Genomic DNA, 56,370 nt, shown 5'->3' with positions numbered 1-56,370 from the left:
ACGTACTTTTATGTAAAACTGCATATGTACAAAAGAGGGTGGCAAAAAGTAAACAATCTGTCATTAAATACATCCAAAATCCGAAATACGTTTTAGAAAACGTATCTTGATGTGGATCTGGAGCAAGAATATCGGGTTGTCGATCAAGGGTATCTTGATGATGAACTATTAAAGATGAACTCATTGATTTTAATTACCTCTTTGAATAGGAATCTTCTATTTTTTTGATTTCAGCAACAGTAATGACGTCATGAGGATCATCTTGAGATAATCGAACAATCAGACAGGCTAGAATTCCGACAAAACTTCCTAAAGCAAGCCACCAAATATGCCATGTCATTGCAAATCCGAAAATCAAACTTAAACTTCCTATATAAAAAGCCATAGGGGTATTTTTAGGTAAATAGATATCTTCATAGTTTTTTTTCTGTTCGGGTGCGACACCTCTTTTAATTGCCCACAGAGGGTCAATTTGATCGACTGTTGGAATAATGGCAAAATTATAAATGGGAACAGGAGAAGGAATAGACCATTCTAGAGTTCTTCCATTCCATGGATCGCCACCCGTACTATCCCAATTCTTTTTGCGATTTTTAATACTCCAAAATAATCCAAAAAATTGAATAAATGCTCCACATGCTATGATAAAAGCTCCAAAAGCAACAATCAAGAAGAGAGGGTGCCATCCTGTCGAAACGTCATAGTGGTCTAAGCGTCTTGTCGCTCCCATGAAACCAAGCATATAAAGAGGCATAAAGGCTAGCAAAAATCCACTTAACCAACACCAAAAAGCATATCTATTTAGTTTTTCATCCAACATAAAACCTGTAAACTTGGGAAACCAATAAGTAAATCCCGCAAAAAATCCAAATAGAACACCGCCAATTACCATTCCATGAAAATGGGCAATTAAAAATAAACTATTATGAACTTGGTAATCAACGGGAGGGGAAGCTAGTAAAATACCTGTCATTCCAGCAATTGTAAAATTTAACAAGAAAGCGAAGAACCAAAGCATGGGAGAAGTAAAATGAACCCGCCCTCGAAATTTTGTGAAGAGCCAATTAAAGATTTTAACACCTGTTGGAATAGCGATAATCATCGTCAAAATCCCGAAAAGGGCATTGACATGTGGGCTAGCTCCCATTGTAAAGAAATGGTGGACCCAAACGACAAAAGAGAAAAAAGCAATTAGAACGAGAGCCCAAACCATAGAGACATACCCAAACAACCTTTTTTCTGAAAAAGTGGGAACAATTTCAGAGAAAACTCCAAAAATGGGTAAAATCAGAATATAGACCTCCGGATGTCCCCATGCCCAAATCAAGTTCACATACATCATTGGGTTTCCGCCACCACCAGTCGTAAAAAAGTGCATGTCTAGATAACGATCTAGCGAAAACATAAATAAAGTTGCAGTTAGAATTGGGAAGGCAAAGATGATTAAAACCATCGAGCACAAACTACTCCAAACAAAGATAGGCATCTTCATTAAAGCCATTCCAGGACAGCGCATTTTTAGAATGGTTACAAGAAAATTAATCCCGGAAAGTGTACTTCCGATTCCTGAAATTTGTAACATCCAAATCCAGTAATCAACTCCTTCGCCGGGACTGTATTCTAGAGCCGAAAGAGGAGGATAGGCTAACCAGCCGGCTATGGAAAATTGACCAATGGCAAGTGAAATGAGTGTTAGCATTGCCCCGGCTGTAAAAAGCCAAAAGCTAACCGCATTTAAGAAGGGGAAAGCAACGTCTCTAGCGCCGATTTGCAAAGGAATAATTAAATTTAAAAGTCCGAAGACTGCTCCCATGGCTACAAAAAAGATCATTGTTGTTCCATGGGCAGAAAAAACTTCTTGAAAATGTGTAGAAGAAATAAACCCTTGAGAATCTCCGACAGATAAGGCTTGTTGCAATCTAATCATTAAAGCATCTGTAAATCCTTTAAAAAACATGATCAGTACAACGATAATATACATAATTCCGATGCGTTTGGGATCAACTGTCGTGATCCATTCATTCCAAAGCCATTTCCACCTTTTAAGATAAAAAATCAGGCCAATCAAAGCGATACCGCTGATAAGCATCATCACCACGGCAAAATTTTGACTGGACTCATGTTTAAAAGATTCTAAAGTGAGTTTACCAAACATATTTTAATTATTTCTTTTGAGGGTACATGTATTTATCAATTGTTAGATCAAAAAGAGAATTTTCTTCTAATCGATAAATTTCTACTGGGTTGTTTTTACTGGGTTTTGCGATTAGATTATATTCGTTTTGATTTAGAATATTGTTCGATTGTTTCGCAGAAGCTAACCATTGTTGGTACTCTTCTTCTGTTGAAGATCTTGTAATGAAATTCATTCCTGAAAATCCTTCTCCACTTAAATTTGCAGAAGATCCTCGATAATCTCCTGTGCGATTGGCAATTAAGTAAAGTTCGGTCTGCATACTCGGCATTGCATAAATTTGTCCTCCAAGTTCAGGAATCCAAAATGAATTCATAGGGGCATCGGCAGTAATTTCAAAATGGATTGGGGTGTCTTGAGGGATTTGTAGAAAATTGATAGTAGCAATTTTTTCTTCAGGATAGATAAAAAGCCATTTCCATTGCAAAGCGATGACTTGAATAGTGATTTCTTTTTTATCTGAGATAATGGGCTTATAAGGATCGAGCTCAGCTGTTTTTACCCACGTTAAGACGCTCAGAAATATTATTAAGACTAAGGGAATGCCCCACCAAATAAATTCTGCAAATTTGTTATCAACTAGATCTGGATCATATTTTCCTTTGGGGTTATCCGCACTATATTTCCATGAAAAAACAAATGTCAAAATGTAAACAGGAATAACCACCAAAAGCATTAAGGCTTGAATGATCAAAAGAAGATTTCGTTCTTTGACAGCAACCCACCCTTCTGGAAATAAAATGGCGATAAATTCTTTGAAATGTAAAATCTCTAGAACCTGCATAATTAAAATCAAAAACAAGATTAAGCCGGTAAAAAATAACATGTAAAAGACAGATTTTCTAGCTACTTTCATCTTTAAGTTTATTCCTTTAATTAGGGCGAGATTTATGAAGGATTTTCATTCAATATCTAAATCATTTGCCAATAAGAATTAATTATCTGGTTTAAGCGACGTGTTTGAGATTTGCTATCACGCATTGATTTATCTCTAACTATTATACATTTATTTTTGAATGGTATAAATTTTCAAAATAATCATATCTGCGGTTTTATGGCTATTAAAACTTACAGAAAGAAGATGAATTGATGGGAAAATACGTATACAGACTGTTTAAAGGGGTTTTATGCGTGAAGTAACAAGAGGGCGGAAGGATGAGTCATATTTTAAAATTAGTGATTTGTTTGTTGATTTGCGTCGGGGGAGGTTGGGCAAGTGGCTGGATCACTTCCTCTAGTGTTCATCAGTGGTATCCAACGCTTATAAAATCATCTCTTACTCCTCCGAATATTGTCTTTCCTATTGTTTGGACCTTCCTTTATGTATTCATGGCTATCGCATTATATTTGGTTTGGATCAGTCCTACAAAAAATAAAAAACCTGCTTTTTTTATTTTTGGTGTACAACTTATTTGTAATTTTCTTTGGTCGTGGATTTTTTTCTATTTACAACTCCCTTTTATAGCTTTGTTGAATTTGATGATTTTATGGGGATTAGTTTTAAATACAATAAACGTGTTTTATCAACACTCTAAACTGGCTAGCCAACTTTTATGGCCTTATTGGATTTGGATAAGTTTCGCTTGGTACTTAAATGCCTTTATTGTTTTTTATAATTAATATGCGTTAAAGAAAAGGCTTCCAGGAAAATAAGGCGACTAAACAGGATGAATAGGTCAATAAAGGAAAGACCAGTTGAAAATGAGAGAGGGAATTATTCCTCCTCCCATTTTAAAAATTAAGCAAACAGGGGACGTGCATTATCAGTTCTGCTATATGCAAAAAGATATGGGAAGAGATTGGCAGCAACGATTAAGGATATACTTTTTAGAGGGAAGCGGTAACCTAAAGAAGCTGCGAGGGCAAAACTTCCTGCACAAGAAATACCAGTTCTCAAAGTTTCTCCTACAAAACCTAGTTGATGCTGATCCTTTGCAAATTTTTGAAATAGAGGACTAACCGCTCCATGAATCAAGGTGGCAGTGATTGCAATAGCGCCATGTACAGAGGTTGTTTTTGCATCGTTGAGGATTAAGAAACTCACCGCAAAACTAACCACTCCTGCAAAAGTTGCCGCTTTAACAATATTTTTTGGTAGGCGGTTAGCATAATTAGAAATAATGTTTGACGTTGAAGTATAGATAGATTGAATACTCATGAAAATTTTCCTTTTTTGTTTGTTAAACTCTTTTATGATAAAAGAACTGCATTAATAGATGATAAATTTAAAATTAAATACTTATTTTTTATCATCAGCAAATATTCAAAGAAGTTCGTCATAAAATTTAAGTAAATAGAAGGTAAAAAGAAAGATAAGTTGAAAAATGAGGGGGTAATTATCCCCCTCATTTTAAAAGTTAAGCGATATGCTACACGTGTAAAACATGTTACATGTAAAACATGCTACGTGTAGAATCAGTTCTGCAAGGTGTATCAAGAAGATATGGGAAGAGATTGACAGCAAAGATTATAAATATCCTTTTTAGAGGGAAGTGGTAACCTAAAGAAGCTGCGAGGGCAAAACTTCCTGCACAAGAAATAACAGTTCTCAAAGGTTCTCCTACAAGACCTAGATGATGCTGATCATCTGCAAATTTTTGAAATAGAGGACTAATCGCTCCATGAATCAAGGTAGCAGTGATTGCCATAGCGCCAGGTACAAAGGATGCTTTTGCATTGTTGAGGATTAAGAAACTAGCAGCATAACTGAAAGCTCCCGCTATAGTTGCCGCTTTAACAGTGTTTTTTGGTATGTTGCTAGCATAATCAGAAATAGTGCTTGACATTGAATGATAGATAGATTGAATACTCATGAAAATTTCCCTTTTTTTTTGTTAAACTCTTTTATGATAAAAGAACTGCATTAATAGATGATAAATTTAAAATTAAATACTTATTTTTTATCATCAGCAAATATTCAAAGAAGTTCGTCATAAAATTTAAGTAAATAGAAGGTAAAAGAAAGATAAGTTGAAAAATGAGGGGGTAATTATCCCCCTCATTTTAAAAGTTAAGCGATCACGCGATGTGTAAGTTTACTTGTGCAAGTTGTACCAAGAAGATATGGGAAGAGATTAGCAGCAAAGACTATAGATATACTTTTTAGAGGGAAGCGGTAACCTAAAGAAGCTGCGAGGGCAAAACTTCCTGCACAAGAAATACCAGTTCTCAAAGTTTCTCCTACAAAACCTAGTTGTTGCTGATCATTTGCAAATTTTTGAAATAGAGGACTAACCGCTCCATGAATTAAGGTAGCAGTGATTGCAATAGCACCATATACAGAAGATGCTTTTGCATTGTTGAGGATTAAGAAACTAGTAGCATAACTGAAAGCTCCCGCAATGACTGCCGCTTTAACAGTGTTTTTTGGTATGTTGCTAGCATAATTAGAAATAGTGTTTGACATTGAATGATAGATAGATTGAATACTCATGAAAATTTTCCTTTTTTTTTGTTGAACCCTTTTATAATAAAAAACCTATGTTAATAAATTATAAATTTAATGTTAACAATTTGATTTTTGTAGTCAATAAGTACTATAAATTAAGATTTATTGGCAATCAAGAGATTAGAATGAATATAACAAATAAAAGTTAAGTTGAAAAAGGAGGCACAGTAACTCCTTCGTTTTAAAGTATGGTGTTAGGGGAGTACGGTAATTGTTTGATTAACTTTAGCTAGACTAAATAAATTTAGTAAGAAATTAGTAGCAACCACTATAGATAGGCTTTTTGAGGGAAGTGGTAGCCTAAAGAAGCTGTGAACGCAAAGCCTCTTTTCAAAAAATTAACTAATAGAAATCATGTCGAAATTTTTGAAACAAGAGTTTATTGCTTCGTGTGTCAGGGAAGCAGTAATTAACCTAGCATCCATATCTGTGGGTTTTATAGGATGGGTGAAATTGTGCGGGTCCTATTTAATGGTAAATGCGCACTATAAAAAAGGTGAGTTAAGAAGAGACTGTATTTTTCAAAATATTAAAACTTCATGCGTGATTTTTGATCAATTCGATAAAATCTAAGAGAATTTTGAATTTATTAAGGTTGATTCAAAGCTGTTACTATTTAGATAGGTTTTTACCTAAATAACTTACTAACAAATTATTAATAAATATTGGCAGGCTGTTTTTTTGCTGTGCATCTGCCCACTTTAAACAATCCTCATTACTTGCAAAGTTTCGAAATAAAGAATTGGTGAATTCGCCTATTTATAAGTATAAGTGTATAGTAATAATTTCAACAAATTATGTTTAAATGAAGTGTTTTGCCAAAAGTAACCCCAAAGTCTGTTAAAGTTTTGAGTTTTTTTATAGTACCTGATTTACGAGAGTGTTTTTTTGTATTGGATTAATATAGTTAGTGGCTGTGTTTGTCATAGAATGATAAATTGAATTAATAATATTTATTATAAAATTTTACGTTTCTTAGCATATTATTATGAAAAAACATATCGAATTTTAGGTAAACTTTAAATTTTTTTCTTTTTGCATAAAATATCTCAGCCACCTTAAATTTCTCAATTAATTTAGCATCCAAACATAAGGCTTTATGAAACTTCGATCTCTTTTTTTTAGCTCACTTTTTATAAGTCTCAGTATCTTACTTTTATTTTTTCTTGTTAGAGCTTGGATGCAAAAAGATATTTTTGAAGAAGATCAAAACTTTGTTTGGGTAGGGGCTATTATTGACAATCATGATCAATTGATTCCTTCTTTTCTACAAACGATCGAAAAATTGTATTATGATAAAGCAAAAATGCATTTGCAAATAGATTGTTGTAATCAAAATAAGCATGTAAGAAAAAATGTGGTGCAGTGGGTTGAAAAAAATAGGAAATTTTATCAGAGTCTTGTTTTTGTGGAACATATTTTAAGCATAGATGAAAAAAAACATTTTATTGAAAAAAATAAAGTGCTTGCAAATATTAAAAATGGGTATTTGGCTAATTGTCAACAGCAAAGCTGCAATTATTGTTTGATTTTATCTTCCGATATGCTTATTGCTCCTCATACGTTAAAATATCTAATAGAAAAAGATAAGCCCATTATTAGCCCGCTTTTAAGGCCTTTTCCCCAACCTCATGATCCTTATCGTAATTTTTTTTGCGATGTAACGGAAGAGGGATATTACAAACACCATGAAGATTATCTAGCAATTGCAAATCGACAAAAACTTGGAACTTTTCAAGTCCCTTGTGTGCATGGTGTTTATTTGATTCAAGCTCCATTCTTAAGTCAGCTGAGCTTTACTGAAGGATTTAAAAATTATGAATTTTTAGCATTTTCTACATATGCTCGAAAAAAAAATATGGGTCAATTCATTTGCAATGAAAGAGAATTTGGCTTTCTCATGCATTTAAGCGATGATGCAACATTAGATCAACAGAAAAACTTTAAATTAGTGAATGCAGAAAAAGAAATTACACCTGCAATTTTTCATTCTATTCTTTCTCCTTATTTTACAAACGACTTTTATTTGAGTGAAATTGCAAAAGGTTTTAATCTGGATCAATACCAAATTTATCGTGTTTATAATCGAGACCTTTTTTTACTAGACGAAAACAATGATCGCATTAAAAGTCATACCATTAAGCAAGGTGCCAATTGGGAAGAACATTTTTATTCTCAGTTTCAAACATATGTAAAACCGGACACAGTTGCGATCGATGTGGGTGCACATATAGGAACACACACCTTAGCTCTCTCAAAATTAGTGGGAGAAAAAGGAAAGGTTTATTCATTCGAACCACAAGCCAAAATATTTTGTGAACTCGCCATCAATATGTATTTAAATAATTGTCATCAGGTAGAGCTTTTTCACAAAGCTTTAGGGGTAAAAAAGGAGTGGAAAGCAATGCATATTCTTAAAGAAGAATATGAAATGGTTTCTTCTCCTTGTTATTTAGACAATAAAAATAAAGTTCAGATTGTCGAGCTAGATAATTTTCATTTACACAATATTTCATTGATTAAAATCAATGTAGAAGGATTTGTGATGGAAATTTTAGCCGGAGGATGGGAAACAATCCAAAGAAATAAACCTATCATGATCGTCAAAATTTCTAACAATGAGCAAAAACAAAATAAAATTCAAACCATTGAAAGTTTTGGGTATGCCAGTTCAAATTTATCCGGTAATGATTATTTATTTATCCCGTTAGAACAGTTAGGGTTGCTAGAAGAACCAAATTAAAATAATACCTGATTACTCATGAAAATAGCATTCATATATTTCCATTATTGTTTATTCTTTCTTACTCCTATTTTATCAGCACAAAATCAAACACCTGCTATTAACCAGGAGCCAGCTCCGTTATCTATTGTTTGGGAAGGGTCTTTTTTAGACTTGGGAAGTTTGTCTCTTGTCAATCAAAGTTTTTCAAAACAATTAATGCAGGTACCTGGGGTTAAATTAACTTGCGTATCAAATAGAAATTTAAGTTCCTTGCAAACTTTAGCAGATCCTAGAGTAATTGATGAATTGAAAAATTGGGCTCACATTGTAAAAATAGAATCTACCCAAGAAGCTCAAATTACAGTGCGACATAGTTGGCCTCCTAATTGGCAAGCACCTAAAAAAGGAAAATGGGTTTTAATGCAGCCTTGGGAATATGGCTATATCCCTTTAGAATGGGTTGAAAATATTAAAAAAGTTGATGAAGTTTGGGTTCCCACGCATTTTGTTAAGCGTGAATTTGTAGAGTCTGGTGTTCCAGAAAGTAAAGTTGTTGTGATACCCAATGGGGTTGACTTTCTGACATTTAATCCTCACATTGAACCTTTTCCTCTCAAAACAAATAAAAAATTTAAATTCCTTTTTTTAGGAGGCACAATTTATCGAAAAGGTCCTGATTTACTTCTGGCGAGTTATTTAAAAACTTTTACTAACTTTGATGATGTCTGTTTGGTTGTCAAAGATGTGGGAGTTAAAGATGCGTATGCAGGGCAAACATATGAAAAAATGTTTAAAGAGTTTCAAGACAAACCTAATGCGCCCGAAATTATTTATCTTGATGAAAATTTAAGCGCGAATCAAATTGCAAGTCTTTATAAAGCCTGTGATTGTTTAGTACATCCATATAGAGGAGAGGGATTTGGTCTCCCAGTTTTAGAAGCGATGGCTTGTGGCTTGCCAGTTCTTGTGACTAAAGGGGGAGCAACAGATGATTTTGTGACAAATGCCTATGGGTGGCTAATTCCTTCTTTAAAAAAATCGATAGGTTTACATTTTAGTGGTTATACGCTTGCAGGGGAAGGTTGGTTAATGGAACCAGACATAGAGGCTTTGTCAATGCAAATGCGTTGGATTGCTAATCATCCTTTTATTGCAAAATCTAAAGGTGCGGCTGCGAGTCAGCATGTTAAAGAGCATTGGACTTGGCAAAAAGCGGCTGAACAAGCATTAAATCGTTTAAAACTAATCGCTAACTAGCAACTGTATTTAAGCTTTAAAAAAGATTGAACTGCCTTTATCCACTAGTCTCAATGCCATGTGCTCTCATTTGGAAGGAAGTGTTCGCCGTAATGAAGGAGAAAATTTGGGATTTTCCTTGACATGGCACTAGTTTGGATGGATATGAAGTTGTCTTAGATGCTCTTATAAGTTCAAATTTTTCTTTGCCGTCAACTTAGCCAGCATTATTATTATTGATATGATCTTATGATGTGTGGATTTTTTGAAACTTAGAGTTCAATGTTTGGCAAATTCTTGCGCTTACAAAATTTTTGCCTCATAGGTAAATTTCAAGCAAAAATTTTGTTATTTAATCTCGATAATTTAGAATTTTCTTTGAAATTTCTCATTTCATTCGCTTTTTTAAAAAATTGAGAACATACGTTTCTTCAAAACTAAGTTCCATGACTAAATCTACAGATTTTTTGCTTGGGCGCTTTGTCATCTTAAATAAAGTTTGATCTAAGTAAGCGTTAAAGACTTCTGGATGGACATAACTTTTGCGACAAATGGCTGGGGTATTGCCTAACTTTTTAGCCACTTTTTCTATGGCTTGGACAATGTTGCGCTTTGCTTGCGCATGTGAGTCAAAGTGTTCGAATTCTTGCAAAGCAAAGACAGTCAACACTGTTCCTGCCCATGTACGGAAATCTTTAGCTGTAAAATGATCGTTTGTGATCATACGTAAATATTCATTAACATCTGTAGAACTGATGGATACAGGCATGGCATTTTCATCCATGTATTCAAAAAGCTCTTGTCCCGGCAAATCTTTACAACGCTTGACAATTTTTGCTAGACGTTTATCGTATAGAGTGATGGTATGCTGCTTTCCACTTTTACCAAAAAATTTAAAAGTCATTTTTGTTCCTTCAATCGAAACATGGCGATTTTGTAGGGTTGTTAATCCAAAAGAATTATTTTCTTTTGCATATGCTTCATTTCCTACACGGATGAGCGTCATTTCTAATAAATAAACGACTACAGCCAAAATTTTTTCTTTTGACATCTCAGTTAAAGATAAATCTCGTTTGATTCGTTTTCTGATTGTAGGGAGTGCTTGAGCAAAAGCGATCATCTTGCCATATTTGGTTTCATCGCTAACTTCTTTCCAAAGTGCATGGTAACGGTATTGTTTACGACCCTTTGCATCTCGTCCGGTAGCTTGGATATGACCATTAAGACTCGGACAGATCCAAACATCTGTATAGGCAGGAGGAATAGCTAAAGCTTGAATACGTTTAATTTCATTAGAATCGATAATAACTTTGCCATTGCTATCTTTATATATAAACTGTTTGCCTTTACGCTCTCGCGTAATTCCATGTTTGAAATTGTTCACGTAAGTTAAATTAGCGACTTCAGCTAATTTTTTTGGATCAATTTCTGTGCAAGCCTCGGGCTTTATTTTAATTTTCTTCATCGTAAATCTAATTTTAGTTGCTAAATCATCGCTTATCCTGCCCTATAAAAAATTTGGATTTGAGTTGCTTTAGTAGGGAGATAAAAATGATAAGATATCTTTTGCCTAGAAGTTAAGCAAATTAATTTGTAATCACTTTACCAAATTAAGAGAAATCAATTTAGAAATTAAAATCTTCATCAAATTTAGTAAAAAAATATTGATTTGACTTGGATTTTAACTTTTTAGATAGAAGCAAACATAACAAGTTTTTGACATAGTTGCTCAAACTTTTAATTTTTTTAGGAGAGTCTAATCTTAAGCAAAGCTGGTTTATTTTTTAAAGCTAGTATGTTTAATGTATGGCTATATAATTTTTTTTAAGAAATAAACTAAAAAAATTATAAGTCAATCGAACCCCTATTTAATTTTTTTTAAATATAAGATCAAGCTCAGTTTGTAGTTTGAAAATGGCTAGTTCTTTCGCTTTAGCCTCAATTTCAATTGTCATTGCCGGAAAATTGAACCAACAGGTAGGGAAATCTTGAATATCAATATAGTCATGATGCCTTTCTCGTTTTGGTCCATTCCAGCCCTCTAAAGGAGAAGATATATGGAAAAGGGGTTCTCGATTCCATGTTTTATAAGCCTGAATGCTTGCTTGTTCTATGGACAATTCATCGGGTAAACAACGATGGTGATGAACATCATAAACTAGGGGGATTTTGAGTTGTTGACAAAGGGAAAGCAGATCTTGGGGAGTAAAACACCGATGATCATTTTCTATTGTTAAACGTGTGCGAACGCGTTTTGATAAACGTTCAAATCGCTCTGCAAAATTAGTTAGAGCCTTTGCTTTATTTCCGTATGTTCCTCCTGCATGAATGTTGATTACATCTGCTCCTAATAATTCTGCTATTTCTCCATGGTATTCTAGTTCTTGAATAGAATTTTTGACGACATGCTCGTGAGGGGAGTTAAGAACGACAAATTGATCAGGATGAAAGGTTAGCCGAACAGCATTTGTTTGAGCTAATTTTTTGCAGTATTCAAATTTTTGGAAGATAAGCGCAGCTTCTGGTAATTGCTCAAGTTGGTAACCATATTGAGAATGTTTAAATAAAGGAAGAAATTCACTTTGAATTCGAAAACTCCCAATATTAAATTGTTTACAATATTCAATAGCAGCTATCAACGTATTTAAATTACTTAAGATTAATGTACTTAAAAAATTTAAATAAGGTTCACCTCGATTACTTAATCTTGCAATATACGCCACAGTTGTCGTGCGAAACTTAATTGGAGCTTCTTTAAAAATACAGCACAGTCCCCATCTAATTTTATGCATTGGATATTCCCTTGTCATGATCACCTATCGTTTATACATGTACAATACTATCATAAGAAAATTGGCTAGGCTAGAGATCTAGTTTGTTTTTGCCCGGAGATAAAGATTTAAATATCAAATTTTGCTAATTCCCAATCATCCTAATCTATTCTATTTTTTAATCATTGAAGCAATTGTTGTTTCTCGAATTTTTCATCGATTTGAAGATACTTAATTGGCTGCATTCTTCCTCTTAAATGAGATAAATTTAGGAAGTTTCTTTTTGAAATATTTGATCAGCGGGATAACTAATATGAGTCATTAAGCAAAAAAATCTCATTTTAGTTTTCAATCCTCGCTATCCATTTCTTAGGAAATTGAAAAATTTTTTGCAAAAAACATGCGAATTCTTTTTGGAAGAAAAATGGCAAAAATATTACGAACTAGCTTCTAGAAACGGCCACGTTCACAAGGAAAGCTTTTGTGATTAATAGCCTAAGGGTTCAAATATTTTTCTGTTCAATAGGATGTAGGGATTAGAATAAGAGGTTTAGAAGAATATTTTTTAGAGGACTGAATAAAAAAACTGTTATTGATGCTGCGTGAGTTTTTTGATACTCATGCAAGCATCACAACATTTGATGAAACTCCAGACATTGGATACAGTTCGAACTTTTCCATGGAAAGATTATCAGCAAAAATTGGTTCAATTTCCTCTTATCAATGGTCTGTTATCCGAGGGAATGAAGTTGAAAGTTTCCCATGCTTAAAGTAAAATCTTTAGCTTTAGAGCTCGAGAGTTGAAATTTCCTACTGGATGAATTGTTCAATATATGGGACAATAAAGATAAAGTACAAGATACTAGTAACGAGTGAATTTGAAGAATGGCTTGAGGAAGAGCCCCCAAAATCGCGAGTTCAAATTGCTAAAAGAATTGAAAACGTCCGAGAAGAGGGACATTTTGGAGATCACAGACAGGTAAGAGACCACGTTTGGGAACTTCGATGGGAAAATGGAAGGCGCATCTACTACTCTTTAATACCAGTCAGCCAAGTGCTGCTACTTTTAGGAGGAAATAAAAATGGCCAGACCAAAGACATTAATCAAGCAGAAAAAATCTATAAGGACTGGGTCTATGACTAAGTTTAAAAAACAGCCGCGTGAATATAATCCAAATAAAGATTTATTAGATGAACAATTGATTGCCAAAGCTATTTGGGAATGTTTGAAGAAAAATGATCCTGATGGTGTGATTGAGATTCTAGAGGCTCATATCAGTGCCAAAAACAAAAGTCAACTTGCTAAAGAGCACGATTTACCCAGAACGACTCTATATCATACCTTTAAGAGTAAAAATCCTACTCTTCATACTCTTGCTAAATTGGTACATGCAACAGTTTAAAGAGCAGGTCTTCAAGGTAATCAACATCACTTCGACATCAAATTCGCTAATAAGAAAACAAATAGCTGTGGTTTGCAAATTGCTGATTTAGTGGCTCATTCCATAGCCAGACACGTGATTAGGCCAGAACAACAAAGCATGGCCTTTGAAGTAGTTAAGAAGAAGAATTTTGGGATATCTCTATATAATGGGGGTAGGATTAAAATGTTATCCTTAGAAAGCGAAAAGCCTCGGTATACACCGAGGCAGGACGCCGATCGGGAACTCCCGATCCAGTCATCTTTTATGATACAAATTTGAAATTCAGAAAACAAGAGTTATCTCCTATTAGCTTTAATAATCAACTCGATATCAATAGTTTGTAAGAAGGTAGAGTATGAAGGATGTAACATCAATCTTAGAGAGGTTTTTAAAAAGAGTTGAAGATAGTCCTTCTCTAGAATGGTTCATCAAAACGCTTCAAGATTTCATAGATTTTGTCTACTCAGAGCCTCAAATCTACCCTTTGATTGAAACTCTCGACCAGGAGAATAAACAAACGAACCTGCTTCTCAAAACAACTGCTGAAGCTGCAATACGGGATATTAATACCGTGGTCAGTCAATTGGCAAAGCAAATAGAAGCAAATGCTCAATTAAAAAATTTGATTGCTCAAGATTTAATAACGAGAGCTTTTATCAAGGAGAATGGAGTTCGGAACGACCTAGAAAAAAGATTATACGAACTCTGGGAGCCCTTACAAACTCTTATACAAACTATTATAGATAGGGGTTACCAGGACCTTGTCAAAGATTTCGCTAAAATAATCCAAGTGGGTTCTAATCATATTATTGAGCGGCTAACCTTTTCTGCCAATATTGATCATTGGTGCAAAGAAGTAGAAAGGCAAAACACCAGCTTAAGCCTAGTGAAGGATTGGCAACAATTGTTATTAATACGCGAGTGGACCAAAAATGAGATTTCTAATCAGGCTTTCAGAGAAAATTTAGGTCATATAGTTAAACACGAAGCGATTAAGTTGAGTTTTAATAGACTATGTGATCACTTTATCGTTAATGTTAAACAATCGAATCATCAGTCTATTAATTTGCAGCATGTTGAGCGGTCTACTCCTGTTCTAAAAAACCAATTGCTAGACCTACTAGGTACTCACTTTGTGATTAGTGCGGTTGAGCTCTTTATTCACTCCTTTGATTGTCAAATTTGGCTTATTATCCATTACAATAACGGGGATCAGGATCATCGTTTTGTGGCTCGGCGAAGAGAAGGGAGCCAAGCTTATGAATTTGCAATGAATCTCATTCATAAAAAAGCTGGAGATGTCATAGATGATTCGGAGCTTGCGGATAGACGAAATGATCTAGGAATCAGGGGAATATTAAAGGATATTTTCTTTCGAAACAAAAATATCTTTAATGGTCTTTACGTCAAGCTTGACCAATTGCCCATTAAAATGTGTCAGAAGCAGCTTTTAGAAGTTCTTTCGCCAAAACAACAACCAAGGCAATTGCCATTTCCAACTGATGAGTACATGGCTCAAAAAAAGAAACTCAAAAACCAAGTTTTGTTTAAATAACTATTTTTCTTATTTTCAAAATCTGACTCATTCTGTCAGAAAATCCATCTTTTCCCTCTATAGACGTTTGTTATTCTGACTTACCTACCACTTAACCTTTTTTGACGTGCTTATATGTTAAAATAGCCTCATGAAAAGCAAATCAAAGAAATCTCATCATTCCTCTACTTGGCTAGATGACCAAGCTAAGCATCATGTATGCGGTTTCTTCGCCCTGCTTTTAAAAATTGATAAACGTAACAACCCACAAAACTATGCATATCAAAAAAATCGAGATCATTCCAATCAAGCCTCATGAAGGATTAATTGGTTTTGCAAGCGTTGTTCATTGGAGATTATCTGTATTTGAGCTCCATTGGCGTCCATAAGCGTTTAGACGGTAAGGGATTTCGCATCACTTATCCGACCAAAAAAATTGGCGATGCCAATATGGCTATTTACCATCCCATTCAGAAGGAACTAAGCAAAGCCATTGAGCAAGCAATTATTAAAAAAGCAGCTCAATTATTTATTTAAAAAACGTAGAAAGGAGAAATAACAAATGAGTAAGGAACCGCAATTAGCCATTGCTTTACAATTTTTAAACGCATTTGATGAGGAAGGCATTTACACCTTTCAAACCTTTGACGATAGCAAAACTCTTAAACGACCCTATCTAACGCGGGTTTTGCATGGTAATCTACAGGATCGAAGTTCTGAATTAATTCATCTAAACAGTCAAGGAGCTGGCATTTTTTTCACAGTCAATGCCACAGATGGTAAAGGGCGAAGTGCCTCTCATATCATTAAAGTCAGAGCTGTTTTTGTTGATTTGGATGGAGATCCGTTAGAGCCTATTCTCAATTCACCGCTTGAACCCCATTTTATCATTCAATCCAGCCCTAATAAATATCATGTTTATTGGCTAGTTGAAGGGATATCTATCGAAAAATTTACTTCGATACAGAAATTATTATCGACTTATTTTCAAGGAGATGAAAAGGTTTGTGATATAGGCTTGGGAAATTATGTGGAAATCTCCTCGCTGCCAAGCTAAGTGTCGCACTAGAAGTCATCAAGCTTGTCGTAACTTAGCTATGGCTAACGGCCGATGTCGCATGCATGGGGGTAAAGCTAGGGGACCTAAAACAGAACGAGGTAAGACATTATCAGGAAAGGCCAATTCGAAGCACGGTCTCTATTCAAATAGAAGTGCTATAGAGAAACAATCATTTCGCAAAATGATAAAAGATTTTACGAAAAACTTAGAAGCTATAATTGTAACTTAAATTAAATAAATCATCTTACAATGTGCAGCTGACCATCGAGCTCTATAACTTCGTGCGTAATCCCTTTACTTGAGGCATACATCTCATAGATTGAAAAAGCAGCTGGTAATAAAAATACAGGATTCAAATTGGTTAGTGCTAATGAAGAGATGGTCTGAATCAGGCTTCCAAGAGCATGCCATTTATAAATAGTATCGAGTTTTGTATATTCGCGACTATTTAGAAGAGCTGAAAATTGATCTGGTCTTTGATAACTAGCTTTTAAAGTACTAATAAGATACGAAACTTGAATTTTTTGAAAAATCAAAGATAGGCCTGGAACTAGGATAATTAAGGACTGAGGCTTTTTCCAGCCATACTCCATTTCGATAATACTTTGTTTTATAGTATGAAAATTAATCATGATTATTAAATTGTTGAAATTTAGTAAAATAAAATTTTAGCATAGAACTTTTTTTAGAGCAAGACTTCTTTACCGATAGGTTATTTATCAAAATGAAAGCGATCATTTTAGCTAGAGTATCAAGTAAAGACCAAGAGAAAGGCCAATCTATTCCAGCACAAGTCAGACGTCTTACGGAATATGTAGAAAGGCGCAAAATTGAAATAGAAAAAGTTTTTCAAATCACAGAATCCTCGTCTAAAGATACAAGAAAGCAATTTGATGAAATTATCAAGTTGGTCCGCAAGCATCGCACAAAAGTAGCTCTGATTACAGATACGGTTGACCGCCTACAAAGAAGCTTTCGTGAGACGCCTATTTTAGATGAATTGCGAAGACAAGGAAAGCTTGAACTTCATTTTTAAGAGAAGGATTGGTGATCAATCAAGAATCCAATAGTGCTCAACTTTTGCAATGGGATATTGGTGTTCTCTTTGCTTCAAGCTATGTGCGGCAGCTTAGCGATAACGTTAAGCGGAGCAAGGAGCAAAGTGTGCGCAATGGTGAATGGATATGTAAAGCTCCCATAGGCTATAAAAATGTCACTCTGCCAACTGGCAAAAAGACAATTGAAGTAGATGTATTAACAGCTCATTATGTCATTAAGATGTTTGAGCTTTATGCTTCTGGCCTTTATTCACTTAAGAAAATAGAAGATGAAATTGCTAACATGGGATTATGTAAATGAACTTGGCAAGCCTATCAGAGCCAATCAAATTGATTTTATTTTAAATAATCCTTTTTATTATGGCGAAATGCGAGTAAAAGGGCAGCTTTATCCTCATAACTATCTACCTTTAATTAGCCAGTCTTTATTTGATCAGGTCCAAGCAGTAAAGGCAGGACATGATAAAGCGCCTGTGCATTATGCAGGTAAACCACTCTTATTTAGAGGGTTGATTACTTGCGATGAATGTGGTTGCTCATCATAGGAGATATTAAGAAGGGAAAGTATGTTTATTATAGCTGCAATAATGCAAAAAGAATCTGTAGAAAGAAGTGGATTAGAGAAGAAGTTTTGCTTGCGCCCTTGCTAGATTACTTTGATCGCATTCAACTTCCTGACGATGTAGTAAAGGAAATTCTTGAGCATTTGCGTAAAGTTTTTGAACACGAGCAGGAATTTTTTAACCAAGCGCAGTCTAGCCTTCGAAAAGAGCTCGATCAAGTACAAAAGCGACTTTCTCGCCTGATTGATGAGCATCTAGATGGCAAATTGATGCAGCGATTTATCAGCAAAAGCTACAGGAATATAAGAAGCGTCAGCGAGAAATTGTTCAGAAAATGGAAGCACACGTGGAAGCAGATGAAACTTGCTTGATTACGATCAAAGTCGTGACCGACTTGGCAAGGAGAGCTAAGGAAATCTTCATGAGTTCGAACTTGGATGAAAAACGAGAGCTTTTGAATTTTGTCTTTTCGAACTTGAAATTAAGAGAGAAAAGTTTGCCTGTGACACTGCGTGAGCCGTTTTCACTACTCATGGCAGCATCACATCAACCAATATGTCTCCGGATGCTAGATTCGAACTAGCGACCAATGGATTAACAGTCCACTGCTCTACCGCTGAGCTAATCCGGAATATTTAAGAAGTGCTTATCTTAGAAAAATCGTCATTTAAAGACAAGATTTTTTTAATTTTATACTTAAAATAATTTAAGGATATTTTGAGAGATTTTAAAATCCGATCAAAATAAAAAAGGGAAGAACAAGATGTTCTTCCCTTTACTCTTAAGAAAAGCAAGAATGGATTAATAATCCATGCCGACAGGTGCCGCAGGAGCCGGTTTCTCTTCTGGGATGTCTGCAACAATAGCCTCTGTTGTTAATAACATAGCAGCAACAGAAACAGCGTTCTCTAACGCGCAGCGAACAACTTTAGTAGGATCTAAGATACCGGCTGTGATCATGTCTACATATTCGCCTGTTAATGCGTTATATCCTTCTTTTTCTTTCATTTTTTCTACAGCTTGCAAAATGATGGCACCTTCTTGTCCTGCATTTTCAGCAATTTGACGAAGGGGAGCACTTAACGAGCGCGCCATGATTTTAGCACCTGTTTTTTCATCGCCTTCTAAACTGTCAGCTAAACTATTAACAGCTGGAATGCAACGAACAAAGGCTGTTCCACCGCCAGGAAGAATCCCTTCTTCTACGGCTGCAGCGGTAGCCCTTTGTGCATCATCTACACGGTCTTTCTTTTCTTTCATTTCGATTTCTGTAGCAGCTCCGACATGAATCACAGCAACTCCACCGACAAGCTTAGCAAGTCGTTCTTGAAGTTTCTCTTTATCATAGTCCGAAGTGCTTTCTTCAATTTGACGTTTGATTTGTGAAGCGCGATCAAGAATAGCCGCTTTTGTTCCAGCCCCTTCAACAAGGGTGGTTTCATCTTTTGTTAAAACGGCTTTTTTAACACGACCTAATTGTTCGATTGTTGTTGTTTCCAATTTTAAACCGATTTCTTCACTGATGAGTTCTCCACCAGTAAGAATGGCAATATCTTGTAACATGGCTTTACGACGATCACCAAAGCCGGGTGCTTTAACAGCACAAACTTTTAAACCTGCACGTAGGCGGTTGACAACAAGCGTTGCAAGAGCTTCTCCTTCAACATCTTCAGCGATAATAAGAAGAGGGCGGCCTGTTTCCACAACGGCTTGTAGAAGCGGAATAATTTCTTTAATCGCACTGATTTTTTTCTCATAAATTAAGACATAGGCATCTTCTAGGATACATTCTTGAGATTCCGAATTTGTCATGAAATAAGCGGATAAATAACCTCGATCAAATTTCATTCCTTTGACGACATCAAGTTCAGTTTCAAATCCTTTGCCTTCTTCAACAGTGATTGTTCCATCACGGCCAACTTTTTCAATCGCTTGAGCTATCATTTCTCCGATTTCAGCATCGTTATTAGCAGAAATAGTGGCTACTTGTGCGATTTCATTGCGATCATCAACTGTTTTGCTTCTTTTTTTGAGTTCTTGAACAATAACTTTAACAGCTTTTTCCATTCCACGTTTTAGATCAAGGGGATTAGCACCTGCTGCTACATTTCTAAGTCCTTCAGAGTAGATTGCTTCAGCTAATACTGTGGCAGTCGTAGTTCCATCGCCAGCTTTATCAGCTGTTTTACTAGCAACTTCTTTAACCATTTGTGCGCCCATATTTTCGAACTTATCTTCCAGTTCGATTTCTTTAGCAACAGTGACTCCGTCTTTTGTGATATGGGGAGTTCCATAAGATTTGTCAATAACGACATTACGTCCTTTAGGACCAAGGGTAACTTTAACAGCGTCAGCTAAAGTACGGACGCCTTTTAAAATTTTTTGTCTAGCATCTTCTTTAAATTTAATAATTTTAGCGGCCATTTGAAATCTCCTGTGAATGTGAATAATTAATTATTTTTCTACAATGGCAATGATATCATCGGCACGAAGAATCACTAACTCCTCATCATTTAGAGTTATTTCTTGACCCGAATATTTTTCCATAAGGATCACATCACCGATTTTGACAGGCATGGGAACTAAGGTACCGTTTTTATCTTTTTTACCTGTTCCAATTGCTATGACTTCTGCCTGTTCTTGTTTCTTTTTTGCAGTATCGGGGAGAATGATTCCTCCTTTTAACTTCTCTTCGGCGGCTAAGCGGCGAACAAGAACGCGATTTCCTAAAGGTTTTAGTTTCGTGATTTGAGAGACTGTTTGAGTTTGTGTCATAGGGATCTCCTATATTTATTAAGTTAAAAGTTAATGTTAGATTCCGCACTAACTATCTAATGGTGATTGAGGTAGTCAATATAACCGGCTAAGTTTTTTTTAGCAAGTGAATTAGCAGTGAATCAACTTAATTGCTAATTTTTTGTTTTCTAACTAAAGTTAACATGCCGACAAGAAACCCATTTCTCTGTCAGCAATTAGGTAGGTTAGACTTTGACGTCTGTCAATAAAGTTTCAAGTTCATTCAAAAGTTGATCAAATTTTTGAATAGTAGATTTGACTGGAAGGGGAGATTCCATGTCAATACCTGCCATCTTTAACATTTCGATAGGGTATTGGCTGCAGCCACCTTTTAGAAAGTTCAGATAGTTTTCACGATCTTGTTGTTGACCATTAACAACTTTGTCTGCTATGGCAAGAGCTGCACTAATCCCAGTTGCATACTGAAATACATAAAAATTATAATAAAAATGAGGAATACGAGCCCATTCAATATCGATGGCTTCATCAATTACAACGTCGGGGCCAAAATATTTATGATTGAGTTTACGATATTCTTGCTTAAGAAGTTGAGGTGTGAGAGGAATATCTTGTTCTACTTGTTCATGGATTAAAAGTTCAAATTCAGCAAACATTGTTTGTCTAAATAAAGTGGCTCGAATATCCTCAATTTTCTGATTGACTAAGAAAATTTTCTCAATAGGATCTTGACAGCGATTAATAAGTAAACGACTCAAAAGATCTTCATTAAAAGTTGAAGCGACTTCTGCTAAGAAAATAGGATAGTCGCTATATTGATAGGGTTGTGTGCGGCGACTATAAAGGCTGTGCATGCTATGGCCAGCTTCATGAGCCAATGTAAATACATCTCTTAAAAGATTCTTATAATTCATAAGAATATAAGGCATACTGTCAAAACATCCACTAGAATAAGCACCCGAACGCTTATTTCGGTTTTCGTAGCGATCTACCCAACGCTCTTCTTTTAATCCTTTCGCCAATAAAGATTGATATTCGGAGCCGAGAGGAGCGACAGATTCAATGACAATATCTTCTGCCTCTTTATAAGATAAACGAATATCCACGGCACTAGTTAGAGGGACGTAAATATCGTAAAGATGGAGTTGGTCTAATTTCAAGATTCTTTTGCGCAAGCCCATATACCGATGTAAAACCGAGATTTTTTCTGTTACAGCCTCAATTAAAGCATGGTAAACAGATGTGGGTATATTTTTAGGGAATAAGGCTGATTCTAAGCAGGAAGTATAATGTCTAGAACGTGCTTGAAAAAGATGGTTTTGCACTTGACCCGAAAGGAGTTCACAAAGAGTATTTTCATAAGCTAAATACTGATGATGATACTGGTTAAAGGCTTTTTCTCTCAAAAAACGATCTTGGTCTCGAATATATAGACTATAAGTAGCATGAGACAGGGCATGTTCGCTTCCTTTATCATCTTTGATAGGAGCAAATTTAAAATCTGCATCACTAATTGCATTAAACGCTTTATAAGATGTTTGCAAGGCCTGACCGGCAAAAGCTAGTAATTTTTCATTTTCGAACGATAATGTATGCTTTTTGGTGCGGATAATTTTTTCTAAATGAAATTTATAAGCGACTAAAGCAGGAGAGTTTAAATATTCTTCTAATTGTTCATTAGATAGAGCAAGCAATTCAGGTTGAAACCATGAAATTTCTTGAGAAAACTTGTGAGCAATAGTCAGAATTTGCTCATAAGATTTTTTAAATATTGGATTCGCAATATCCTCGTCATGACGTAAATGAGCATATGTGTAAAGTTTAGAAAGCTCTCGATCCATGCCCATCATTAAATCTAGAGTGTTTTTAACATATTCAGGGCCTCGGTGAAGTGAACCTTGTAAAGCTTGGATAGCAGGGCAAAGTGATGTTTGCTGGCTTCCAGCATTAGAAAATGTTTGAAAAGCTTGTTCCCAAGCTTCATGAGAAAGATAAAGTTCTTCTACATTCCAACGGTCACTTAATGAAACTTCTTCACGAGATTTAGTCATATTTAGCTTCCTTTGTTTCAAGAAATATCAATAATACTTTATTTTCGATAAAGTTTTTTAAAACTGGTGATAGTATTAGTTTTTTAGTTTAAAGGGAATATTTTGATGAAAATAAAAGCTAAAATTTCAAAAAAAAGATGATTGATGAATAAGTTTTAAAGATCATTAATAAAAACTTGGTTTTTTTTAAGAAATTCGTTAGTTTTCAAGTGAATTTCATTAGATAATTTGGATTATACATAATTAAATGGTTTGAGAATCTGTTTTTAACAAATTCAAATTTTTGATAATTAGTTTCTTAAGTTGAATAATAATAAGCTTTACTGGTCTGTTTCTTCTTTAATTCAGCGAATAAAAAAAATATAAATTTTAATTTTTCCCATTAACTGATTAAGCAAAAGCAAAAAAGTAAAGTGTTGAGAGGAGGTAAATATGTTGAAAACAACTGAAAAGTCTGTTGTTAAGGGAAAATTTATTGTTAGTAACGATCGAGGACTTCATACAAGGCCTTCAACAGAACTTGTAAAGTGTGCAAATAGTTTTAGATCTCAAGTTTTCTTAAAATATCAAAAGCTTGCTGTTAATGCAAAATCATTACTTGGCGTTTTAATGTTAGCTGCTTCAAAAGGAGCTAAAATTGGGATTGAAGCAGAAGGGGTGGATGCTCAAGAAGCTGTAGAATCTATTATTGAACTTGCTAACAATAATTTTTATATTAAATATTAATCGTTTTTAAAAACAAAGGTTTTTGCTTAGCTTTGCAAAAATCTTTGTTAAAGTTATTCTTCAACTGCAATTGTTTTTTCTAACACTTCTTTTGTACAATAGACAGGTGCATTATTCATCAAAGCTAAAGTTAAGCAATCACTAGGACGAGCATCGATTTCTAGAATATGTTTCATTTCTCCAATATTTTGTTCCAAAAAAAGCCTTGCGAAGTAAATTGTATCTTGAACGTCATTGATAACTACTTGTTTAACTGAAATGTCTAAACCGTTAAAAATTTTATCTATTAAATCATGTGTTAGAGGCCTTGGTCTTTCTGCTTCAGTCAAAAACATTTGTAGGGTTTTACCAATTTGAGGGTCCGTATAAACGGCAAATCGTTTTTCGGCAGTTCCTAAAATAACAACTGTATAAGATCGCGTTTGCATGATTTTATCAAAGTTAAGTTGAATGAGTTCAGATTGCATATAAGCCTTTTTGTCTGATTAGTCTAATTAATCATATTTAATGAGATTTCTTTATACTATCCTAATTTTTTGAAGAAAAAATCTATTATTTTAATCAATAAGCATTTTTTTATAAGTCATGCAACAATTTTAGTCATTCCATTTTGGTATCCAATGATAACACGCCCTGCTAAATTAAAAAAAAGCCCAGTTTCTAAAACCCCGGCAAAACTTTTAAGCCGATTATGTTCAAGAATAGGATTGTCAATAGGTTCAGGAAAACAAATGTCAAAAATATAATTTCCATTATCTGTACGATACAAGCTCTGATCTTGATTAACTCGTAATGATCCGCAATAACCGTGATCCTTAAGTTTTTTTACTATATGACGAAATGTAAATGTTGAAATCTCAGTAGCTACGGGAAATTTTCCTAACTTATTCACAAGTTTAGTCTCATCGATAACAACGATCATTTCTTTACTTGCTGAGGCAATGAGTTTTTCTCGTAATAGAGCACCTCCTCCTCCTTTAATCATCTGTTTGAAAGGATCTATTTCGTCCGCTCCATCGATTGTTAAATCTAATTCTAAAATAGTGTCTGAATCGACAATAGGAATGCCAACCAACCGAGCTTGCCGCATGGATCGTTCTGAAGAGGCAATTGCAGTTATTTTTAGGCCTGCTTGACAGCGCTTACCCAAAGCTTCAATGAAGTAAGCTATTGTGGAACCTGTTCCTAAACCAATAATCATTTGATCTTGAACAAATTCTACAGCTTTAAGAGCAGCTGCCTTTTTTGCTTTAATGGATGGAGAATCGTTTGTTTGTGTCATATAAAATCCCTTGTCAAAAAATAAGCTTATTAATCAGAGAAATTTATGCCCCAAAGGGACAATCAATAGGCCTGCATCTCTGTATTTAAAGCAGGATAAATTCTATTCCATAACCACTCATTACTTGCAAACAAAGGTTTGTATGTTCCCAATGTTTGGTATCTACAAAAGCTAATTTTCCTGTTTCAGTAAAAACTAAATTTTGAAAATGGGTATCCCATAATTTTACATGACAAACCCTTTTAAAAATTTTATCGAGTGTAGAAGCATCCATTTGTTTCCATTGTTTAACATTTTCTTTGTCAGATAGTGGATACATATCTTCAGCAATTAAAATGTACCGGGCTTCATTCAAAGAGTTTGACTTTGGTAAAGGATAAAGCCATTTTTTTGGTACGCTAAATATATCTTCAAAACTAAACGCTTTGATACTAGCCTCAATCGTTTGTGATCCAGTGATACGCATTGTCCATTCATTGTAATGCGTTTCATGAGGAATATGTTCTTGGCAAGCAATTTTAAAGATGTAACCAGGGATTGCTGGATGTTTAACAATAGTACGTAAATAATGATCTTTTAAGATTTCAAATCTGTAAGTAGTCAATAAATCAAGTTGACATATTCCCTCCATCAATTGTTTTTCAAATGATTTCAAAAAAACGGCTGTAAGATGATGAGGAGGTATAAAAAACGGAGATAAAAATAATCTCACGAAGTCGTCATGTGATAAAGGAGTATCTCCGGGAGGCTTTGGATTTTTTTTAGGAAAGCGATAAGAAGATTTTTTTTGTTCTAAAGAAATAATATCGCTGTTTACGCTGTTTATTAAGCTTAACCAACATAGAGTAAAATAAATGAGCTTTTTTATTTTCTTTCTATTCATTTAAAAATCTTTTTTTTACGAGGTCTATCCATCGTTTAATTTGAGAAATTTATAAAATTGGCGAAAAAGTTGTGTAAAAGTAAATTTAGAATGATGGTTTATGCGATTCATCATATGTTAAAGCTTTATATTAGGAAAAGTTTTTAGGGTCAGCATTTTTTTTGATTTGGATGTATAAAAATTTAGTGGTTATTATATTAACTTCACTGCAGTTTTTTTTATCCTTTTGTCTAAGCTAAATGGGAACTAATCGCGCAGAAGCAGACTCAAAACTTATAGTAACGCCGCATCTCTAACAGGAAAACTTGTGATGATAAAACTAAGAAATTTGAAAGGGTTATTGACCCAAATTTTTCCGGAAGAAGGTTTGATAGATTATTGTCCGAATGGTTTACAAGTGGAGGGAAAAAGCGAAATAAAAATTTTAGCAACAGCTGTCTCAGCAAGTTTAAATACAATTCAAATGGCCATAGAAAGAAATGTGGACGCACTTATTGTTCACCATGGAATTTTTTGGCAAAGAGATAGTTATGTGATCGAAGGAACTAAAAGGGAAAAGCTTTTTACTTTACTGAAATCCGGGGTTTCTCTTTTCGCATACCATTTGCCCTTGGATAAGCATCTTATATTAGGCAATAATTGGAAGGCAGCTCATGACTTGGGATGGGAAAAGTTAGAACCCTTCGCCTTTATGAATGGAATTCCAATTGGCGTCAAAGGGAAAATTAAACCGACAAAACGAGAGATTGTTAAAGCAAACCTGGAAAGGTATTATCAACATTCTGCTAACTGTGCTTTGGGAGGGCCAGAGCTTATTCAAACTTTAGCTTTAGTGTCGGGGGGAGCTCATAAAACTATTTTGGACGCAGGTCGAGATCAGGTGGATGCTTTCATCACGGGAAGTTTTGATGAACCTACTTGGCATCAGGCATTTGAAGAAAAAATTAATTTTTATGCATTAGGACATTCTGCGACCGAACGCGTAGGTCCGCAGGCATTAGCCAAATATTTAGAAGAAGAATTAAAAACGCCTTGTCTATTTTTAGACGTATTTAACCCTTTTTAAATATGAGTTTTCTGATTTCCAGTTGTTGCTGAAAATATTCAGCAACAACTGTCCTATCTACTGTTATGTAGAAGAAGCTTCTGAAGAAGCTGTGATATCTTCAGCACCGTTGTGCTTCATGATTTCTTTAACACGTTTAACTAAATCATCGGAATTTGCACGAATCGCTAGCAAAATTCCACCAGATTTTAAACGGTTTTCATAACGTTTAGCTTCATATTCAGGAATACCGCCACCAACTAAAGCGCCAATAATTCCACCAATTGTTCCTCCAGCACCAAGCCCACTTAAAGCGGCCATGATAGGTCCTGCTGCGATGAATGGTCCAGCTCCCGGAATTGCTAAGGCCCCAATTCCAGCTAAAAGTCCAAGGATACCACCCGCAATACCACCAGCAGTAGCTCCAGTTGTTGCTCCTTCTGGTGCTTTAGTATTTTTTTCGTGACCTAAGCTACCTGGTGTCGTCTCTTTTGTTTTCTCAGAAGCTGTTTGTTCTGAAGAATTTGGTAGACGTTCTTCTGTTCTCCAATTGCGGACGCCAGAAAGATTATCGAATTCATGGAAATTTTCATTTTGAGGAGAAAGAAATGAAATGTCTGCTTTACTAACTCCGGCATCGACAATTTCTTTAATCGCTTTCTCTGCCTGAGCACGTGTAGACAAAATTCCGTAAATTGCTTGATTAGTCATAAATTCTCCTTTTGTTGGAATTCTCATCTTATAACCTATGAGAAGAGGAAGAGATTAATGACTTGAAAAGTATTCAAATAATTTAAAATTTTTCTCTCATCACACTAATAGGAAAGATGAATTAAAATAGAACCCTTTAACAAAATTATTCAACATCTAGCTTGTTTGATAACCAGGCTAGATGTTGAAAATCATTAAAACACAAATTCTTTATACAAAGATTTAACTTAAAAAATCAATCTTTGGATAAAAATTTATTAGCGATTTTCAGCTTTAACAGGTATTTCGCGTATAACTTCAAGTTGATTATCCACATTCTTTACGCCATTAATAGACTTAGCTTTTCTACTAATTTGATTTTTTTCATCTTCACTATTGACGGGCCCACGTAAAGTAACAACACCATTAATTGTGATAATTTTAACATTTTTCCCGTTTGTAGATAGGGTTTCTTCTTCAACTAAAGCTTGGCGGATTTTTTGTGTGATAGCGCGATCTGCTTCGGTTTCAGATTGGTCTATAGGTGTTAAAGTATGACCATTACGATCACGAGCATTACGAGCAGTATTGTCAGCATTAGTTTGATGTGTATTTTCACAGGCTGTTAAAGCTAAAGAAAGAGCAGTCAAAGCAAATAAATGTTTTTTCATTTTAAAATCCTCCTTACGGTGTTTATATACAAATTTAATAACAAATGTAAGTCTTTAACGTCAGTTGAAACGTTTTATTTTTTTAAAGATATGTAAACTCCTATTAGTCCAAGTATTTAAGTTTTCATTGTAGATTTGATTAAAATGCTCAAAATAGGACTTAGTTCGGAGAATAGAGGATTTAAAAAAAAAATCAAATAAATAAAGTTTTTAATTCAAATTAAAAAGTCTTTATTCATTTATCAAGTCTATCATATGGCATTTTTTATAATCATCAAGAGAGTTTTTCAAAGCGATATTTTTAATGAAAAATAACTTTGATGAAAAAAGGAGTGAGAATTTCGATATCAAAGCATTGACAGAAAAGGACATATCTAGAAAAATGTCGAAACCAATTTGACTAAAGCGCATTGAGATAATAAACAGAGGGATACAAAACTTAGTCATAGACAGGAAAAATAAGCGTTAACCCTTAATTATTGAACTTTAGATATGGCACTTTCGACACTTAGGCAAGGATTTAAATATGACAAATGTAATTGATGTTTTACGAGAGCGCGGGTTTATAGATGCTGTGACAAGTGAAGAAATTCGTCAGCTAACAAACCAGCCTATTAAAGTTTATTGTGGATTTGATCCGACTGCCGATAGCTTACATTTAGGAAATTTGGTTGCTATCATGGGTCTTGCTTGGTTTCAAAGGTTTGGTCATACTCCAGTAGCTATTGTGGGAGGAGCAACTGGAATGATTGGCGATCCATCAGGAAAAAACGCTGAGAGACAACTATTAGATGAAAAAAAGATTCAACATAATCTAAAAGGTATAAGTAAAAATCTAGAAGCTATCTTAGATTTTAATCACCCAACTGTCCCGGCAATCATTTTGAATAATCTTGATTGGTTTAAAAATTTTACTTTTATTTCTTTTTTGCGTGATGTAGGTAAATTATTTCGATTGAGTCCTATGCTTGCTAAAGACAGTGTAAAGACACGATTAAATTCTGAAGAAGGAATGAGTTTTACAGAATTTTGTTATCAGATTTTGCAAGGTTATGACTTTTTATATTTATTCGAAAATTATGGCGTGACTGTCGAGTTAGGAGGAAGCGATCAATGGGGAAATATTACTGCAGGAACAGATTTAATTCGTAAAGTGCATGCCAAACCAGCTTATGGAATTACATTTTCTCTTCTGACTAAAAGTGATGGACAGAAATTTGGTAAATCGGAAAAAGGAGCTGTTTGGTTATCTCCAGATAAATTATCTTCTTATGAATTTTATCAACATTTGATTCGAGTAGAGGATGCGGACGTCATTAATTTAATGCGTATGTTGACTTTCTTAGATATGGGAGAAATTCGCCATTATGAGCAAATGATGAAAGAAGCAGATTATGTTCCGCGAACAGCTCAAAAAAGATTGGCCGAGGAAATTACACGTCTAGTACATGGAGAAGAAGGACTTAAAATAGCAATTAAAGTCACAGAAGGTGTTGCACCAGGTTCTCAAACTAGCTTAAATGCTGATATATTGGAAAAACTTGCAGCTGATATGCCGAGTTGTGAAATGAAATTAGAAAATGTTTTAAATAAAAAACTAATTGATTTACTTGTAGAAACAAAGTTACAAACGAGCAAAAGCGAAGCAAGACGTTTATTGCGAAATGGTGGTGTATACATCAATAATAAAAAAATTGAAGATGAGAATCATATTATTAGCGTTGAATGTTTGATTTCTAGTCGATTAATATTATTAGCTGCGGGTAAAAAAAATAAAATGATCATTCGGCTTATGGAAGAATAAAAAAGCAATTTTTTTGTTTAAGAATAATTTAAAGAAGTCGTCAACGTTGAATGATAAAAAAATAACTCGTTCAATAATGATGATAAAGTATTAAGTGTAAATTTTATATTTCAATGAGTTTCTAATATAGATATTTTCCTATACTTTGCTGAGAATAAAGGCAAAAAGAACTTGATTGAAAATCAAAAGGATAAGAAAATATCAAGAAACTTAAGTTAAGCAAACAGTGAAAAAAATGAAGGAGTGTGGCCTTATGGCAACCAGTACAAAGAAGAGCACAATGACAAAAAAGAAATTGATTAATTCAATATCCCAGGACAAAGGGATTCATCCTAATGATGTTCGTCATGTGATTCAAGCTTTTCTCGATAAAATCACAGATTGCTTATCACAAGGAGAGCGATTAGAATTTCGAGAATTTGGGGTATTTGAAGTTGTCGAAAGAAAGCAAAAAATCGGCCGTAATCCAAAAAATGCTGCAGTGCCTATTGTCATTCCTGCTCGCCAAGCTGTTAAGTTTACTCCTGGAAAAAAAATGCGGCAAGTAGTTGAAATGGAAGAAGGTTATCTGGCAGAAATTAATTCCTAGTAGATATTCTTGATTAAACTCCATTAACAGGATTTGTTTAAAAATTGAGTAATTGAAATTTTGAGTTTCAATAACACAATTTTATTTAAACAAGTTAAAATTATGCATAGCTAATGTATCATGGTTTACATGAATCATGATTCGCTTAATTAACCAGATCACATGAAATTTGAATCATTCCCGTCTTGTTCACAGGATTTAAGGGGTACGGCACTCATGATTGACAAGCTTCCTCTTCAATCTCATTATGAAGCAAGGGTTGAAGATTTAGAAAATCTTTCTGAATTGGAATTAGCTATTCATAAATACCTGAGTAACCAATCTATTTGTTTGAAAAACCTTATTGATACATGCGCTTGGCATGAGACCTTAATGTCGGCAGAAAAAACAGTAGAAAATTGGAAATATTTACTCACACTCACTCTTCTTAACTATTGTATTTCCAATTCAGGGAAAGAATTGGCGGCAAAAGTCCGTTTATTTGAGCAGAAACCCTGGAATCAAGATTCCCAGTATTTTAGAATTTTGGTTGCTCTCAATCATGCCCTAACCAAAATGTCTGTGCCTGAGGTCGGCATTAGCCTGCTTGAAAGTGGGGCAGCTTTGATTGACTTGCAAGAGTATTCTTCTTGGCAAGCATTTCCTTATATTCCTCATCATCTAGAATTTGGTATTTATCTTAGTATCTTAGTTTATCTGACAAAAAGAGAGGATCTTAAAAAGTCTCTTATTCGTTTAGGCAAATGGCAACTAAATACTTTAGATGCAAATTATAAACCTCTTACAGCACTTTTTGTTAGAGAGCAGAATGGGGATCCGGAAGAAAATTTATTGCTTTATTACCTTTTTTTTCATTGCCTAGCCGCTATTACGGAAGAAAATGAATTTATAAGCGCTCTAGAAGCTTTATCTAAGCAATTAAAAAACAGAAATTACTCGAAAAAAATTCATCCATTATGGATTTTGATCGAAAGTTTTTTCAAAAGATTGCCGGAGAAAACTACTTTTTTTACCCTTCCAGAACATATCTATGATCCTTCGACATCTCTTGTTGGGTATCGTTCCTCAAATGGATGCACAGTTTGTACTTTGCATGGAGGGCGTACTGGTCTCGGCTGCATCAAATTAAAAGATGTAGAAATCGTTAATTTTGGCCCTCAATATTTACCTTTAAGTGAATGTTTAGGTTTTGGAATCGAAGGAAATCATTTGTCTGATCATGGTCTTCGTAAATCTATTATTGAATTAAAAAAACAAGGATTCAGTTTAAAAGGTTGTACCAGACTTGTCGACCAACCTTCTTCTTCCCCCTTTCAAATAGGATTATTTAGAGGAATCTGGCTTGAGGTTACACAAGAATTGGTGCAAGATCGATTAAATTTAAAAACCACTTTTTTAGGTTTAGATGGTTGGGAAGGAACAGCATTTAGCTTTTTTGCAAAAGCTGAAAAATGTCGGATCAAAGGAGTAAAAACACTTTTACCAGGGACACTTGATCGTTATGAGGGAAATGCACAACAGATTTCTTTAGAAAGTAAAGCAGCCTCTCTGAATCTGAATATTCCTTCTTTTGGAGGAACGGTACAAGTCATTCCTTTAGCAGGGAAACATGATTTTTGGGGAGCTAATTTTTTGATTGCTTACATTCTTCACTCAGATCAAAAAAACTATCATTGGCAAATTGAATTTTCAAAAGAAAATCTCAGGGATTAAAGAGATCCTCAAACTTGTTTTTAGATGGCTGATTAGGCGATGAAGTAGGTAGGAGATTTTGAATAGCAAATTCATCACAAAAATTATTGAGTTGTCGATCTGAAACGAATTCTGTTTTAGGTATGGCACAATTGTTAGAGCGACCTGGTTGATAATACTTACAATTTTGGCAACAATGTAAAGCGGAACCACACTTATCGCATGTTTCTCTAAAAGATAGTTTACCTCGGAAAAACTCAGGTAATTTTGTTCCACAGTGCCAGCAGTACAATCTAAATTTACCCACTTTGTTTTATTATTGTGTTAAAGAATAATAATAGAGATAATAAATACTCAAGTTTTTTATTTGCTTAGAGGTTTTATCTTTTTTGGCAAAAAGATTTTAACTTCATAACATGAATGAGAAATATAGGTTCTTAAGCCTACATTTGACGAAAAAAGGTTAAATACATGTCATTACCCAAATTGCTTGCCTTTCTCTGTATTATTCTTTTTGGAGCGATTGGAATAGCTGCAATTTTTAAGAGTTCCTCTACTCCGGTATCTACAAGACCATTAAAACAAATTCCTCTTGAAATTGATTTAGACCAAAATATACAAGTAATTGCCCCTGCTTTGGCAGTTGCTCAGCAATCACGTTCTTCCGATTTTTCATTATCAACGTTCGAGCTTCCTGAAGCTAATCGAATTGAAGAATTGTTCGTTAAAGATTCAAAGTTACCCATCGTAGAAACAATTACGTATAAAAGTCGCGTCAATTGGCAAAAAGGTCGCCCTGCTTGGTTATCTGATTATGCTGCTCATTTTGAAACCTCAAGGCATTTTATTGCTCGAAGTCTTAATGGTAAACCTGATTATTTAAAACAAGATTTGGCAGAAGGAGAGCGTTTTAACGTTCTTCGCAAAGATAAAAATATTCAATTTTACCTCATCGTTGATACCTCTCGTTGTAAAATGTGGTTTTATTATTTAGCTGATGATGAAAAAAAACCTGTTTTAATCAAGACGTATCCGGTGGGATTAGGAAGATTGGATTCTTCTAGTAGTTCGGGCTTATTAACACCTCTAGGAAAATATTCTTTAGGAGACCGCATTGCGACTTATAAACCGAAATCCATGGGCATTTATCAAGGAAAGAAAACGGAAATGATTACTGTTTTTGGAACTAGGTGGATTCCTTTCGAGCAAGAAATTGGTCATACAACTGCTCCTGCTAAAGGATTCGGTATTCATGGCACACCCTGGGAATATCAATCTGGATTAGCAGTGGATCAAATTGATAGTGTAGGGAAATATCAGAGTGACGGATGCATCCGTTTAACGACTCCTGATATGGAAGAGTTATTTTCAATTATTGTGACTAAGCCAACAACAATTGAAATTGTTAGAGATTTTTCTGAGGCGACCTTACCAGGAATACTGGATTAAATCCTAATTTATTAAAAATTAAATAGATAGAAACTTTAAAGGAAGGAGTACTCCGTTGGATATTTTACCCCATGAAAAGCAAATTCATGAGTATATCAAAACGATTGAGCACCTCAAAAAACAGAGTCAAGACAATCCAATTTTTGACGTTGAAATTCAAAAATTAGAGCAGAAATTAGATAGTCTCAAGCAACATGTCTATTCCGAATTGACCCCTTGGCAAAGAATTATGATTTGTCGCCATCCCTCTCGACCGCACGCTGTCGATTTTATTCGCCACCTTTCAGAAAGTTTTGTAGAACTGGCTGGTGATCGCAGTTATAGAGAAGATCATGCGATTGTCGGAGGTTTGGCCAAAATTGGAGGGATCAAGTGCGTTGTTATTGGACAAGAAAAAGGTTTTGATACTGAGAGTCGAGTTTATCGAAATTTTGGAATGTTAAATCCTGAGGGCTTTCGTAAAGCTTTACGTTTAATGCAAATGGCTGAGAAATTTCAATTACCTATTATTTCTCTTTTAGATACACCAGGGGCATATCCAGGTCTTGAAGCAGAAGAACGTGGCCAAGGATGGGCGATTGCTCGAAATCTTCGTGAAATGATGCGTATTAATACTCCAATCATTATTACAATCATCGGGGAAGGATGTTCGGGAGGAGCACTTGGAATGGGAATAGGAGACGTCATTGGAATGTTAGAACATGCCTATTATTCCGTTATTTCTCCAGAAGGATGTGCGTCAATTCTTTGGAAGGATGCCTCTAAAAACGTCGAAGCCGCCTCAGCCCTCAAATTGAATGCTGAAGATCTTTTGAATCTTAAAATCATTGATAGTATTATTAAAGAACCCCTTGGTGGAGCGCATCATGATCCTCACATAACTTACCAAAATGTCAAACAATTTTTAGTTGAACAGTTACATATCCTTAGACGAATTCCTTCTCAAATTTTACTTGAACAACGTTATTTGAAATTTCGTCAAATGGGAGAATTTTTAGAGGGTTAAAAGTTTTATGCGTTTGTTAATGAAAACAGCATTAATGGGAAAGCAACACCGTTTTCTGATTATCCTAACAATTTTATCGATGATCTTTTTAACGATTGCCTCTCAGTTAGAAGTTATCGCGCTTGGGGTCATTACAAGAAAAGGACCAGATTTTTTTGAACTATTTGCTCCTGTGAAAGATGGAAAATTACAACGTCAGACAGAGGTAAGCTGGAATCAAATGCAAGATAGATGGGTAGAAATCGAAGGACCTGAACGAGATACTATAACTCTGCAAGATACAATCCATTTTCTCAATCAACATACAGGAACAAATCAAAATCTCATTGAAAAAGTCATAAAAAGTTTAGATTATTTCATTCCTGTGTCTTCTAGTTTGAAAGCCTTAGCTTTTTTTATCGTTATAGTTGCCTTGTTTAAAGCCCTCTCTCTTTTTAGTCAACGTTTTACAGCAAAACTTGTTGCAATTCGAGTCAGTCGAGATTTACGTCAAGCTTATTTTGAACATATTCAATCTCTTCCTATGACATTTTATCAAAAACATCATATTGGAAGTTTATCTTCGCGCGTCGTAGGCGATGCCTCTTTAGTTGCCGAAGCTTTGAATGCATGTTTAGTGAATTATTTACAAACTCCCTTTACAGTATTTACAACACTGACTTTGTGTTTTTACACTTCTTGGCAATTATCGCTCATTATTTTTTTTGGTTTTCCTCTCATTGTATTTCCGATTATTTTTTTAGCTAAAAAAGTAAAGAAAATTTCTAAACAAATTCAAAAGAATCAAGAAATATTCAGTTCTGTTTTGATTGATTTTTTAGCAGGAATCCAAACTGTCAAAGTCTTTGCTATGGAAGAGTTCTCATTGAAAAAATACCGTGAACAAAATGGAAAAATGGCCGCTCTCGAACAGAAAAGTGCTCGTTATGACCTTTCTTCTAGACCTATTGTTCACACAATTGGAATGTTTTTTTTAGCGACGGCGCTTCTTTATGGATTGTATATTTTACAATTAAATGTTTCTGACGTTCTTGTTTATTGTGGTTTACTTTACGTTTTTTATGAACCTATCAAAAAATTTGCAGAAGAAAATACTCACATTCAAAAAGGAATTGCTGCCGCAGAAAGAATGCAAGAGGTTTTACATGTACAACCGCAGATTAAGAATCAGGATGGAGCATTAGAGCTTAATCATGTGGAAGAAACCATAGAGTTTGACCAAGTTTGGTTTCGGTATGATTCAAAATGGGTTCTAAGAGGGGTAAGCTTTACTATTCAAAAAGGGCAGACTGTTGCATTAGTAGGCCCGACAGGTTCTGGAAAATCGACTATTGCGCAGCTTTTACCTCGTCTATATGATATTGAAAAAGGAGAAATACGAATTGATGGTCACTCCTTAACTGCCTATACGCAAAAGTCACTTCGAGAACAAATGGCCTTTGTCCCTCAAAAACCTTTTTTATTTTTAGATACTGTTGCTGAAAATATTTCTTTTGGTAGACCTTTTAGTTCATTAGATATTCAAGAAGCTGCGAAGCTTGCACATGCCGATGAATTTATTCAACAATTGTCAGAAGGTTATCAAACAGAACTTTCTGAAGCGGGAAAGAATTTATCGGGAGGACAGCAGCAACGATTAGCTATTGCCAGAGCTCTTGTCAAAAAAGCCCCTATTTTGATTATGGATGAAGCAACTTCTGCTTTAGATGCATTAAGTGAAGCACATATCAAATCTGCTTTAAACCAACAACGTGGCAAAATAACACAAATTATTATTGCACATCGATTATCGACAATTGAAGACGCAGATAAAATCATCTATTTAGAAAATGGAGAAAAGATTGCAGAGGGAACAAAAGATGAATTGCTGCATTGTTGCCCCCCTTTCAGAAAAATGTGGGACGTGATGTATACACAAAGGAGTGAAAAGCCAGTACAGACAAATTAAAGAATCCGTTAAATTATCCATGTAAGCTATCTAGCTGGGCCATTCTCGAGAAAAGAAAAGCCAAGTTTCTTTAATTTTAAGGAAGAAACTTTTTTGTTTCCTCCATGTAAACTTGGTTTATTAGCATCCCATTGAATGGAAGGAAGATGAGCTGATTGCAGTAATTGCTCATAAAAAAGCTTTCGGGGAATATGAAAATCGTTACAGAGATTAAAAATTCCGTGCAATTTATTTTGCAAAGCAAAATCTAATGCTCGGATAATATCTGTGAGATGAATTACATTAGTCAATTGATTTCCCGTCCCTGGAAATGAATGTTGGTGCATTTTAATAACGCGATCAGTAATCCACCGACCAGGTCCGTAGATTTCGCCAAGTCTAAATATTGTGACATTAACAGAGCTAGGAGCGTTCAAAAAAAATTGTTCTGTTTGGCTCAAGCAATAACTTTGTTCATTAAGAGGGTTAAGTAACGTGGTTTCATCAACCCAGTTTCCTTGAAAATCTCCATAAACAGAAGTACTTCCAGTATAAATTATTTGCTTTAGAGAAGGAGTTTGGGGTAATAACTCAATAATGCGCCGTGCTGTTTCTAAGTAAGTATTCTGATAATCTCTTGAAGAAGCAGCGGCAACAGAAACTAATAAAATGTCTTGATTAGCTAGAAAAGGAAGAACGCTATCATCTGTTAATTGATGGACTTGATGAGCAAAAGTTTGAAGAAAGTTGATTTTTTCTATCTGCCGTGTGGTAACAGTTAAAAAATGAGATTGGTTTTTCCAGTAAACTGCGGCAGCTTGACCAACATATCCACATCCTAAAATCCCGATTCTCACATGGATTCTGCCATTTCTAGTAAACCAAGCTTTACAAAACTTGCTTTCAGTTCTTGATTTTCAGGTTTATCAAAAGCCCCTGTCGTTGCTAGCCATGAGATATAATTTTTTGGAATTTTATTTAAGGGCTGCCCTTGGTGTTTGCCAAAAGGCATATGTTGGATAGCTCTTGGGCGATTTAATAAATCAAATACATCTTGAATTTCTAAATCATCAACCATTGAGCGAAAAACTCTTTCTAAAACAATCACGTCATCTAATGCTCTGTGCGCATTGTTAGCAGTTATTCCATAAATTTCTCTTAAAAACTGTAATGTATGCCGAGGGAGATCTGATCGGTACCGTCGTGCCCATTTTAAAGAATCAAGAAACTTCCAATGAGTTGGAAGAATAAGTTGATTCCTCTCAAATTCGTGCCGTAGAAAATGAAGGTCAAAATTATCATTATTATGCGCGATTAAAACAACTTCACCGGCACAAAATTCGACAAATTCTGCCCCGACATCTGCAAAAGAACCTGCGTTCGCAACCATTTCATCAGTGATATGATGAATAGCGGTGGATTCTGGAGGAATCGGAAAACCAGGATGAACGAATTTCTCAAACCGTCGATTTTGAACAGGGTCATAGGCAGCAATTTCAATTACCCGATCTTTTTCAGGTTTTATGCCTGTCGTCTCTGTATCATAGTAAATCGCTCTTAAAGACATGGATTAGCTTTCATTCTCCATTTCACGTGTTTTTTCCAATATTTCATCAAGTGTTGTTTGGCCAAAACCGACAGCTTCGATGGGTGTCGCAAACATTTTACAAACTTGCTCAATTGTTTTAAGAAAAGCCAATAAGAGTTCCTCGTCGATGTTTTTGTTTGGTGTTGGGAGCATGAGTCTATAAAATACAACACCTGCAATTTCGTCCATTCCAAAACCTGGAACGTCAAGCTCTTTATTGAGAAGATGCAGAAGTCTAGCCATATCAGAAATAACTGGTTTTGCTATTTGGCAGGGAATAAACAAAAGTAATTGAAGTAGGTTTCCCTCATCAAAAATTCTCAAAAATAAAGGATACTCTTTATTTGCAATCTTAAGGATTGTATAAACCTGGTCGGTTTCGATTTGAATATCAGCTTCGTAATGATTTCTCTGCATCGCAGTTAATAAAGCCTTGAGGCTCATTTCAATGGGAGTTGTCATATTAATTTCCTAGCCCAGGTAAAAAACTATTGGGTTTTTCGCAGGTCACAGAAGGATTGTTGGTCGTCGGAACAACAGAAAATTCATTTTCTCCTGGCATGCGATAGCAGCTAGAAAGAATTAACAAAAGAGAGCATAAACTCAAAACGGTCGCAATTTTTTTCATCTTTACATCCAATTAAACATAAAATTGGATTGTAATTTAACTGTTTCATTAAATTCTCGCAATAGCCACTTAAGTTGGCGTATAAAAAATAGGCTAGATTCAAAAAATTTTCAATTTCTAAATCTGAAATTTCATCTTAGGATAGCTTAGTCGGATTGGAAAAATAAGGGGGAATCGCAGGGCGCTTATAATTAGTGTCGTCCCCTTCTTCCAAAAATCCGATGGTTGCGAGATGGGAAACCCCGGCTACAGATTCGCCAATTAAAAGATGCTGTCCTTTCACTTCAATCAAATAAATAGTAGATCGTGGTGTTAAGTGCCTAGTTTCTAGGATCTTAATGGAGCTGGCTTGGTTCATTTGAGTGACTTTTGATTTAGTCATGCGTTTGAGCATCCAAGAAGCCAAGAGCATAAAGCTAATTAATAGTCCTAGGATGAATAACATATTCATAAATTTTGCTTGAAAATGATCTGTTTCCGTCAACTCTGGATCTATTAAAGGATCGTGCAAGTTTTCTTCAAGAGAAATACTTTTTTGTGGTAAATGGTTTTGTGACTCTGGGGAAGAATCTATTTCACCGAGTTGTTCCCCGTATGCTGTTTCTTGCCCCTGGACAGGATAAAGAGGTGAAAAAATAAGCAAATAAAAGAAAGGGATGAGAAGATAATATTTCATAGCTATAATGGGTATCATGTTAAAAAATAACACTACATTCTCAACAGTTTTTTTCCTATGTTTTTTCGCAAAATAAAAGGAATATTTGCATTAGATATAGATGGAACTGTCACGGCAGAAACCGAAAGCATTCCTTCAGAAGTTATTCAATTTTTTGAAGATCTTTATCAAACTGGCTGGCAATTCATCTTTATTACAGGTAGACCTTTTCAGTGGGGAGTACGATCATTAAACGTGCTATCCTTTCCTTATGCTTTGGCGGTACAAAATGGGGCCCTTATTGTGGATATGCCTTCAAAAAAAATTCTTGCACGCAAATACTTGTCACAAAATTTGCTTCATGAAATGGAAGTTGTTTGTACAAAACATCACACAGATTTCATTATTTATACGGGATTAGAAAATAAAGATTTATGCTACTATCGATCAGACAAATTTGCTCCATCAGCTTTGAATTATCTCTGGGAACGGAAAGAACATTTAAAAGAAAATTGGTCTATCATCAAAAATTTTAATGACTTACCTATTAAAGAATTTGCTTCGCTCAAATTTTTCGCAAAAGAAAAAGAGGCTGTTTTAATCAGTCAAGATATAGAAAAAAAATTAGGGTTACATGCCCCTCATATTCGCGATCCTTTTAACAAAGAATATTTTGTTGTACAAGTCACTCATCCTGAAGCAAATAAAGGGAGCGCACTGAAAACTTATTCTCAATTATCCCATTCGCTTTATTCCTCAATTGCAGCGGGAAATGACTTCAATGATTTATCATTACTTCAAGAAGCAACGGTTAAAGTTGCTATGTCAGATGCCCCTGAAGCGTTGCTAGCAATCGCGCATGTAATCGCACCTCCGGCGCATCAACAAGGAATTATTGAAGGATTAACGAAAGCGATCGATTATCTCGCAAAAATAGGTAAAACGAATAATGGTTAATAGACCCTTTGTTACTGTTGGAGGATTGATTTTTGCTCCAGATGGAGATATTTTTTTAGTGCGGTCCAAAAAATGGAAAGACCTGTATTCATTACCGGGGGGGAAAGTAGAGTGGGGAGAAACTCGTCTTGAGGCTTTCAAAAGGGAAGTATTTGAAGAAACAGGTTTAAAAATCTGTAAAATTAAATTCGAAATGGTGCAAGAGAGCATTTTTTCAGAAGAATTTTGGGATAAAGGACATTTTGTCATGAATGATTTTGTGGCAGAACTTGATCCTAGCTTTTCTAAAGATAAAGTTCTTTTAAATGATGAGGCTTATGAATATTTATGGATAAAACCTGCACAAGCACTTAAATTGCCCCTTCACAAAGCATGTCGACTTCTCATTGAAAGATATTTGACACAACAAAAGCCCTTCAATCGCTGGGGATTCATTGGATTTAAAAATCATAAAGTTTTTTGTAAAATTGGGATTTATCCTCAGGAGAAAGCACAAGAACAAACCCTTTATTTCGATGTAAAAGCAAAAATAGATTTTAATAAATGTTCCACAAGTGATTGTATAAAAGATACTTTAGATTATACGAAACTTGCACATGTTTGTACTATGATAGCAAAAAGAGACTCTTATCAATTATTAGAAACTCTTTCTTGCGCTATTTTAGATTACTTGTTTAGTCAGTTTGATGTTCAATGGGTCCACTTGCGTATTAAAAAACCCGGCGCAATTTCTAGTGCAAATTTCGCTTTAGTTGAAATTGAGCAAGAGAGGAGTTGTTGATGGCTTGGACATTAGTGACTGGAGGAGCGAAAAGGCTTGGGGCTCACCTGTGTTATGCGCTTGCTGAACAAGGATATTCTGTCGTTGTTCATTATAATAAAAGTGAGCAAGAAGCTAAAGATGTTGTTAAGAAATGTCAAGAAATAGGGGTGGAAGCTGCTGCAATTCAAGGGGATTTTTCGAGCAACGAAGCTATCCAGGACTTTACTAAACGGTACTTACTCGAGTTTAAAGAAACAACAAATTTAATTAATAATGTAGGAAATTATTTTGTTCGATCTGGATTGCAAACGCCTTTATCAGATTGGATGGCCCTTTTTCAAATAAACTTACACGCTCCATTTATTCTTATCCAAAAAATGATCCCATCTTTGTTAGAATCTAAAGGTCAAATTATTAATTTAGGAGTAAGCGGTTTGTACGAAAACCCTGCTGGAATTTATTCAACAGCCTATCGTATGACTAAATCGTGTTTGTGGATGTTAACAAAATCTTTGTCGGTTGAATTGGCTTCTAAAGGAGTGAGAGTTAATATGGTTTCCCCGGGTCAAACGGATTTTTCCGTAGACTTGCAACATCAAAAGCATAAATTACCAATGAATAGGCCTTGTGAGTGTAAAGAAATTAGTCGAGTCATCACTTTCCTTCTTCATCCCGATAGCGTTTATATCACAGGCCAGAATATTGAAATAGCCGGAGGAAGTTAAATTCATGTATGACCAAGACAACGATTTTTCTAATCGAATGAAGTTTTTTATTGAAAATGCTATTATGGTAGGCCGTTTCTATCAAAGTTCGCAAACGGGCTATCTTCATTATTATCATGGGATGCCTATTCCGGCTACACATCAAACAATTCCAATTTATGAAAATGTTTTATTTGTTTTAGCTTTATTGAGATCACGATTGATTGAAAATATTCATGAAGCGAAACAGTTATTACAAAATATTTTAGCATTTCAATCACAGGTGTCGGAGGAAACTCAAGGTAATTTTCCTATTTATTTACATCAGTATCCTATTTGCCATCAGGGTGAAACTGGAATTTCGTTAATAGCTCCCTTTTATTGGATCTTAAAAAATTTCGGACATGTTTTAGGACAAGAATTGAAATTTGATTTAGAAAACTCCTTATCTCGTTTAATTGACTATGGTAAAACTGTACATCAAAAAACTCCTTTCCCTTATTCCATTGCCGTAAGATTAGCTGCAGGATTAATGGCCGTTGGAAAATTATTGAATCGACAAGATTGGCAAGAAGAGGGAATTGGTTTATGGAAACAGCTTGCTCGCCCATCTATCAGTTGGTATGCAACAACTTATTTATCTGATCTGTTGATTTCTCATCAGATGGTGGTAGGTCAAGAAATTAAAGACTGGGAATTATTTTGGACTTATCTCAAACAAACATGGAATTCGCAGTTGTGTTGTTATACAGGTCCTCATGTGAGAGAATGGCAAAACAAAGATGAACCTTTAAATTATTTTTATGATCTTATCATGAAATGCTGGTTTTCTCTTGAATTTCCTCGCTTTAAATCGCATGAAATAATTCATTTAGAAGCCGTTTTAATCCACAGTCCGTTTTCAGAAGATTTAAAATTAATCCAGAATGACTCTTTTTATCAACTAGATGGAGTTTATAAAGGTCAAAAATGGTTATTAAATAAAGCTTATGAACACACTTGGGTAGCTCTCGAAAAGAAAGTATCTGCTAGTTTGATGGGAGAAAAAACATTTACTCCATTTTGCTTTTTTACTGGCCAAAACTTCCTCCATACTTTTGTTTGTCAAGGAGGGAAATTTTCTCAGTTAGAATTTAAAATGTTATCTTCTCATTCTTTGGAGTTTTTATTTCATTTTAATGATGCAGGGGATAAAGAAGATCGGGACAAAACTAGAGATATCTGTTTTTATTGGAATGATCATGCCGAATGGCAAGTTCGAGTCAATAATCAGCAATCTAATACTTTTGAGCTTGGCCAAACTATCCAATGGAGTTGTCAATCTCGCCCAGCTTTTACGATGGTATTTGAGCTTTTGGAGGGGAAAGGGCAATTTTTAGGACATTTAGCAAAAGGAAATCGACCTTCACAATTTAAGTTAATTAGTGAAGAAAAGCATTGCCAAGCTTACGACCGTATTTTATTTATTCGAACAATTAGACGGACAGGTCCTTCCACATTGAGAGCAGTTTTGCATTTTTCTCAAAGTTAAGCTATGGGTTTTAAAGTTCGAAGTTATTTTTTATCTTTGATAATCATCTGTATTCTTTCAACTCTAACAAGCTGTTGCCCCTCTTCTAGTGCTTACAGAGAGTTGTACTCCCATTTACGTCAATATAAAAAAGCACGCTTGCCAATGAGGGAAGAGAATTATTTTTTGATTATTTTAGTCAATGCACGCCATTTAGATTATACGGATACCCGTTCATTTTTTCATACAGTGGCCAAGCATCCCCGTGATGCCACTAAAAATGGAGATTTGGGACATGCTTGGATTTATTTACAAGGAAATATTAATGGAAGAATAGTCGTGATTGAAGGAGGACATTCTGGAGAAAGAGGAATGACAGATGTTCGTTATTTTGATGGCATCATGAATTATAATGATTGGGGATATGTAAATCCCACTTTAGAACAAAGGAAACATCCTTGTTATGAACCCAATCCTGCTAAATATTTATGGGCAACTTTAAACGATGGTTATTTTCAACAAGGAACAGGAGGGCATAAACCCACCTACGCTGCAAAAATTTCATTAACTAAACAACAATTCAATGCAATCATTCAAGCTATCAAAATCGATGCTTATCCTTATCACCATTATTCATTGACGCAACAGCAATGCTCAAATTTTGTTTCGAAAATAAGTGAACTAGCCGGTTTAAAATTAGAATCAGAAATTGCTATGCCTATTTATCCTTCTGTATGGTATAGAGGGCAAATGGTCCGGCTTTGGGTAGATCCTCAATATTCAGTAATCAAACTTGCAACACCTGATATCCTTGAAAAATCACTAATGAAAGCTGTACAAAAAGGTGATGCAGAATATGCTTTAGATTGGTACTTAAATAATAAATCGCGTAACTAAAACTTTAATTATCAAAAAATAGCAATTGATCGGATTAATTATTCACCTTTAATTTTTGAATATTTTTAGTTTCAATAATGCTTTGATTTAAAAATATTTTATTTAAATTTCTTTCTATTACATATAGTCCGAATGAAATTTTTCGAAAGAAAAATTTCATTCGTTGAAAGCATATTTTTCATTAAAAAAATTAAACTTCTTGTTCTGCTTCTTTTAAAGTTGGGCTATCCATTCCGACTCCCATCGCATGAAGGCCGTAATCTACATAAATTGTAGATCCAGTAATTGCACAGGCTAAATCTGATCCTAAAAAAGCCGCAACATTTGCCACTTCACAAGCTTTAAGCTCTTCCTGAAGGGGAGCATTCACTTGAGAATAATTAATCATACGATCAATAAAACCAATTGCTCTAGCTGCACGACTTCGTAGGGGGCCAGCCGAAATGGTATTTACACGAATATTCCATTTTCTGCCGGCTTCCCAGGCTAAAGTCCTGGTATCACTCTCTAAAGCTGCTTTCGCAGAGCTCATACCGCCTCCATAGCCTGGAATAATTTTTTCTGAGGCGAGGTAAGTCAGAGTTAAGGCTGACCCTTGAGAATTAAGATAAGGTCCAAGATGAGACAATAAACTCACAAATGAATAAGAGGAAGAGCTAAGAGCTGCTAGATATCCTTTTCGACTTGTTTCTAATAAAGGTTTTTGTACTTCGGGTGCGTTGGCAAGGGAATGGACGAAAATATCTATCTTTCCAAAATCCTTTCCAATTGCTTCGCAGACCTCAGAAATGGTATAGCCTCCAACACCTTTATATCTTTTGTTTTCTCTAATTTCTTCTGGAACATCTTCGGGTTTATCAAAAGAAGCATCTAGGGGATAAATTTTAGCAAAAGTAAGTAAGGATCCATTAGGTAAACGGCGTGAAGCATCAAATTTTCCCGCCTGCAAGCTAGAAGTAAAAATCTTCAAAATAGGAGTCCAGGTTCCGATAATGATTTCTGCTCCTGCTTCGGCAAGGGCTTTAGCAATGGCCCATCCAAAGCCTTGATCATCTCCTACTCCAGCGATAAAAGCTTTTTTTCCCTTTAAATTGATTTGCATTTGAGAAACTCCTTATTATAGAAAATTTTAAGTGGGCTCCATTGTAAGATTTTACTTATAAGTTTGTCGAAGTTTTTTTTAGAGCTAAAGGTGTTTATCGAATTATTTATTGTTTAATGTTTTGAATAAAAAAATACTTCTAATAATTAATTTTAAACTTCTGACTCTATTAAATTTTTAATAAAAATTTTGTAATATTGATATTTATTAAAGATAAAGTCAGCTTGATAAATTACCTCGATTTTTTCATTAATCGATTTTTCTTTGACTCAATATCAAAAATATAAAGTTTAAAAATTTATTGTTATTTAGTGACTACTTGTAAGTCGCCTAAAACTTTTATTGGAGTTTATATAAATACGAATGAAATTTGTTATCCTGATGCTTGTATATGGGCAAATTGGTTAAATATGATTGCTAGTCAATTCCATCAACTTGGATATATTGTTCAGAGAAAAAATTCTTATAATTTTTTTTAAAGATAAATTAGCATTAAGCATTTAATTTGGTAGGATACATACGAGTTGATTCGCTATGCGTTTAAATATTGTTGAAATCATTTCTCGATGTCATGAAGAAAAGCAGGTTATTTGTTAAATTAATGCTGATAAATTTTCTGTGAGGAAGTTACTGGTCTGAAGGATACAAAATTGATTTTTTTCTTAAGCAAATAATGATTATTCTCATCGCTTGCATATTTCAGCATAAAACGTTATTATACATGCTAAATTTTGTTTTATCCCCTTAAAAATCAAAGATTTTATTGCTTATTGAAACAACTTAAAAAATGACCAATAGCTATTTTCAAAATGGTAGGCACAATATTTACTTTACTTATTCAACACAAGCATGAGAGCTAGAGAAATGCGTTTGAGAGTTTTTTTTATTCGTTTGAGTTTAATTTTTTTTATGATAATGGCTGTTTACGGTTTAGGGAGAGGTTATTTTTATTTAACAGGAGGATTCACTCTAGCAAATATCACCTCAAATTTTCCTTTTAATCCTCAATGGGAAGTAAAATCCTTCCCTGCTGAAGAACAAATTCAATTTTTACCGATCTTTGATCAACCCTATCATTATCTGGGTAAAGGATGTCAGTCGTATGTTTTTTTAAGTGAAGATGGACGATATGTCATTAAATTTTTTAAATATCAAAGATTTCGCTTACAGCCTTGGCTTCTTTATGCACCTCCGCTTCCTGCAATCATTCAATATCGGAAGGAAAAAGAAAAGAAGAAATGGGACAAATTGGATGGATTTGTCAAAAGTTGGAAAGTTGCTTTTGAAAATTTAAAAAAAGAAACTGGACTTATCTTTGTCCATCTCAATAAAACTGAAAATCTGCAAAAGCAACTCGTTATTTATGATAAAATTGGTAGAAGGCACCAAATAGATCTTGATCAAATGGAATTTTGCGTACAGTATCGAGCTACTATGCTTTGTGATAAATTATTAGAATTTAAATCACAAAAACAAGATCAACAAGCAAAACTTTTAATTGTTAATCTTTTAAAATTGATTTTATCAGAATATCATCGAGGGCTTGCAGATAATGATCATGCTCTCATGCAAAATACTGGTGTCGTCAATGAAATGCCCATACATATTGATGTTGGACAGTTTGTAAAAAATGAAGTAATTAAAGATCCTACTGTTTATCATCAGGAATTATTTACGAAAACTTACAAATTTAAAATTTGGTTAAATGAAAATTATCCTGAACTTGCTTCTTTTTTAGAAGCTCAGCTAAAAGAAATTATTGGTTCCGCGTACTGGACAATGCAACCTAAGTTTCGACCCAAATAGAGCCTTTAAAGCAATAAAATTGAATTAATTTCCTTACTTTCAAGGCAATTTTTGTTGAACATGCCCTTCTTCATTTTTCCTTTGAGCGGCGGCTGCTTGTTTTAAATTCATTTTTTCAATGTTAATTGGTTGAACTTTTCCTTATGCAAATCAAACTCAAAATAGGTATAACTTTTTTCCATTTGGATTAACAAGGAGATAGCTTACTTTGATTTTAACTCTGCTAAAGCTTGGCCAAGCTGTTAGACTAACTAAAAAAGTAGCTGCGGATTGGCCTAAAAGAAAATTTTTAGGGTTTTAAAAACGATATGATTGGCCTTATAGCAAATATATTTAACGTAAATTGCTCATTTAACAAGAGGTTTAGGATAATGAGCAATAACTGCGTTACCTTCTTTAAATTTTATCAATTGCTAAAGCCAACTTAACTGGATCCCAGACTCGAAATAAAAGAAAATTCATGAGGAAGTTGATCTGTTAATAACCCCCTCACAAATCTTCCAATCAAAAGTATTGACCGCCGTGTAAACAATTTAAATTTATATTTCTTTAGAGCATCTAGCCTTGGTTGGGAAAATCCATTAATTGCTAATTCGTTTGATTCTCTAAACTTTTCTAGGGCGATTGCTTTCATCATTTCAGCCATTTGGCATTACGCATAAAATTTAAAAATGACTACGCAGCATCCAAGCAGCTTTTTCATGAGCCCTTAAGCGTTGAATTAATAAATCAGCTGTTCCTTCATCACCAAGTTCAGAAGATTGATCAATTCGTTCTCTTAGGTGACCGCAAATAGACTCGTGGTCTTTTAAAAGCTGTTGAAGCATGTCATCTCCACCCAAATCTCCATCAGATTCTTTTAATGAGGTCATTTCTAAAAATTGTTTCAAGCTCCCAGGTGCCTGCTCACCTAGCATACGAATGCGTTCGGCAAGTTCATCTGTCGCTTCAGCAAGTTCTTCATATTGCTTTTCTAAAAAATTATGCAAAGCATAAAATCGAGAATCGACAAGGTTCCAATGAAAATTTTGAGTTTTTACATATAACACATAGGTATCAGACAATATCAAACTCAAAAACTGAGCAATTTGCTGTCTGACACTTTGATCTAAATTGAGATTAATAGTCATAAATACTCCTTATTTATTTAATTAATCTTTGGAGCAGAAGGAAAATCAATTTGAGGATCTGTAATATGATTAAAATAATTAGTAAAAATATTCAAAACCACAACTAGAATAATTTCCACAATTTCTTGATCTGAAATGCCAGCGGATTTTAGTTTCTCTATATCTTGATCTGAAACTTGAGCTTGTCTTTCCACAATAGTTTTGGCAAAAGTTAAAATGGCTTCTGTTTTTTTATCTTGAGAATGCCCTAGTCGTGATTCTAAAATATCTTTCTCTTGTAGACCGGCTAATTTAGCACTCACAGTATGTGCTGATAAGCAATATTGACAATCATTTGTTTGACCTACCACTAAAGCAAGTTGTTCTCGTAGTTTAGGACTTAAGCTTGTCTGCGATGCTGCTTCACTTAATCCTAGATACCCTTTTAAAGCCGCTTCAGAATTTCCCATATTTTGGAAAATATTCAGAACGCGACCCATTTTTTTTTCTAAACCACTGTAAATTTGGGTAATGTTTTGATTAGCTTCTTCTTTTGTAATAGGGCTGATTCGAGTCATTTTATACCTCTGATTAAAAATAGATGGACATGTTTAAAAAATACAACTATTGAGTAGATTCTAATTCTGCTTCATCATTGATTCCACGGCTGAAAAACCCGCCTTCAGCGAGATCAGTCAACGTTTCATCAAAGCGAGTTTCTTCATCTAAAGAGTATTGTAAAGTATCCGCAATTTCTTCAAAGTCGATTTGCTCGGTAGAAAAGTTACTTAGATGTCTAGCAAGGGCTCGTGCGGAGCCGTAACTTGCGATTTCATAGTGCTTTATTTTTTGGCAAAGAATAATTAAATAGACATCTTTTAATGAAGAGGGGGTAGGAAAACGAGTGATAATTTCTTCAACCTCTTTTATTAACTCCCGCATAGATTTACAAATGATTTCTGATGTATTTGCATGTAAAGATTCTAAAATAAACTGAAGTCTTTTCTTTTGATCTTGAGTTTCATTAAGATGTGTTGTTAAGGCTGATTTTAATTCAGGATGTAGAGACTCTTTGATCATTTTAGGTAATAAGGCGATAAGCTGATTTTCAACATCAAAGAGGTCTCTTAATACAGTCGTAAAGACTTCAAATAAAGAATGTCTCATGATTCTCTCCTTATCAAGGATTGGAGTTTATCATCCTAATATTTAAATGATTAAATCAATTATTTAAATAATTTATATGCTTATTGTTCCTATACTAATTGAATGAGGGGATTGAGGCAATAAAATCCCCTTAAAAAGCCTAAAAATTTTTTATACAAAGTTTGTCTTTTTAGAAAAAAAGATTTTTAATAGGTGAAATGCATTAAAGGTTAAAAATATAGAAGAAGCTACTAGAGGCTTTTCAAATGGATACAGAGCTATTCTTTTTATAAATAATCTAATATAAGGTGTTGCCGTTTACAGGATTGGAAAAAGAGTGTACTTTGGGCTTTTTCGATTTAGCGATTCTTTTACCCATCTCTTCTATTGTCAACTCTGCCTGGCTAGATTGATTTACTACAGGGGCTTTTTTAGATTTTTTTAGGGCCAAAAGTTTTTGCTTAAAATTGTTTGGATTATCCATTTGATACCTAAAAAGAAAGAGAAATCTACTTTCAATTATACAAATTACAATTTATTGGGGAATAAAAAACAAATAAGTCATCCTCAGTTACATTGTGTTTGAGCTGAATCTAATATTTTGAGGAAATTAGAAAAACTGTAAGGAAAAACAGGAAGCAAGTAAATAGGGAATTTTTATTTCAAATAATCTTCATATCATAGCGAAGCAAGCTTAACCTTTTTAATCTTTTGAGATAAATCATGCAAAAAATTCAAAATAGCTGGAAAACCCACTTAAATCAAATCAATTTTAAATTATCTTTTAAAATCAGCTTAGCTGCTTTAACCAGTTTATATGTTTGTCATGAATTAGATCGATATATTAAACATCCTGATATTTTTACAAGCGGGTTATGGTGTGTCATCGCCTCTATTTTCGCTTCGTTGCCCACTTTAGGAGGGACTTATAAAGCAATTTGGAATCGATTTCTTGGAGTCTTAGTGGGATCAGCGATAGGGGCTTTTTTCGCCTCTCAATGGGGAGCTCATCCTTTTGTTTTAGGAATGGCTGTTTTTACTACGGCAATAATCAGTTTTTTATGCGGATTAAAAGAGAGCTATCGAATGGCTTGTTTATCAGTGGCTGTTATTATCGTTCCTTGGGGGATGCATCCTACCTTGAGTCCTTGGGCTTACGCTTTTTACCGTTTTTTAGATACTTGCATTGGATTGGGGGTAGCGGTCTTTATTGCTAAAGCTGTTTGGCCATCACAAGCATTCACAGTTATGCAAAAACAAATGTCAGATGTTCTCAATCAAATTAGACAAGCTTATGAATACATTGTAGTTTCGGCTAATCATTTAAATAAAAGTGATGCAATTTCAAAAAGCCTTTTAAACGATGTTGAACAAGCATTTAATCAAATTCATGTAAATTTGGAAGAATCAAAAATTGAATTATTTGTTGGATTTTCTCCTGCTACTCTTTGGGTGGATTTGTTAGGAGCTTTGGAGAGACTTTGGGAAAATGTAAAAGATTTAAAAAAAGTTTTTAATTCGGTATTGGAAGAGATTTTTGATGAAGAATTAAAAAGAGAAGTTTGTCATTTGAATGAACAAATTGATTTCATATTGAAAGATTTGTCGGAGAATTTGAAAACAGGCGATACGCAGTATAACTATTCTCAAATTCCCTTATTACAAGAGGCGTTGAACAACCAACTTGTTCGTTTTAGAGAAACAAAAAACACAAAAAAATACAGTCTGGATCGAGTGGAGACTTATTTTGTTTTTTTCTATAATTTGAAATCGATTTTGAATGAATTACAACAATTACAAATGATTATTCATCAAGATGTTAACAAAGGCAACCATAATTAGCTTCTCATGGCCTTATTAACATTAGTTTGAAAATCCAAAAATACTTTTAAACCAAGACTTCTTTTTTGGTTTGGCTTTACCTTCCAAAACATCGATTGCTTCAGAAATTGCTTCTTCTTTTGCTTGCCCACCTTTAAAAATTTCAAATTGCTTATTATTTTTATTGACAACGATTACTGAGGGAGTGGCGTTGATTTGATACTTTTTGACAATTGAATCAAAAAAATCAATCCCCTTACTAATATCTTCGTAGGAAAGTTCTTGAAAATTTAGCTTATTACATTTAGCTATTTTTTCAACGTCAGAATCTGTGGGTTTTTGATTTTCTTTTGTTAAACAGATTAAGGCTTGGCGAGCTTTGAGATAGTTTTTCTTTTCAAAAATCAAAAATGAGAGGTGATAAGGAGAATAATTAGAGCTTTGACGATTGATTGGATAATCAATGAAATAAAATGCCGCTTTATTTTTAAATTTATCATACAGATTTTCTAATCTAGGTTCTAACTTTTTACAAGATCTGCAAAACCAGTCTGAGATAATATAAATTTCGATAGGGCTATCACTTTTACCGAGGACAACACGTTGTTTTAAATTTTTTTCACAAATTTCTTCTTTTGCTGTTAAGTCTATACTCATGAGAAGAAAGAAACTAAATATAAAATGAAGGGCGATAGACTTGAATGTGTGAAAATTCATATAACCTCCTGAGAATTAATTCAATCGTAATCATTAAAAAATAATGATAACAATTTTGATAACTCAAATTTGCAATATATGGTTTATATTTGCATAATTGCCAATCTTTTCCAAGAGTTATACAATAAACTTAAAATCTACTCTAAAGCTTCAGATTTTCATTGTAGATAGCGTTGAGTTTGTAAAAACTCTTCTTCACTACGTTGACGTTCGCGAATTTCTAGCTTTAATAAATAATTATTTTCAGCTAATCTTCTGTCCTTTTGATAACATTCTGTTTGATCGAAAAATGTCTATTTTGAAACATAAAAGTGTAAAGACTTGTTAAAATTGAAAATAAATTTCCTATCTGTAAGATAATTTCATGATCAATGAGTTGTAAATTCATTCTAATTCAGCATCGACTCAGAATTTAAGCGATGCTGAATCCTTTTACAAAGTTTACTCTTTAATAGTAATATTGATAATTTTTTGTTCTTCCACTGGACGATCTCCAGGACCTGTTTGAGTGTTTTCAATTTTTTGAACGACATCATAACCTTTAATGATCTCTCCAAAGATCGTATGTTTTTTATTCAACCAAGGTGTAGCAGCTGTGGTAATAAAAAACTGGCTTCCATTAGTTTTTGGGCCAGCATTTGCCATTGCTAATAAGCCTGGGCGGTCAAACTTTACGTTATCAGAAACTTCATCTTCAAAAGGTTTATTCCAAATCGATTCTCCTCCACGGCCGGTTCCTGTTGGATCTCCTCCTTGAATCATAAAACCTTTGATTACTCGATGAAAAATAACTCCATTGTAATATCCATCTTTCGCGTGCTTAATAAAATTTTCTGTTGCTTTAGGAGCAACATCAGGTCTTAAAGCGACTTCAATTGTTCCTTGAGTAGTTTCAATTTGAGCAATAGGTTGATTAGGCATAGATTCCTCTTTAGCTTGTAGGGGAGTTAAGGTATGAATAAGAAAAGTTGAAAGTGTAAAAAAAGTAAAAGTGAATAAATTCATTTTCCCTCATTTTTAAATTGTTATTCTAATTCTTTAAAGAATCAGAAACTTGTTTTATTTTATTGAAAGAAGCAAGAAAAGTATGGATGATCCCACTTCTAACACCGTAATCTTCAAAAGTTTTTAATCCTTCAATTGTCATTCCTGCAGGTGAAGTAATTTGCCACTTTAAATCTGCTGGATGTTTATCAGTTGTTTCTAAGAGTGCTAGGCTTCCTTTAAGCATTTGGAAAATGAGGGACTTTGCGTCAGTCATTTGAAATCCCATATAAATTCCAGCTTCAATCATGGATTCAACAAGGGCAAATATAAAAGCTGGCCCAGATCCAGTTAGAGCCGTTAATGCATCAATTTTAGATTCTGGAAGCCAATAAACTGAACCTAATGGATCAAAAAGAGCTTTTAAATGCATTTTTAGTTTATCAGTTAATTGATCATTCTCAACTAATCCAATGACTCCTTTTCCGTGAATTAAAGCTAGATTAGGCATCATTCTTACAACAATCGATTGAGAGAAACAATGTTTTAATGTTTTATAATTTATTCCAGCTAAAATGCTTACAATAATTTGATGGGGTTTGAGTAGAGGAGCTAATCGTTCCGTTAAATCATCTAAATTTTGAGGTTTGACAGCCACAAGAATTAAGTCCGCTTCTTCAATAGCTGAAAAAAGATCTGCATAAGCGGTTGCTTGTATTTGTTTAGTTAAAGATTCTGCGGTGGCGGGATAATGATCATATAAAGAAATTTGATGATTCATAGCCAATCTTTTGGCAATTCCAGAACCCATATTTCCACAACCAATAATTGTGATATGCATTTTTGTCTCCTCAATCTTAATGGACATTTGCAAAGTAATTAGTTAAAAGTCATTTTGGTAAACATCGATGATTTTATGAGAGGTGAAAAAAGGTTTAAAAAAAACATTGTATGAATAGCAAATTGTCACACAACATACCAATATCTAAAATTAAGATCATTAAAATTTTCGGAGAGATAACCATGCGTGTTCTTGTTACAGGAGTGATTAGTTATATCGGTCTTACCTGTTGCAAAAACCTTTAGTTTAGAAGAAAAAATTTAGACTCTTTCATTAGGAAATAACAAAAAAGTTTAGAGATTTAGCTAATGAAATGATGTTAGATTCTCAAGTCAGTCATTTTGCATCAAACGTTTATTGAATGGACACATTCAACATGCCTTTTTTATTAGTGAAATAAAACTTTTATGATTAAGTTTGGAAAATACCTCAGCAAATAGAAGGATTTTAATCGCTAATTTGAACGATCAATATGTTTGCCAAGAAACTCTAAAATCGTTTCTGTTACTAAAATGGGTTTTTCTTCATGAGGGATATGGCCACAGTTAGGAATTAAAAGACAATCAGCTTGTGGAAATTCTTTAACAAATCTTTCATAATGGGTAATGGGAATTAATTTGTCTTTATCTCCCCAAATAATTAACAAAGGGTGTTTGAGAGAATGGTAACGTTGGCTTAAATCGACTAACTTTTGTTTATCAAATTGTTTTAAGGTTGTTAAGGACGCTTGTGTTCCACCTGGAAATTGATACGGGAAAGAATAAGCTAAAACTTGTTCCTCAGAGACAGTATCTGGATCAAATACAATTTGCTTCAATCCAATCCTGATGACTGGCGGAGAAACAAAGGAAAACCATAAGGGGTCAAGGTGCCTTGTTAAATAAAGATAAAAAGGAAGATCAAGAGGATATCCTAAAGCATTAATTAGTGTTAAAGAGCTTACTTTTTCGGGATAATCTAATGTTAAATTTAAAGCTAAGCCACCTCCCATTGAACTTCCGATTAAATGAGCGGAAGAAATTTGTTTTGCATCCATAAAAGATTTTAACTGTTCGATAAAGAAATCGGCGTCATACGCAGCATTTAAGGGTTTATCACTTAATCCATATCCGATTAGATCAATTGTCCAAACATGATAACCAGCTTTTGTTAGAGGCTCTATTAAGTACCTCCAAGTAAAAGAATGAGCACGAAAACCGTGAATAAGTAAAAGATGTTTAGAGCCAGATCCATGTTCAGTGTAATGGACTTGCCAATTTCCTTGCGGAGTTTGCCATTCCCAAAATAATTTTCCTTTTTTTAGTTCGTCTTGTTTTTCCGCTTCCAACAAGGAAATAGCTGTAAAAAAGTACAAGGTAAATAACACTGCCAAAATAGTAAAACTTGGAAAAATGAAACGATAAAGAAATTTTCTCATTTTATGCTCACAAACAAAAAACTTTAGTTAATCATACTTAGGGTGGCTAAATCGGATAAAGCCTTTCTTGCGATTTCCCTTTCGACAGAGAGTGCAAACTTAGATCAAGAGATTTTCAAACTCGTATTAAATAAGGTTTAGAGTAGTAACAAAGAAACAAGATTCTACTCTATTCAAGCCTAAAATTGTATGTATAATATTTCCAAAAAAAACACCAATCCTTTGAAGAAAAATTGACAGCTTAACAAATTATTTAAAATTTTTATTGGATTTATCATAATTATAATAATTTTGTTTAATATTTTAATATTTAATGCCTCAATTAATATAGAATAATTTTAAAAAACTAATACATTAGGAAAATTGGTTTGGCTTTGCGCGCTAAATGAAGTTTCTTACTTATTTTTTTGAAGGAAGTCTCAATGACACATTGATATGCCTCAATTGCCAATCCATAACAGACAAAAAGAATGGGTTCATCTATAAGGGAAAATAAAACCACCTATCTCTTTCACGTGAAAGACAGCTCGCGATCCAACTGCAAACACAGGGATTTCAAAAAAAATCAGGGCGAATGCGATAAGCATTACTTGGAAGAGTTTCATTAGAGAAAATTTGCAGAATTTTTGATGTTCCTATGTCATGGTTGTTAAAGTTTATAAATAAAATCATTAAAGCGCACTCAAAGTCTTTAAATGCAAATGTAACTTATATGGAAGAGATTGAAGTAACTGAAGTTGAGTTTGATGAACGACAATGAAGCTGTAATAAAGAAAAAAAATTAAGCGTTATGGCTTATTTTTGTTTTCTATGTTGTAACAAAACACTTTTTGGCGATGCATATAGAAAAAAATAATAAAAATTCGCAAAAAATTAGTTCCTTTAATTTATCATCTTTTTTAGCCATTTCTAATTTTTTAGATAAAATCCTTTTCCTCTGACTATTTTGTTTAACTGTTTAATTTTTATAGAATCTTTTAGTTAAAAAAATCGATAGAAAAGTTGTCCATAAAATCTTCTATTTTCATAGTTTCCTGCAAACAGCAATTAAACAAATTGTCATTTGCATTGAAGCTACTTTATTTTATAATTTATAAAAAAATATAATATTAAAATATAAAAAACTAATTGATAGTTAATAAT

At 34.2% G+C, this 56,370-nt stretch carries 61 protein-coding genes and 1 tRNA gene (1 of these 62 only partly in view); 30 read left to right on the top strand and 32 right to left on the bottom strand.

The genetic code is table 11. The annotated features are described in order from the left end of the window. The 3 genes in view from cyoC to cyoA are tightly spaced (at most 9 nt apart) and all read right to left on the bottom strand, a layout consistent with a single transcriptional unit that may run on beyond the window. Positions 1-184: the start of a cytochrome o ubiquinol oxidase subunit III gene (gene cyoC / locus BU804_RS01235; RefSeq protein WP_193427177.1), read on the bottom strand. 452 nt of this gene lie to the left of the window's left edge; 184 of the gene's 636 nt are visible here — the first part of the coding sequence; it begins with the start codon at positions 182-184; its stop codon lies off the left edge, out of view. A 9-nt stretch (positions 185-193) separates the two neighbouring features. Continuing rightward, complete coding sequence (gene cyoB, locus BU804_RS01230) at positions 194-2,155, bottom strand: cytochrome o ubiquinol oxidase subunit I (protein ID WP_075882660.1); 1,962 nt, start codon at positions 2,153-2,155, stop codon at positions 194-196. 7 nt (positions 2,156-2,162) lie between these two features. Continuing rightward, positions 2,163-2,978, bottom strand: coding sequence for a ubiquinol oxidase subunit II (gene cyoA, locus BU804_RS01225; protein WP_226996088.1), 816 nt, complete (start codon positions 2,976-2,978; stop codon positions 2,163-2,165). Between the two features lie 371 nt (positions 2,979-3,349). On the opposite strand from cyoA, the gene BU804_RS01220 reads away from it, so the two are divergent. After that, the gene (locus tag BU804_RS01220; RefSeq protein ID WP_075882658.1) at positions 3,350-3,814 is read left to right on the top strand and encodes a TspO/MBR family protein; all 465 of its coding nucleotides are present in this window, start codon (positions 3,350-3,352) and stop codon (positions 3,812-3,814) included. Between the two features lie 118 nt (positions 3,815-3,932). Here the strand turns inward: BU804_RS01220 and BU804_RS01215 are convergent, their stop codons facing one another. The 3 genes from BU804_RS01215 to BU804_RS01205 all read right to left on the bottom strand — a co-directional run bounded on the left by BU804_RS01215 (position 3,933) and on the right by BU804_RS01205 (position 5,627). Continuing rightward, positions 3,933-4,352, bottom strand: a complete 420-nt coding sequence (locus BU804_RS01215) for a hypothetical protein (RefSeq protein ID WP_075882657.1) — start codon at positions 4,350-4,352, stop codon at positions 3,933-3,935. A 229-nt stretch (positions 4,353-4,581) separates the two neighbouring features. Further along, positions 4,582-5,007, bottom strand: a complete 426-nt coding sequence (locus BU804_RS01210) for a hypothetical protein (protein WP_075882656.1) — start codon at positions 5,005-5,007, stop codon at positions 4,582-4,584. Between the two features lie 197 nt (positions 5,008-5,204). Beyond that, entirely contained in the window at positions 5,205-5,627 is a 423-nt protein-coding gene (locus BU804_RS01205) for a hypothetical protein (protein ID WP_075882655.1), read from the bottom strand. A 1,195-nt stretch (positions 5,628-6,822) separates the two neighbouring features. Here BU804_RS01205 and BU804_RS01200 point away from each other — a divergent pair. Together BU804_RS01200 and BU804_RS01195 are read left to right on the top strand one after the other, a co-directional pair. Beyond that, a complete protein-coding gene (locus tag BU804_RS01200) occupies positions 6,823-8,385 on the top strand; it encodes an FkbM family methyltransferase (RefSeq protein WP_158024982.1) in 1,563 nt (520 codons plus the stop codon). Positions 8,386-8,403: 18 nt separating this feature from the next. After that, positions 8,404-9,624 (top strand): glycosyltransferase family 4 protein, encoded by a 1,221-nt coding sequence (locus BU804_RS01195; protein WP_075882653.1) that lies wholly within the window; start codon positions 8,404-8,406, stop codon positions 9,622-9,624. Between the two features lie 367 nt (positions 9,625-9,991). Here BU804_RS01195 and BU804_RS01190 read toward each other — a convergent pair whose 3' ends face one another. After that, the gene (locus BU804_RS01190; RefSeq protein ID WP_075882652.1) at positions 9,992-11,068 is read right to left on the bottom strand and encodes a DNA topoisomerase IB; all 1,077 of its coding nucleotides are present in this window, start codon (positions 11,066-11,068) and stop codon (positions 9,992-9,994) included. Positions 11,069-11,471: 403 nt separating this feature from the next. Continuing rightward, positions 11,472-12,395, bottom strand: coding sequence for a UV DNA damage repair endonuclease UvsE (gene uvsE, locus BU804_RS01185; RefSeq protein WP_079988553.1), 924 nt, complete (start codon positions 12,393-12,395; stop codon positions 11,472-11,474). Between the two features lie 599 nt (positions 12,396-12,994). Here uvsE and BU804_RS13060 point away from each other — a divergent pair. From BU804_RS13060 to BU804_RS01145, 8 genes are all read left to right on the top strand, one after another. Further along, a complete protein-coding gene (locus tag BU804_RS13060) occupies positions 12,995-13,144 on the top strand; it encodes a hypothetical protein (protein ID WP_226996087.1) in 150 nt (49 codons plus the stop codon). Positions 13,145-13,191: 47 nt separating this feature from the next. Continuing rightward, positions 13,192-13,518, top strand: a complete 327-nt coding sequence (locus BU804_RS01175) for a type II toxin-antitoxin system RelE/ParE family toxin (protein WP_075882649.1) — start codon at positions 13,192-13,194, stop codon at positions 13,516-13,518. Then, on the top strand, positions 13,511-13,777 hold the full coding sequence (locus BU804_RS01170) for a helix-turn-helix domain-containing transcriptional regulator (protein WP_075882648.1): 267 nt from the start codon (positions 13,511-13,513) through the stop codon (positions 13,775-13,777). Before BU804_RS01175 ends, BU804_RS01170 begins: the two co-directional genes overlap by 8 nt. Before the next feature lie 376 nt (positions 13,778-14,153). After that, the gene (locus tag BU804_RS01160; protein ID WP_075882646.1) at positions 14,154-15,353 is read left to right on the top strand and encodes a hypothetical protein; all 1,200 of its coding nucleotides are present in this window, start codon (positions 14,154-14,156) and stop codon (positions 15,351-15,353) included. 130 nt (positions 15,354-15,483) lie between these two features. Beyond that, positions 15,484-15,651, top strand: coding sequence for a hypothetical protein (locus BU804_RS13055; RefSeq protein ID WP_158024980.1), 168 nt, complete (start codon positions 15,484-15,486; stop codon positions 15,649-15,651). A 14-nt stretch (positions 15,652-15,665) separates the two neighbouring features. Beyond that, positions 15,666-15,869 (top strand): hypothetical protein, encoded by a 204-nt coding sequence (locus BU804_RS01155; RefSeq protein ID WP_226996086.1) that lies wholly within the window; start codon positions 15,666-15,668, stop codon positions 15,867-15,869. 25 nt (positions 15,870-15,894) lie between these two features. Further along, positions 15,895-16,389, top strand: a complete 495-nt coding sequence (locus BU804_RS01150; RefSeq protein WP_075882645.1) for a DNA-primase RepB domain-containing protein — start codon at positions 15,895-15,897, stop codon at positions 16,387-16,389. Continuing rightward, positions 16,361-16,621 carry an HGGxSTG domain-containing protein gene (locus BU804_RS01145; RefSeq protein WP_075882644.1) on the top strand — a complete coding sequence of 87 codons (261 nt, stop codon included), beginning with the start codon at positions 16,361-16,363 and terminating at the stop codon, positions 16,619-16,621. The genes BU804_RS01150 and BU804_RS01145 overlap by 29 nt, the downstream gene beginning before the upstream one ends. A gap of 10 nt (positions 16,622-16,631) precedes the next feature. Here BU804_RS01145 and BU804_RS01140 read toward each other — a convergent pair whose 3' ends face one another. Further along, the gene (locus BU804_RS01140) at positions 16,632-17,024 is read right to left on the bottom strand and encodes a hypothetical protein (protein ID WP_143298906.1); all 393 of its coding nucleotides are present in this window, start codon (positions 17,022-17,024) and stop codon (positions 16,632-16,634) included. Between the two features lie 92 nt (positions 17,025-17,116). On the opposite strand from BU804_RS01140, the gene BU804_RS01135 reads away from it, so the two are divergent. From BU804_RS01135 to BU804_RS01120, 4 genes are all read left to right on the top strand, one after another. Then, positions 17,117-17,428 carry a recombinase family protein gene (locus BU804_RS01135; RefSeq protein WP_075882642.1) on the top strand — a complete coding sequence of 104 codons (312 nt, stop codon included), beginning with the start codon at positions 17,117-17,119 and terminating at the stop codon, positions 17,426-17,428. A gap of 11 nt (positions 17,429-17,439) precedes the next feature. Next, complete coding sequence (locus tag BU804_RS01130) at positions 17,440-17,751, top strand: hypothetical protein (protein ID WP_075882641.1); 312 nt, start codon at positions 17,440-17,442, stop codon at positions 17,749-17,751. Then, complete coding sequence (locus tag BU804_RS01125) at positions 17,720-17,995, top strand: recombinase family protein (protein WP_075882640.1); 276 nt, start codon at positions 17,720-17,722, stop codon at positions 17,993-17,995. The genes BU804_RS01130 and BU804_RS01125 overlap by 32 nt, the downstream gene beginning before the upstream one ends. An 86-nt stretch (positions 17,996-18,081) precedes the next feature. Beyond that, positions 18,082-18,384 carry a hypothetical protein gene (locus BU804_RS01120; RefSeq protein WP_143298905.1) on the top strand — a complete coding sequence of 101 codons (303 nt, stop codon included), beginning with the start codon at positions 18,082-18,084 and terminating at the stop codon, positions 18,382-18,384. A gap of 188 nt (positions 18,385-18,572) precedes the next feature. Here BU804_RS01120 and BU804_RS01115 read toward each other — a convergent pair. The 4 genes from BU804_RS01115 to pepF all read right to left on the bottom strand — a co-directional run bounded on the left by BU804_RS01115 (position 18,573) and on the right by pepF (position 22,818). Next, positions 18,573-18,644 (bottom strand) — tRNA-Asn (locus tag BU804_RS01115). 170 nt (positions 18,645-18,814) lie between these two features. Beyond that, positions 18,815-20,437, bottom strand: a complete 1,623-nt coding sequence (gene groL / locus BU804_RS01110; protein WP_075882638.1) for a chaperonin GroEL — start codon at positions 20,435-20,437, stop codon at positions 18,815-18,817. Positions 20,438-20,467: 30 nt separating this feature from the next. After that, a complete protein-coding gene (locus tag BU804_RS01105; RefSeq protein WP_011175729.1) occupies positions 20,468-20,788 on the bottom strand; it encodes a co-chaperone GroES in 321 nt (106 codons plus the stop codon). A gap of 206 nt (positions 20,789-20,994) precedes the next feature. Continuing rightward, positions 20,995-22,818: an oligoendopeptidase F gene (gene pepF / locus BU804_RS01100; protein WP_075882637.1), complete on the bottom strand. Its 1,824-nt coding sequence runs from the start codon at positions 22,816-22,818 to the stop codon at positions 20,995-20,997. Between the two features lie 432 nt (positions 22,819-23,250). On the opposite strand from pepF, the gene BU804_RS01095 reads away from it, so the two are divergent. Then, positions 23,251-23,544, top strand: coding sequence for an HPr family phosphocarrier protein (locus tag BU804_RS01095; RefSeq protein WP_011175727.1), 294 nt, complete (start codon positions 23,251-23,253; stop codon positions 23,542-23,544). A 53-nt stretch (positions 23,545-23,597) separates the two neighbouring features. On the opposite strand, the gene BU804_RS01090 is transcribed toward BU804_RS01095, so the two are convergent. The 3 genes from BU804_RS01090 to BU804_RS01080 all read right to left on the bottom strand — a co-directional run bounded on the left by BU804_RS01090 (position 23,598) and on the right by BU804_RS01080 (position 25,709). Next, on the bottom strand, positions 23,598-24,011 hold the full coding sequence (locus tag BU804_RS01090) for a bifunctional nuclease family protein (RefSeq protein ID WP_042279288.1): 414 nt from the start codon (positions 24,009-24,011) through the stop codon (positions 23,598-23,600). A 116-nt stretch (positions 24,012-24,127) separates the two neighbouring features. Beyond that, complete coding sequence (rpiA, locus tag BU804_RS01085; protein WP_075882636.1) at positions 24,128-24,826, bottom strand: ribose 5-phosphate isomerase A; 699 nt, start codon at positions 24,824-24,826, stop codon at positions 24,128-24,130. An 85-nt stretch (positions 24,827-24,911) separates the two neighbouring features. Beyond that, positions 24,912-25,709, bottom strand: coding sequence for a hypothetical protein (locus BU804_RS01080; protein ID WP_075882635.1), 798 nt, complete (start codon positions 25,707-25,709; stop codon positions 24,912-24,914). 310 nt (positions 25,710-26,019) lie between these two features. Between BU804_RS01080 and BU804_RS01075 the strand changes: the two genes are divergently transcribed. Beyond that, positions 26,020-26,775 (top strand): Nif3-like dinuclear metal center hexameric protein, encoded by a 756-nt coding sequence (locus BU804_RS01075; RefSeq protein WP_226996085.1) that lies wholly within the window; start codon positions 26,020-26,022, stop codon positions 26,773-26,775. A gap of 63 nt (positions 26,776-26,838) precedes the next feature. Here the strand turns inward: BU804_RS01075 and BU804_RS01070 are convergent, their stop codons facing one another. Beyond that, on the bottom strand, positions 26,839-27,492 hold the full coding sequence (locus BU804_RS01070) for a DUF3341 domain-containing protein (protein ID WP_226996084.1): 654 nt from the start codon (positions 27,490-27,492) through the stop codon (positions 26,839-26,841). 230 nt (positions 27,493-27,722) lie between these two features. After that, positions 27,723-28,115, bottom strand: a complete 393-nt coding sequence (locus BU804_RS01065) for a BON domain-containing protein (protein ID WP_075882634.1) — start codon at positions 28,113-28,115, stop codon at positions 27,723-27,725. 526 nt (positions 28,116-28,641) lie between these two features. Between BU804_RS01065 and tyrS the strand changes: the two genes are divergently transcribed. The 6 genes from tyrS to BU804_RS01035 all read left to right on the top strand — a co-directional run bounded on the left by tyrS (position 28,642) and on the right by BU804_RS01035 (position 36,603). Next, entirely contained in the window at positions 28,642-29,919 is a 1,278-nt protein-coding gene (gene tyrS / locus BU804_RS01060) for a tyrosine--tRNA ligase (protein WP_075882633.1), read from the top strand. Between the two features lie 253 nt (positions 29,920-30,172). After that, complete coding sequence (locus tag BU804_RS01055) at positions 30,173-30,508, top strand: HU family DNA-binding protein (RefSeq protein WP_075882632.1); 336 nt, start codon at positions 30,173-30,175, stop codon at positions 30,506-30,508. Between the two features lie 216 nt (positions 30,509-30,724). Further along, on the top strand, positions 30,725-32,221 hold the full coding sequence (locus BU804_RS01050) for a hypothetical protein (RefSeq protein ID WP_075882631.1): 1,497 nt from the start codon (positions 30,725-30,727) through the stop codon (positions 32,219-32,221). A 450-nt stretch (positions 32,222-32,671) separates the two neighbouring features. Continuing rightward, positions 32,672-33,649: a L,D-transpeptidase gene (locus BU804_RS01045; RefSeq protein ID WP_075882630.1), complete on the top strand. Its 978-nt coding sequence runs from the start codon at positions 32,672-32,674 to the stop codon at positions 33,647-33,649. 55 nt (positions 33,650-33,704) lie between these two features. Continuing rightward, the gene (locus BU804_RS01040; protein ID WP_011175714.1) at positions 33,705-34,655 is read left to right on the top strand and encodes an acetyl-CoA carboxylase carboxyltransferase subunit alpha; all 951 of its coding nucleotides are present in this window, start codon (positions 33,705-33,707) and stop codon (positions 34,653-34,655) included. A gap of 7 nt (positions 34,656-34,662) precedes the next feature. Beyond that, positions 34,663-36,603 carry an ABC transporter ATP-binding protein gene (locus BU804_RS01035; protein WP_075882629.1) on the top strand — a complete coding sequence of 647 codons (1,941 nt, stop codon included), beginning with the start codon at positions 34,663-34,665 and terminating at the stop codon, positions 36,601-36,603. 26 nt (positions 36,604-36,629) lie between these two features. On the opposite strand, the gene BU804_RS01030 is transcribed toward BU804_RS01035, so the two are convergent. The 5 genes from BU804_RS01030 to BU804_RS01015 form a co-directional block, all read right to left on the bottom strand. Continuing rightward, complete coding sequence (locus BU804_RS01030; RefSeq protein WP_158024979.1) at positions 36,630-37,439, bottom strand: SDR family oxidoreductase; 810 nt, start codon at positions 37,437-37,439, stop codon at positions 36,630-36,632. After that, the gene (locus tag BU804_RS01025; RefSeq protein ID WP_042279310.1) at positions 37,436-38,149 is read right to left on the bottom strand and encodes a putative quorum-sensing-regulated virulence factor; all 714 of its coding nucleotides are present in this window, start codon (positions 38,147-38,149) and stop codon (positions 37,436-37,438) included. Before BU804_RS01025 ends, BU804_RS01030 begins: the two co-directional genes overlap by 4 nt. A 3-nt stretch (positions 38,150-38,152) precedes the next feature. Then, positions 38,153-38,632: a YbjN domain-containing protein gene (locus tag BU804_RS01020; protein ID WP_075882627.1), complete on the bottom strand. Its 480-nt coding sequence runs from the start codon at positions 38,630-38,632 to the stop codon at positions 38,153-38,155. Position 38,633: 1 nt separating this feature from the next. Further along, entirely contained in the window at positions 38,634-38,798 is a 165-nt protein-coding gene (locus BU804_RS13050) for a hypothetical protein (RefSeq protein WP_155117172.1), read from the bottom strand. Between the two features lie 136 nt (positions 38,799-38,934). Then, complete coding sequence (locus BU804_RS01015) at positions 38,935-39,492, bottom strand: FliO/MopB family protein (protein WP_042279315.1); 558 nt, start codon at positions 39,490-39,492, stop codon at positions 38,935-38,937. 39 nt (positions 39,493-39,531) lie between these two features. On the opposite strand from BU804_RS01015, the gene BU804_RS01010 reads away from it, so the two are divergent. The 5 genes from BU804_RS01010 to BU804_RS00990 are packed head-to-tail and all read left to right on the top strand — an operon-like array spanning position 39,532 to position 44,284. Further along, positions 39,532-40,410, top strand: a complete 879-nt coding sequence (locus BU804_RS01010; protein WP_079988549.1) for an HAD-IIB family hydrolase — start codon at positions 39,532-39,534, stop codon at positions 40,408-40,410. Then, positions 40,403-41,191: a dihydroneopterin aldolase gene (folB, locus tag BU804_RS01005; protein ID WP_075882626.1), complete on the top strand. Its 789-nt coding sequence runs from the start codon at positions 40,403-40,405 to the stop codon at positions 41,189-41,191. Before BU804_RS01010 ends, folB begins: the two co-directional genes overlap by 8 nt. Beyond that, positions 41,191-41,898: an SDR family NAD(P)-dependent oxidoreductase gene (locus BU804_RS01000; RefSeq protein ID WP_075882625.1), complete on the top strand. Its 708-nt coding sequence runs from the start codon at positions 41,191-41,193 to the stop codon at positions 41,896-41,898. Before folB ends, BU804_RS01000 begins: the two co-directional genes overlap by 1 nt. A gap of 4 nt (positions 41,899-41,902) precedes the next feature. Beyond that, positions 41,903-43,408 carry a hypothetical protein gene (locus BU804_RS00995; protein WP_075882624.1) on the top strand — a complete coding sequence of 502 codons (1,506 nt, stop codon included), beginning with the start codon at positions 41,903-41,905 and terminating at the stop codon, positions 43,406-43,408. Positions 43,409-43,411: 3 nt separating this feature from the next. Then, positions 43,412-44,284, top strand: coding sequence for a hypothetical protein (locus BU804_RS00990; RefSeq protein ID WP_075882623.1), 873 nt, complete (start codon positions 43,412-43,414; stop codon positions 44,282-44,284). A gap of 190 nt (positions 44,285-44,474) precedes the next feature. Here the strand turns inward: BU804_RS00990 and BU804_RS00985 are convergent, their stop codons facing one another. Next, a complete protein-coding gene (locus BU804_RS00985; protein ID WP_011175702.1) occupies positions 44,475-45,386 on the bottom strand; it encodes an enoyl-[acyl-carrier-protein] reductase in 912 nt (303 codons plus the stop codon). A gap of 864 nt (positions 45,387-46,250) precedes the next feature. Between BU804_RS00985 and BU804_RS00980 the strand changes: the two genes are divergently transcribed. Further along, positions 46,251-47,192: a hypothetical protein gene (locus BU804_RS00980; protein ID WP_075882665.1), complete on the top strand. Its 942-nt coding sequence runs from the start codon at positions 46,251-46,253 to the stop codon at positions 47,190-47,192. 665 nt (positions 47,193-47,857) lie between these two features. Here BU804_RS00980 and BU804_RS00970 read toward each other — a convergent pair. The 4 genes from BU804_RS00970 to BU804_RS00955 form a co-directional block, all read right to left on the bottom strand. After that, positions 47,858-48,322, bottom strand: a complete 465-nt coding sequence (locus tag BU804_RS00970) for a Dps family protein (RefSeq protein WP_075882621.1) — start codon at positions 48,320-48,322, stop codon at positions 47,858-47,860. A 17-nt stretch (positions 48,323-48,339) separates the two neighbouring features. Continuing rightward, positions 48,340-48,879: a carboxymuconolactone decarboxylase family protein gene (locus tag BU804_RS00965; protein WP_075882620.1), complete on the bottom strand. Its 540-nt coding sequence runs from the start codon at positions 48,877-48,879 to the stop codon at positions 48,340-48,342. Positions 48,880-48,925: 46 nt separating this feature from the next. Further along, entirely contained in the window at positions 48,926-49,468 is a 543-nt protein-coding gene (locus tag BU804_RS00960; RefSeq protein ID WP_079988547.1) for a ferritin-like domain-containing protein, read from the bottom strand. A 277-nt stretch (positions 49,469-49,745) separates the two neighbouring features. After that, positions 49,746-49,931 carry a hypothetical protein gene (locus BU804_RS00955; protein WP_075882618.1) on the bottom strand — a complete coding sequence of 62 codons (186 nt, stop codon included), beginning with the start codon at positions 49,929-49,931 and terminating at the stop codon, positions 49,746-49,748. A gap of 239 nt (positions 49,932-50,170) precedes the next feature. Here BU804_RS00955 and BU804_RS00950 point away from each other — a divergent pair, with 239 nt between their 5' ends. After that, positions 50,171-51,289, top strand: a complete 1,119-nt coding sequence (locus tag BU804_RS00950) for an FUSC family protein (RefSeq protein WP_075882617.1) — start codon at positions 50,171-50,173, stop codon at positions 51,287-51,289. A 21-nt stretch (positions 51,290-51,310) separates the two neighbouring features. On the opposite strand, the gene BU804_RS00945 is transcribed toward BU804_RS00950, so the two are convergent. The 4 genes from BU804_RS00945 to BU804_RS00930 all read right to left on the bottom strand — a co-directional run bounded on the left by BU804_RS00945 (position 51,311) and on the right by BU804_RS00930 (position 55,227). Then, positions 51,311-51,985 (bottom strand): DsbA family protein, encoded by a 675-nt coding sequence (locus BU804_RS00945; RefSeq protein ID WP_075882616.1) that lies wholly within the window; start codon positions 51,983-51,985, stop codon positions 51,311-51,313. A gap of 441 nt (positions 51,986-52,426) precedes the next feature. Next, a complete protein-coding gene (locus tag BU804_RS00940) occupies positions 52,427-52,906 on the bottom strand; it encodes a peptidylprolyl isomerase (RefSeq protein ID WP_011175683.1) in 480 nt (159 codons plus the stop codon). Positions 52,907-53,015: 109 nt separating this feature from the next. Next, a complete protein-coding gene (gene proC, locus BU804_RS00935; RefSeq protein WP_075882615.1) occupies positions 53,016-53,810 on the bottom strand; it encodes a pyrroline-5-carboxylate reductase in 795 nt (264 codons plus the stop codon). A gap of 454 nt (positions 53,811-54,264) precedes the next feature. Beyond that, positions 54,265-55,227: an alpha/beta fold hydrolase gene (locus tag BU804_RS00930; RefSeq protein ID WP_075882614.1), complete on the bottom strand. Its 963-nt coding sequence runs from the start codon at positions 55,225-55,227 to the stop codon at positions 54,265-54,267. Positions 55,228-56,370: the final 1,143 nt, after the last annotated feature.

The organism is Candidatus Protochlamydia sp. W-9 (assembly GCF_001950615.1).
GTDB lineage: Bacteria > Chlamydiota > Chlamydiia > Chlamydiales > Parachlamydiaceae > Protochlamydia > Protochlamydia amoebophila.
This window is presented reverse-complemented; position numbering and strand designations above follow the sequence as displayed.

Excerpts from the sequence above, each read along its gene's own strand:
- BU804_RS01095 (WP_011175727.1), top strand. The coding sequence starts at position 23,251 with ATGTTGAAAACAACTGAAAAGTCTGTTGTTAAGGGAAAATTTATTGTT.
- BU804_RS01045 (WP_075882630.1), top strand. The coding sequence starts at position 32,672 with ATGTCATTACCCAAATTGCTTGCCTTTCTCTGTATTATTCTTTTTGGA.
- cyoA (WP_226996088.1), bottom strand. The coding sequence starts at position 2,978 with ATGCAGGTTCTAGAGATTTTACATTTCAAAGAATTTATCGCCATTTTA.
- BU804_RS01175 (WP_075882649.1), top strand. The coding sequence starts at position 13,192 with ATGAATTGTTCAATATATGGGACAATAAAGATAAAGTACAAGATACTA.
- BU804_RS01220 (WP_075882658.1), top strand. The coding sequence starts at position 3,350 with ATGAGTCATATTTTAAAATTAGTGATTTGTTTGTTGATTTGCGTCGGG.
- BU804_RS01210 (WP_075882656.1), bottom strand. The coding sequence starts at position 5,007 with ATGAGTATTCAATCTATCTATCATTCAATGTCAAGCACTATTTCTGAT.
- BU804_RS01105 (WP_011175729.1), bottom strand. The coding sequence starts at position 20,788 with ATGACACAAACTCAAACAGTCTCTCAAATCACGAAACTAAAACCTTTA.
- BU804_RS01205 (WP_075882655.1), bottom strand. The coding sequence starts at position 5,627 with ATGAGTATTCAATCTATCTATCATTCAATGTCAAACACTATTTCTAAT.
- BU804_RS01195 (WP_075882653.1), top strand. The coding sequence starts at position 8,404 with ATGAAAATAGCATTCATATATTTCCATTATTGTTTATTCTTTCTTACT.
- BU804_RS00965 (WP_075882620.1), bottom strand. The coding sequence starts at position 48,879 with ATGACTCGAATCAGCCCTATTACAAAAGAAGAAGCTAATCAAAACATT.
- BU804_RS01200 (WP_158024982.1), top strand. The coding sequence starts at position 6,823 with ATGCAAAAAGATATTTTTGAAGAAGATCAAAACTTTGTTTGGGTAGGG.
- BU804_RS00960 (WP_079988547.1), bottom strand. The coding sequence starts at position 49,468 with ATGAGACATTCTTTATTTGAAGTCTTTACGACTGTATTAAGAGACCTC.
- rpiA (WP_075882636.1), bottom strand. The coding sequence starts at position 24,826 with ATGACACAAACAAACGATTCTCCATCCATTAAAGCAAAAAAGGCAGCT.
- BU804_RS01170 (WP_075882648.1), top strand. The coding sequence starts at position 13,511 with ATGACTAAGTTTAAAAAACAGCCGCGTGAATATAATCCAAATAAAGAT.
- BU804_RS01160 (WP_075882646.1), top strand. The coding sequence starts at position 14,154 with ATGAAGGATGTAACATCAATCTTAGAGAGGTTTTTAAAAAGAGTTGAA.
- BU804_RS01050 (WP_075882631.1), top strand. The coding sequence starts at position 30,725 with ATGATTGACAAGCTTCCTCTTCAATCTCATTATGAAGCAAGGGTTGAA.
- uvsE (WP_079988553.1), bottom strand. The coding sequence starts at position 12,395 with ATGCATAAAATTAGATGGGGACTGTGCTGTATTTTTAAAGAAGCTCCA.
- BU804_RS01090 (WP_042279288.1), bottom strand. The coding sequence starts at position 24,011 with ATGCAATCTGAACTCATTCAACTTAACTTTGATAAAATCATGCAAACG.
- BU804_RS00930 (WP_075882614.1), bottom strand. The coding sequence starts at position 55,227 with ATGAGAAAATTTCTTTATCGTTTCATTTTTCCAAGTTTTACTATTTTG.
- BU804_RS00955 (WP_075882618.1), bottom strand. The coding sequence starts at position 49,931 with ATGGATAATCCAAACAATTTTAAGCAAAAACTTTTGGCCCTAAAAAAA.
- pepF (WP_075882637.1), bottom strand. The coding sequence starts at position 22,818 with ATGACTAAATCTCGTGAAGAAGTTTCATTAAGTGACCGTTGGAATGTA.
- BU804_RS01065 (WP_075882634.1), bottom strand. The coding sequence starts at position 28,115 with ATGAAAAAACATTTATTTGCTTTGACTGCTCTTTCTTTAGCTTTAACA.
- BU804_RS01025 (WP_042279310.1), bottom strand. The coding sequence starts at position 38,149 with ATGTCTTTAAGAGCGATTTACTATGATACAGAGACGACAGGCATAAAA.
- tyrS (WP_075882633.1), top strand. The coding sequence starts at position 28,642 with ATGACAAATGTAATTGATGTTTTACGAGAGCGCGGGTTTATAGATGCT.
- BU804_RS00995 (WP_075882624.1), top strand. The coding sequence starts at position 41,903 with ATGTATGACCAAGACAACGATTTTTCTAATCGAATGAAGTTTTTTATT.
- BU804_RS01075 (WP_226996085.1), top strand. The coding sequence starts at position 26,020 with ATGATAAAACTAAGAAATTTGAAAGGGTTATTGACCCAAATTTTTCCG.
- BU804_RS01125 (WP_075882640.1), top strand. The coding sequence starts at position 17,720 with ATGAAATTGCTAACATGGGATTATGTAAATGAACTTGGCAAGCCTATC.
- BU804_RS00945 (WP_075882616.1), bottom strand. The coding sequence starts at position 51,985 with ATGAATTTTCACACATTCAAGTCTATCGCCCTTCATTTTATATTTAGT.
- BU804_RS13050 (WP_155117172.1), bottom strand. The coding sequence starts at position 38,798 with ATGAAAAAAATTGCGACCGTTTTGAGTTTATGCTCTCTTTTGTTAATT.
- BU804_RS00940 (WP_011175683.1), bottom strand. The coding sequence starts at position 52,906 with ATGCCTAATCAACCTATTGCTCAAATTGAAACTACTCAAGGAACAATT.
- BU804_RS00980 (WP_075882665.1), top strand. The coding sequence starts at position 46,251 with ATGCGTTTGAGAGTTTTTTTTATTCGTTTGAGTTTAATTTTTTTTATG.
- BU804_RS01150 (WP_075882645.1), top strand. The coding sequence starts at position 15,895 with ATGAGTAAGGAACCGCAATTAGCCATTGCTTTACAATTTTTAAACGCA.
- BU804_RS13055 (WP_158024980.1), top strand. The coding sequence starts at position 15,484 with ATGAAAAGCAAATCAAAGAAATCTCATCATTCCTCTACTTGGCTAGAT.
- BU804_RS01135 (WP_075882642.1), top strand. The coding sequence starts at position 17,117 with ATGAAAGCGATCATTTTAGCTAGAGTATCAAGTAAAGACCAAGAGAAA.
- BU804_RS01080 (WP_075882635.1), bottom strand. The coding sequence starts at position 25,709 with ATGAATAGAAAGAAAATAAAAAAGCTCATTTATTTTACTCTATGTTGG.
- BU804_RS01145 (WP_075882644.1), top strand. The coding sequence starts at position 16,361 with ATGTGGAAATCTCCTCGCTGCCAAGCTAAGTGTCGCACTAGAAGTCAT.
- BU804_RS13060 (WP_226996087.1), top strand. The coding sequence starts at position 12,995 with ATGCAAGCATCACAACATTTGATGAAACTCCAGACATTGGATACAGTT.
- BU804_RS01140 (WP_143298906.1), bottom strand. The coding sequence starts at position 17,024 with ATGATTAATTTTCATACTATAAAACAAAGTATTATCGAAATGGAGTAT.
- folB (WP_075882626.1), top strand. The coding sequence starts at position 40,403 with ATGGTTAATAGACCCTTTGTTACTGTTGGAGGATTGATTTTTGCTCCA.
- BU804_RS00990 (WP_075882623.1), top strand. The coding sequence starts at position 43,412 with ATGGGTTTTAAAGTTCGAAGTTATTTTTTATCTTTGATAATCATCTGT.
- BU804_RS00985 (WP_011175702.1), bottom strand. The coding sequence starts at position 45,386 with ATGCAAATCAATTTAAAGGGAAAAAAAGCTTTTATCGCTGGAGTAGGA.
- BU804_RS01020 (WP_075882627.1), bottom strand. The coding sequence starts at position 38,632 with ATGACAACTCCCATTGAAATGAGCCTCAAGGCTTTATTAACTGCGATG.
- BU804_RS00970 (WP_075882621.1), bottom strand. The coding sequence starts at position 48,322 with ATGACTATTAATCTCAATTTAGATCAAAGTGTCAGACAGCAAATTGCT.
- cyoB (WP_075882660.1), bottom strand. The coding sequence starts at position 2,155 with ATGTTTGGTAAACTCACTTTAGAATCTTTTAAACATGAGTCCAGTCAA.
- BU804_RS01215 (WP_075882657.1), bottom strand. The coding sequence starts at position 4,352 with ATGAGTATTCAATCTATCTATACTTCAACGTCAAACATTATTTCTAAT.
- groL (WP_075882638.1), bottom strand. The coding sequence starts at position 20,437 with ATGGCCGCTAAAATTATTAAATTTAAAGAAGATGCTAGACAAAAAATT.
- BU804_RS01070 (WP_226996084.1), bottom strand. The coding sequence starts at position 27,492 with ATGAGAATTCCAACAAAAGGAGAATTTATGACTAATCAAGCAATTTAC.
- BU804_RS01010 (WP_079988549.1), top strand. The coding sequence starts at position 39,532 with ATGTTTTTTCGCAAAATAAAAGGAATATTTGCATTAGATATAGATGGA.
- BU804_RS01055 (WP_075882632.1), top strand. The coding sequence starts at position 30,173 with ATGGCAACCAGTACAAAGAAGAGCACAATGACAAAAAAGAAATTGATT.
- BU804_RS01190 (WP_075882652.1), bottom strand. The coding sequence starts at position 11,068 with ATGAAGAAAATTAAAATAAAGCCCGAGGCTTGCACAGAAATTGATCCA.
- BU804_RS01000 (WP_075882625.1), top strand. The coding sequence starts at position 41,191 with ATGGCTTGGACATTAGTGACTGGAGGAGCGAAAAGGCTTGGGGCTCAC.
- proC (WP_075882615.1), bottom strand. The coding sequence starts at position 53,810 with ATGCATATCACAATTATTGGTTGTGGAAATATGGGTTCTGGAATTGCC.
- BU804_RS00950 (WP_075882617.1), top strand. The coding sequence starts at position 50,171 with ATGCAAAAAATTCAAAATAGCTGGAAAACCCACTTAAATCAAATCAAT.
- BU804_RS01035 (WP_075882629.1), top strand. The coding sequence starts at position 34,663 with ATGCGTTTGTTAATGAAAACAGCATTAATGGGAAAGCAACACCGTTTT.
- BU804_RS01015 (WP_042279315.1), bottom strand. The coding sequence starts at position 39,492 with ATGATACCCATTATAGCTATGAAATATTATCTTCTCATCCCTTTCTTT.